The sequence below is a fragment of the Enterococcus spodopteracolus genome, from assembly GCF_030441955.1.
GTDB classification, from domain to species: Bacteria; Bacillota; Bacilli; order Lactobacillales; family Enterococcaceae; genus Enterococcus_B; species Enterococcus_B spodopteracolus.
The window spans coordinates 1-46223 of sequence record NZ_JARJHD010000014.1 but is presented as its reverse complement, the minus strand read 5'-3'; the positions used below and the strand labels follow the sequence as shown (position 1 = coordinate 46223).

The following is a 46223-nucleotide window of genomic DNA, read 5'->3' as shown; positions in this document are numbered from 1 at the left end:
CGCTTGCTGAATTGATCGAACATCCCGAAATCATCGAGCTTGGTGGTAACGAAACGAAAACAGTGACACTTGATCTGAAGATGCCAAAAGAAGCATTCGACGGCTTCTTAGCAGGTGGCTTACGGATTGAAGAAGTCAAAGAAGACACAACAGAAGAGACGAGTGACGAAGAAGGGGTCGCCATCCAAAATGAGTTTGCCTATATTATCGGTGTGGTCGTGAGTAACAATCAAGACGCCGTGCAACCTGATTTAGAGTTGTTGGATGTTTTTGCCGATCAACTCAACTACCGTAATGTGATCAGTGCGAATCTACAAAACTTTACGCCGACATTTGTTAATCGTTTGGCCGTCGAAGCTACGGTACAAAAAGTGGGCGAAGAAGAAATTTTATACCAAGCAAGTCAAGAACAAATGCAAATGGCGCCGAATTCGAATTTCAACTTTCCGATTTCCTTAGAAGGCGATCGCTTTCGTAATGGGGAGTATCTATTGAAAATGACGGCACGTTCTGGGGAAGAGGAATGGCAATGGGAACGGAAATTTACCATTGATGCGGATGAAGCGAGAGCATTGAATCAACAAGATGTCACGATTGATACAGGTATTAATTGGTGGATGATCGTCGCTATACTTTTATTGCTATTTTTAGTAAGCTATATTCTTTTTATTTTTTATAAAAAGAAAAAAATGAGAAAGAACAACCGAAATGAGAGGTGGCAAGACATTGAATAGAAAACTAAGTGACTTATTCAGTATCTTGGTAATTACCATGCTACTCTTACAAATAAGTTTTAATCAAGTAGGAATAGTTGATGCAGATACGCAATCTAGTAATGATGTAGAACCTGTTGAGACATTTAATGCAGAGCAAAATAGTTTATTAAATACAGTTAGCGCAAGAGCAAATTTAGAAAACAATGGAGAAGAGATTCAAGAATTTTCATTTGAGGTAAAATCATTCCGGACTGTAATTGGTCAACCCACTACTTTCAAATTTACTAGTAAATTGCCTTCGAATGAAGTATTGATCCGAATTCCTGAAAACGGAAAAATTATAGAAAATCAGTTTTCTAATGGAGAATCAATTCACCATTCTCATGGTGAATATTGGAGTCTATCTACTAACGATGAACAGAAATCTTTTGAAGTATCCGTTCTTTTTGAAATTCCTGGAAACTACTTTCTTACGCTTGATAACGATGCAGATCATGTCTATGTGGAAGTACAGGATTCTCCTTCAGTAATGAGAACGGAGAAACTCAACGAGTTAGAAGAAGCTGAAATAATTAATCAATCAGAAGAGATGACCGAACAAAATAATACAAAAGACAGTATTAATAATTCAACAACTATTCAACCGGTGATTGCTGTAGAAGAAAACTTATCTATACCAGAAGAATTGATTGTAATAGAAGAAGAACGTATTTTGGAAGAAACAAGAGATATTCAAAATCGATCTATTAGCAGTGTAAATAATTGGAGCCAATTTAGAAGCGCATGGAACTCTTCTACTGTCACGATAATAAGTCTTGGTAATATATCTTTTTCTAGTTCCATTTTAGGAGATTCTCTTAATACAAGATTATCATCCATAACACTTAGTGGAGGGTCTCTTAATTTTCAGAACTCCGGATATAGTTTAGTAATGAGTGGTGTAGCAGGTCTAACTATAACTTCTACAGAACTAACTGATTGGCCAGCTCAAATTGGAAGAGATTCTCGTACAGCTCCCCTCATTATTCATAATGGAAGTGGGCTAATAGAAATTAATCATGCATATATTACTATGTCAACTGGTACGGCAGGCTCTATAATATCTGGTCAGAATATAAATTTAAATGGAGCTATACAGATTAGAGCTGACACAGCTAGCGGAGCTAGTGCAACAGTGCGTGCGACAGGAATAGAGTTGGTTCGGAATGGTACTCTGAAAATCATACCTATTAGTAATCAACCTGGATGGATTCTATCATCCACTAATTCTGGTTTAAGACCGGTTCTTTCAACTGCTGGGAGTACAATAATTATTCAAGCAAATAGGTTCTCTATGGTAGAATCAAGGAATGGATCGTTTTTAGGTTTAAATTCTTGGAATAGTATAGATGTCATGCTTAGTGGATTAAATGGAGCGACTGTTGTGAATAGCAATAGTAATCCAAATGATTTTAATGAAAGGTATCTTACTACGTTTAATGACCCTCGATATACCGGTATGATCTTTAATACTAGTGGTGCTGGATGGGTCACACCTCCTGTTTCTTACAATCTCTCTTTACAAGCTAATCCCGATGTTGGAGGAAATCCGAGTGCAACAAACACAACACTAACGCAAGGAAGTACGACAACATTAAACGCAAATCCCAACAGTGGTTATCGCTTTGTACGCTGGGAAGTTGTATCAGGGACTGGGGCGAATATCGCAAACGCAACTTCAGCTACCACTACCTTCACGATGGGGAGCGCAAACACGACAGTACGTGCTGTATATGAAGAAATCACCTACAATTTGACCCTTGAAGCCAGTCCGAGTGATGGGGGAAATCCGAGTGCAGAGGCTAGTACTTTAGCTCAAGGACGCACAACAACACTAAACGCAAATCCCAACAGTGGTTATCGCTTTGTACGCTGGGAAGTTGTATCAGGGACTGGGGCAAATATCGCAAACACAACTTCAGCTACTACTACCTTCACGATGGGAAGTACAGATACGACGGTTCAAGCTATTTATGAAACAATCACACAAGTCTCACCAGTTGATCCTTTGGATCCAGAAGTTGAAGTGGATCCAGAAAATAAACCAGAACTGCCAGAAGATCAAGGACAAATAAGTATTGACTTCGTTTCGTCCTTCAACTTTGGGTCACAAGCTATTTCTGTTCGTGATCAAACGTATTATGCTCAACCACAACGATTGTTGGATAAAAATGGGGTAGTAAATGAAGAACGCCCTAACTATGTGCAGATTAGTGATCGACGTCCAGAATCTGAGCGCAATGGCTGGGAATTAGCAGTGACACAAAAAGAACAATTTAAAGGAAAAGAAAACCAAGTATTGAATGGCGCTAGTATAACTCTATCAAACCAACAAGTTGTTACTGCTCAAGGGAAAACTGCTCCAGAACTTCAATCTGTCCATTCCCTAATACCTGGAAATCGCCAAACATTGATCAAAGCTCAAGGTAGTGAAGGAATGGGAACTTGGATCTACCGGTTTGGTGATGCAGAGACGGCAAAAGAGAGTGTTGCACTCAATGTTCCAAAGGGGGCGAATCCAGAAGCAACTAGTTATTCGACAAAGTTGACGTGGGAATTAAGTGCAGTTCCTTACAATTAGAAAAGAATACCGTTTTTTCTCTAGTTTTATCTTTAGAATCTCTGATAAATCAAATTTTTATCCAGAATGATGATCTACAATACTGTATATAGATCAATAAAAAAGTAGAAAATTTTATCAAATCAATCAGAAATGAAGGAAAAGGGCAAGAGAAAGGAGCACACAACATGAACCCATCTCTAACTAAAGATGAATATATGCGTCAATTTCAAGAAAATATACCACAAGATAAAAGAAAATCAGAAGAACTGAATGTTTATCTGGCACAACAGTTCGAACAACTTGACCAATTGACAAGCACAATTTCACCAGAAAACTTTTGGGAAAATCTTCCTATAGTTCTAGGAATTGACGCAAAATTAAGTCTAATCACCGAGCTAATTCATTATGACTATAATAAATTACCAATAAATGAAATCTTACGAATTGTTGAGAAAGATTATCGCACGTACTTCAAGGAACTTTGTGGGAATAATTTAAGTACAAATAATTACTATTCGATGGTATACAATCTGAAATGAAAATAGGCTAAAAAATTGTCCAGAAAAAACTTTCTGGGCAATTTTTTTTTGTATACTTTAGAAAACTCATTTTCCATCATAAAATCCCTTAAATAATTTATGTTCAGTTAATCAATACATTCAAGAGATAATATGGGTCCAACAAGGTATGCCCTGTTGGACTTTCTATTTAGCTGTTGAACAATTAAATTAGAAAATGACATCGAAGTTGAGCAGAAAAAATAAAAGGTAAAGGTCAAAAATCTTTAAGTTTTTGATCCTTACCTTTTATTTTTCTTGTGCGTTAATTATTCTCTCCCATTCATCCTGATGAATTCGTGATCTTATTTCTTCTCCAGGATTTATTTTCTAAATATGCATAACAAGGTGAAAATTGTGATTTTTAATTTTGAATAAATTATTATAAGATAATGAATATAAAAAAGGATGAAGGATAAGCCTTTTTTGTTCGCTAAAAATTCTAAAAAACAATCGTTTTTTAGAATGACGAGTACTTATGTATGCTCAGTCATCGAAACGCCAATTTAACAACATTTCTTTAGACATCTGATAAGTCCGGATGTCTATTTTTGTTGCACACCCAAAAACGATCGTTTTTGAGATGGGTTTTAAAGGAGGAGGGAAGATGCGAAAAACTATTGCTCTTATGATTAGTCTAATGTCCCTAATAATAGCAATACAATTTCCACTGCAGGTGTATGGTACACAGGTCCAATCCGTCGAATCAGAAGGATCCATTGGATTTACAGGAACTTATGAACCAATCGGACCACCAGATCCACCTCCCAGCACCAGCCCACAAAAGCCAGGAGACACTTTGCCGAAAACCAATATGATTGGTAGCTCACTTGGACTATGGATCGGCAGTTTCTTAGTGGGTGGTATTTTATTAGTTTTGGGGTACAAAAGAAGAAAAGCAACACAAAAAACAATTACATGAAAGTAGGAATTTAAGCATGAAATTTATTCGTTTAGCAACTGTAGCCGCATTATCAACAACGATTTTCGCAGGAGGAGTACAAGTCTTTGCTGAAGATACAGGCCAAGAGTCAAAAGAAGTACGTAAAACAACAACGACCGGTCAGGTCACCTTCACTCCAAATATTGAAGACACAGTAGTAGAACCTGATCCTGAAGGTCCAGAGGTGACGATTCCACCAATTCCTGGTACAGGACCACTAACTATTGCAACAGTTCCAACAATGAACTTTGGGACGAAAGTGATCTCAACTGCGGATGAACATTACAATATGATTGCGGAAATGCAACAGAAAGCCGGAACAACAGGCGAAGAAAACATGATTCCTTATATTAGTATGGCACAAGTTCAAGACACCCGCGGAACGAATGAAGGATGGGAACTGAGCGTGAGTTTAAGTGAGTTTCAAGCAGAAACTGATACCCTAAATAGTGTGTTAAAAGGTGCCCAAATCACGTTACTTGATCCTTCTCTTCGTTACAGTGTGAATGATGCAGATCAGGCACCAACGATTCACGCAAGTGGTTTAGAGTTGATTCCAAATGAAGATGCCGTGCCGATCATGACGGCTGCTAACCAAAAGGGTGGCGGAACTTCTTCCGTTGTTTGGGGAGATCATGATGCGCTTGCAAAACAAGTGGAAGATGGGGTAGATGTCGTTGAAAATACGGCGATCCAACTGTTTGTTCCTGGCTCAACCGCCAAAGATGCGGTGACGTATAGTTCAACATTGACATGGGAATTAGAACTAACACCTGAAAATGAGGTTTAAGAAGTAACCATTCCTATTTCCATGTTCCATTAGTCACTGGCAGCGTTACAGATTTCTGTGACGCTGCTTTTTTAGAAAGGATTATGACAAATGATACACAAACAATCGATGCAAAAAGGACTATGGCTGCTTATAGCGCTTTTCTTTTTCTTGCCACATCCGACAGTCCAGGCCGAAGAAGCAGGTTTGAATACGTACGTTACCCCTCTTTTTCCAGAGAGTCAAGTGGATGAAAGTAAAGGATACTATGAATTGTTACTCTCTCCTGGGCAAAAAGAGACTTTACGACTAGAAGTAGGTAATTCCAGTTCAAAACCAATCAACGTGCAGGTGACACCACATACGGCTTATACGAATACTTTGGGGAATGTCGAGTATGGCAAAGATGCTAAAGATGCAGATCCGACCTTGGTTCATTCCTTGGATGAGTTGATGACTCCTTCGGAGGTCATTACATTAGCGGGAAATGAAACAAAGGTTATAGAAATTCCTCTTCAAATGCCTAAAGACGCCTTTGAAGGATATTTAGCCGGTGGTTTACGAATCACCGAAGTAAAAGAAGAGGAAGATAGTGATGTCCCAAAAGGAGAAGGCGTAGCTATCAAGAATGAATTTGCCCATGTGGTAGGTGTGGTTGTCAATAATAACAGAGACTCCGTGCAACCGGAGTTGGAACTATTAGATGTGTTTGCGGATCAATTGAACTATCGCAATGTGATCAGCGCCACGCTACAAAACTTTACGCCCACTTTTGTCAATCAATTGGCGGTGGAAGCTACCGTGAAACGAGTAGGGGAGAACGAGGTGCTCTATAAGGCGGAAAAAGAAATGATGCAGATGGCGCCCAATTCGAACTTTAATTTTCCGATTTCCTTAGAAGGAGATCGTTTTCGAAGTGGGAACTATGTTCTAGAATTGACAGCGACTTCTGGGGAAAATGAATGGTCGTGGATGCGTGAATTTACGATTGAAGTCGATGAAGCCCGCAAGTTAAATAGAGAAGACGTGATGATTGAATCAAGTATCAATTGGTGGCTGGTAGCCACACTTGTTTTGTTTGCGGTACTTTTACTTATTACTGGTTGGTGGTTAATAAAAAAAAGAAAAGAGAATAAGAGTGAGAGGGTGAAAGACAATGAAAAGGAAAAATAAATTCGTTTTATTTTGTGTCATTTTTCTTTGTTCTCAGCTAGTTACACTTCCACTGACAATTGGTTTATCTACCTCTGTTCAGGCAATCGAAAATACGACTACAATTGATTCTTCGACGACCTTTAATGAGCATGAACAGCTTAAAGATAAACCAATCTTCTCATTTCAAGAGGCTCAAGCAACCTGCTCTATTGGAGAAGTGTTTACTTTAGTAATATTTGCAAATCAAGAAGTTACTGAAGCAACAATAACTTTACCGGAAGAAACAACAATTCTAGATGACGAGCTGGCGCATGGGATCAACGTAAAACAAGGCTTAGAAAAAAATCAAATAGAAATAAAAATGGCTGTTCCACAAAAAGTATTTAGTCTTCCTTTGTTTTTTGAGGAAACAGGCGTGTATACAATTACTTTAGAAGAAGCAACGATGACGCTTGAGATAGTTGATGAAGAATCGTCTCAAGAACATAAAGGGAACGAAGTAACTGATTCCTCGAGTGAGTATAAGAAGGAGGATGAAACAATAGAGTTACCTTCTTCAGAAAAAGAATTGCCTCATGAAGAAGCAACCATTGAAATAGAACAAGCGCCAAATCAGGAAGAAAATGATGAAGAAGTGAATAGAGAAGATGTAAGTGACGTGGGTTCATGGATCGATTTTATCAAAGCCTTTTCAAATCCCTCTATTTCTACAATAGAGATCAATGATGATTTTGAAGTGCCAACAACACCACTAAGCAATTTATCAGGAATGATAACTGGTACTAATTCAAATGTTTCGGGGAATGCAACCTTTGTTTATTTGTCAAGTAGGAGTATCTCGAGGAAATTAGTGATTAATGGCAATGGACATCAAATCGATTTTGGGGCTGTTTCATTGGGCTTAAGGTCAGCAACACATAATGCCAATTCCCCATGGGATATTACATTTAATGATTTAGATATCTACTCAGGGAATTGGTGGGGGTTTTTTCAAACAGTAAACCTCACTTCAGCACAACATGCACTTTCTAATATCACTCTAAATAATATCAATGGGTATGGTAATGAATTAATTGCTCCTTATTATACGAATGTTAATATTTCTGGAACAGTTAACAATCATATTACTGCAACTTATAACTCTAAATTCCGTACGGATTGGAGAGTGAATACGGTAAATTCTGTAAACTTAGAAACTAGAAGTTTAACTATTAAGGAAGATGGAGAACTTAATTTGTCAACTGTCAATAGTGGGAATATCATTATAGGGTTAGGCGGATTAAATGCTAATTTGACATTAGAAAAAAATGCTACAATCAACATGGAATCTAATGGAACGGGGACTGGGGATAATGCGAATGGCAGAGGTTCTAGTATAGATATCGCCAACGGAGATCTGATCATGAAAGAAGGGTCAACTATTAACATTGACAATAAGAGAAGTTATTCAGCGATAACCTTGCGTAGCAGTAATTCTACGTTAAAATTGGAGGATAGTGCTAAAATAAATATTGAGTCAACAGGTCATACCAACAACTCAAATGCGATAGATAGAAATTTAGTTTACATGGCTGCTGGGAGTTCTTTACTAGTAGGCGAGAATGCGGAATTTAATATCAATGCCACAGGAAGAGGCAGTGCAACATCAAACATTGTCCATGTAGCTGGAAATGCAAACTTCCAAATTGCCAAGGATGGGGCTCTAGATATAAAAAGTGATAGCACGTCAATCAGTCAAAGTTTACTTAATTTTGCCTCAGCAGGTTCAACATTCGAATTTTCTGATGCCAAAAAAGTAAATTTAGAACGTACGACACCTATTTCTGGATCTACGTCTAATGGTCTAATTAGTATTAATGGAAGTACAGGGCAATTGGATATTGATGTTCAATCTGTTAAGCAATGGAATAGAGATAATTTTACAGAAGAACCCGATTATTTTTGGACCCCTATTTTTAATTTAATTCTTCGTTACAATACGATAAATCCAACAATCACGAATGTTTCTTCTATCTTTCAAGAGACGATGACTAGCTTCAATGAAGCTTTCACTACACGTAACGTTCAGAGAATACTCTTTGAAAAAATACCAGATGTGGAGATAACTATTGACCCTCTAACGGAAGACGCATTGGAAGTAAATTCTTATACTATTACCGGCAAGGCTTCTCCGCACAGTGTAATACGGTTCTCTGGTGATCCAGCAATACCAGATGGTGAAATTCCATCACCAAATTTTTCGGAAACCGATAAATATCATGTGACTGCTGATGAAAATGGAGACTATTTATATGAGTTACCTAAAGATTCACTATTCACTGAAGGAAACGAAGTGACGGCTTATGCCTACCTAAATGGAAAATCTGCTAATGCAAGTACGATTGTTGAAAAATCGAGAAGACCACCTAATCCTAAGGATCCGATGAATCCCGAAATTGAAGTCGATCCAGAAAATAAACCTGAGCTCGCAGAAGAACAAGGTTTATTAAGCATTGATTTTGCTTCTCAATTCACATTTGGCGAACAAGCGATCTCTACGAGAACGAAGCGGTATTATGCGCAACCGCAACGCTTGTTAAATCCTGATGGAACCGTTAATGAGGCTGAAGAGCGACCAAATTATATCCAGATCAGTGATCGACGGCCAGAAGAGGAACGTCACGGCTGGCAATTAGCAGTTACGCAAAATAGTCAATTTACGGATCTACAGGAAAATGAACTAAGAGGGGCACGTTTGTTTTTAACTAACCAACAATTGGAGTCTATTCACGGAAGTGATGAACCGATATTGTATAACCAAGACGGTGTTACCTTAATTCCAGGAGAAAAGACTGAACTTTTAACCGCGCTTGATGGTCAAGGGTCAGGTACCTGGATCTATCGGTTTGGTGACAGTAAAAGTGCAGGCGAGAGTGTGGCACTAGAAGTCCCACCAACCGCGAACCCAAGAGCAAGCACATACGAAACAACACTCACCTGGGAACTAAGTGTAGTTCCTGACAATTAGTCACAAGAAAGAGAAGGGCTGCGGCTCTTTTCTTTTTCTTCATAGAAAGGAGAGAAAAAATATGCACATTTTATTTGATCATTTAGTCATGGCGGATAAGACTAAACGCTGGTTGGTCTTATTGGCAACGTTAGAAGAAGAGGAACACGTTATCGCTCACACCTTAGTTGAGCAGACTGGATTTGGGCGACGGACGATTATTGAGGACATGAAGGCGATCAAGGACTACTTTGGTGAGAGAATCCATTTGATCGGTGATGATAAGGGCTATCACTTTTCCTTTCTTAACCCTAAAGGTTATTATGAGAAGAAACAAGCGTTACTAGATAAAGAGAAACTTTTTCTCTTGGTGGATCAGTTGGCTGCGGGAAAGTGTTTAGACAATCAACAGTGGGTGGTATATCTTGATGTTTCGAGTACAAGCTTTCAACGTATGAAACGACAGCTTCAAACGTTATTAACGAACTATTATGGGATAAAAATTGACTCTAAAACCAATCAACTGTGGGGTGAAGAAGCGGGGATTCGCCAATTTCTTTATGATTTTTATTTCACCTTACCATTGTATCCCAGGTTTCTTTCAGAACATATTCAGGACTTGCATCAGGAGAAAGTGGCGATTCAGGATGGCCCTTGGCACCTAGACCAAACTTTGTTTAATCAATGGCTGAGAATAACCAAGCAACGGGTCGACCAGGGACATTACTTACCGGACCAAGTGGCGTATCAACAAGTCCAAACAACTCTAATCCAGGCTTTGGATCAACAGGTGAGTGTGGCTCTTTCTGGACAAGAAAAAGCTGCATTGTTTCTCCTTTCATTAGATGAGAGTCAATTTTTGAACCCTTTGAAACAACAAGCCTTTATCCGCACCTTTTCACCTGCGAGTGAGTATGAGTTACCGGTGCGTGAGATCGAAGGTCTGACTTATGTTTTTTTTGAAACGCTCCTTTTTTTAATGGAGGCCTTTTTCCAGCTGCCTACACTAAAAGCACCAGCACAAATTCCGTATGTAAGCAGTGAGGAACCGTCTCCTTTAGACGTACTCATGAAACGTTTTTTAGCCGAGAAGAAAAAATATAGCCAGACGATTTATGTTTCCTATCAACTAGTAGGCCCACGTGCTTTGACACGATGGATCAAACAGGAAGTTGAAACGATGTTAAAAACATCTGGTCTACAGGTGGTTGAAGCTGCCCAAATGAATCCACTCGGACTAATACGCCATGTGAAAATCGTGAATCAACCACAAACTAGAAACGCTCGTGTAACCATTGAACTTCCCTACGTACCTAGCAAGGAGAAAATCGATGAAGTGCTCTCTGCATTTTCTGAGTCAAGATGAGTGAACGAGCATGAGAGGGAAATATTTGAAAAAGTGAGGGGAAAAAAATTGCGTGAGTTTCAGATGGCGTTTATTACAAGCGCAGAGGTCAAGCGATGGATGCAGGTGTTAAGTGTGATGGAACAAGAACGGCGTTTTACGATTGGAGAGCTGAGTGAACGACTGGCTATTTCACAACGTACCTTGATAAAAGATATTCAAGCATTCAAAAACCATTTTGGCACAAGCATCGAATTACGTTCGAATTATAGTGGGTATTATTTTGAAGAACGAAATCGTAGGGACTACCAAGAGAAAAAAGAACAACTGTTGGGAAACGAAGTGTTATTTGAAATCGTGGGAAATGTTTTTTGGGGAAAAGATTTTACAGTGGCTGACTTGGCTCACCAGCACAGTTATGCAGAGAGTACTTTGCGAAGGTTTTTAATAAGAATCCGACCGGTATTAGCTGAGTATGAGTTAACGTTGGCTTTGAACCCAGTCAATTTTTTAGGGGAAGAAGCCAATATCCGCAAGTTCTTTTTTGATTTTTATTATAGCAGTGAACAAACTCCGTATACAATCCGTCCGCCAGAAGACTTACATACGTTGGTCTTGAACGAACTGTCTGGCAAATTGGGAAAGTATGAATTGGGTACAGGAATCACGATTTCAGCCTTTTATTACCAGCTTTATATCGCAATGGTCCGAGTCCATCAGAACCATTTTGTGACCTTACCTGAATGGCTAAAAGCAAGCATTTATCAAGAAAAAGATTTTCATTTGCTTTATTCTTTACAAGAAAGGATCAAACAGGAATACGAGATCTATCTACCAAAAGAAGAATTCGCTTGGATTCATTTATCGATTATTTCCAAACGGACGATTCATCGTGTGGACCAAGAACAAACTTTTAACCAACGATTCAGCCACTGGAAGAATCTTCAGTTCATCGTGTCAGATTACCTTTCTGACCCTTTCTTTGAACAGTGGGATACGGATACTTTAGGACAGTTTATGACCTCTTTTTTCATTTCGCGTTTGATGAATGAAGCAGTGAGTCCAGTGTTGAACAAAGAACTAGAAGAAATCCATTGGATGGTGAAGAAAAACGATAAACAGATTTATGAAGCCCATAAACAATTTCTCTTAAAACACGCCCCAGTACTCAGTTTTTCTGACCAATATTTTGAAGATATCGTGGTGAGTTTCACGGCAAATATGACCTTATTATTCCACTATTACCAACCGGTCAAAAAAGTTTTATTTTTATTAGAAGGTGACTACTTAGTGGTCCAATCGATCCGAATGCAGGCACGTGTACTATTAGGGGAACATCATAAGCTGTTGTTTATACCGCTTCAAGAATTGACGCCGGAGCGGTTAAATAATGCGCACGTTGATTTAATTGTAACGAACTATCGACCGTACCTTTTAGATTTTGCTCTTGAAACGGAGTATGTTCTTATGGGCAGTATTCCTACGGCGCAAGATTGGGCAAGAGTCAAGCATCAGTTAAATCCACTGATTGATCAGGAAACATTTTAAAAGAAGGAAGGGAAAAAAATGACAACATTTTTTACAAAAGAAGCTTATCTGGCGGGCTTTCAAAACTCTTTTGAAGAGGCTAGAAAACGAGAAAGCGAAGACCTAAAAATCTATTTAAACACCCATATCCAACGATTGGAGACCTTAGTGAGTCAGATCTGTCAGGAGAATTTTTGGGAACTATTACCGGAGATCTTAGGAATTGATGCCAAGATAGGGTTAGTAGCAGATCTGATCGGCTTTGAACATTTTCTAGATGCGAAAGAAATACTTAGAATTGTTGAAAGTGACTATCTCACTTACTTCAAAGAACTATGTGGGTACGATCGCAGTAAGGAACCGAATCATTCCATGATTTTCAATGTGGTATGATGGATCGATGGTAATACCTTAAATGCGTAGGCTCTTACTTTATTAAGAGTTTTTTAATTGGTTAATGATTAGTTGTCTTTATATAGGTATTCTTATTATTGATTTCATGTTTAATTCTATACACTGTTTGTCTAGTAATATTGTAAGCTTTAGCAATTTTTGAAATAGCAACCCCCTGATTTAGATCCTCAACAATACTTTTATAAACAAGGCGACGTTGAGGATCTTTTGTGTCTGCGCTATATAGCTTAGGCCGTCCTTTATAGACGCCGTTTGCTTTAGCAATCTTAATTCCTTGTGCCTGGCGTCGTTTAGATTCAGTACGCTCTTGCTCGGCAATCATAGCCAAGATTTGAATGATTAAGTCTTTGATGAATTTATCCAGGAGAGGATTTCCAATTGCTTCAGCCATGATTGGTAAACTAGTGATGATTAGCTGCACATTTTTCTTTTTAAGGTAATTGACCGATTCAATGATCTCGTCATAATTTCTTCCAAGTCGGTCGATGGCTTCCACGATAAAAATATCTTGTTCTCGGACAAATTCTAAAGCTTCCTGGAAAATTGGTCGATGAGTAATCGTTGCTCCAGATTGTTTCTCAATAAAAATTTTTTCTGCGCCAAACTTTTTCATTTCTTCAATTTGCCGTTGTTCATTTTGATCAATCGATGAGACACGTATGTATGCAACTCTCAAAATTTTTACCTACTTTCTGCAACTATTTAAAATACACCCTAATCATACACTAGAAAACCAGATTTTTCAATGTCATGCCAGTGTCTATTTAGGGTACACCCAAATTTAACAAAGATAAACCCCTTGTTCGTATCGTTTTTATACCGCACTATTTCATACGAATGTTCCATGTACCCCAATTACAAATGGGATCAGAAAAAATTCTATATCATGTTAAATGTTAAATTTAATATGGTTTACTAATTGTTAATATAACTATGATAAAATTAGTAAACTTTAAAAAGGCGGTATTTATATGGATAAAAAGAAACTTATAATTTTGGTAGTATTTTTATGTATCATATTCTTTTCTATTGCTTTTTATTTTATTAGAAAGAAAGCATACGAAACAAAGTTAGAAGATGGAATGTTTTCTTATGCAATCCAACAAGGTATTCCGAAAGAGAAAATAAAAAAAACTAATATGAAATATTATCCAAAAGGTCAGCGTTACGAATATGAAATTTATATCAACAATCTTGATGACAATAAATATTTTATTTTTTCTTATGTTTTAAAAGAAAGTCCATTTAAAACATATTTATTTCAAGAAAAAATAGATACTGCTTCTATTGATTCTAGTGCATATATAGATGGTTCTGTCGTGGGACTAGAAGATAAAATGGCTAAACCTTTGCTTGATAAAATTCAATGATGATGACTAGATATAATTTAGGGCTATGTCGACTAGATGATTAAATAATATTTATAGGATGGTTATTATGAATGAAGAGGAAATGAAAGAGTATTACGAAAAAATAAAAAAAGAAGATGAAGTGGATCTAGATTGGTTAATTGCATTAAAAAGAATAAAATTAGATGATAAAAGAAATTTTTTAATTTAGTTCTTGTGATTTTTATTTCTGGATTTGTGTTAGTATTGCCTAACTTCCTTTTTGTAGATGTTCAATTCACTAGTATAATAGGCACAATTTACTATTTAGCTTGGTATATTTTTACAATATATTGTGCTGTTATTAGCTATCGTATATATAAAAAAATGTTGGTAAGGTTTTAGCAGAATTAGAGGTATTGGAGTATATTAAAAAACAACAGTTACCGAAGTGAATGTTATTCCTTAGTTAATAGAGAGGAATTTTAATAACGTTAAAAAAACGTGTTCATACGAGCATTCTAAGGTCAGGTTCACTCATTAAGATGTATCATTGGTCGAACGAAGCGTCATACCAGCTACGAATAGACATATTTTTAGGGAGGAACGAAGTAAATGAAAGAACAACAATTAGGCTATACTTTTTGGGGACGTCCATTATATGGATTAGAACGAAGAACGGCTGTATCGATTGACTGTGATTGTGGTGAATTGATTCAGCAAAATATTCAAACGAAACAATATCAATGTAAAAATTGTGGGAATTGTTACCAATTCATTGATCAAGACTTCCAATTGCTAAATGAAAAAAATAAGTAGGTTTATTATAGTCAGACAATTAGTCTGACTTTTTTGCTATTTTAGAATGTTCCCCTTTACAAAAGCGAACGTATGTTTGTATAATCGAATTGAAATGGGGGAGAAAAACATGCTTGATTACTCAAATGAGCCAGTCAATGATTACTTTTTGATCGATATAAAAAGTTTTTATGCGAGCGTTGAATGTGTCGAAAGAAATTTAGATCCATTAACAACGCCTTTAGTTGTGATGAGTCGAGCAGATAATACAGGGTCAGGGCTTACTTTAGCAGCGTCACCAACTGCCAAAAGTAAATATGGAATCACAAACGTTAGTAGACCTCGTGATCTACCTTATCCTTTACCTAAAGAATTACACATTGTACCACCAAGGATGAACTTATATATTAAAAAAAATATGGAAGTAAACAGTATTTTTCGGCAATACGTCGCAGATGAAGACTTATTGATTTATTCGATCGATGAGTCGATTCTAAAGGTAACAAAATCACTAAACTTATTTACGACACCTGATACAAGAAGTGAGAGACGAAAACAGCTCGCAAGAAAGATACAGCTACACGTTTACCGTCAAACTGGTTTAATTGCAACTGTCGGAATTGGTGATAATACACTTTTGGCTAAACTTGCCTTAGATAATGAAGCTAAGCATAATAAAGGATTTGTTGCGGAATGGACGTATCAAAATGTGCCAGAAAAAATTTGGACGATTAAAGAAATGACGGACTTTTGGGGTATCGGATCACGCATGAAAAAAAGATTGAACCATATGGGGATTCTGAGTATTAAAGATTTAGCCAATTGGGACCCATACGCGCTTAAGAGGCAACTAGGGGTTATTGGACTACAGCTCTATTTTCATGCGAATGGGATTGATCGGACAGATATCGCAGAACCGCCAGAACCAACCAAAGAGAAATCTTATGGGAATTCTCAGGTGCTACTGAAGGACTACACGAGGAAAGAAGAAGTTGAGATCGTGGTGAAGGAAATGGCAGAACAAGTGGTTACACGTATTCGGCAGCATAAGTGCAAGACTGGTTGTGTTCGCTTGTATATAGGTACGTCGATTCTGGAATCAAAGTCAGGGTTTTCGCACCAAATGAAAATCCCACTCACTGATAATACGAAAGAGCTTCAGTACTACTGCCTGTATCTATTCAACAAATATTATGAAGGACAAGAAGTAAGGCACGTTGGAATTACGTATAGTAAGCTCGTTTATACCGATTCGCTTCAGCTTGATTTGTTTAGTGATCCACAACAACAGATTAATGAAGAAAAACTAGATAAGATTATCGACAAGATCCGACAGAAATATGGATTTACGTCGATTGTACACGCTTCTTCTAAGTTAGAAGGCGCACGTAGTATTACTAGAAGTACATTGGTTGGTGGACATGCTGGCGGCAATGGAGGGCTTAATAATGATTGAATATAACGATCGAGGACGTTTGAAATGGGCAGGATTTTATCTTTCAGATCACACAGAAAAGATCGATGCCGACGTCGAGCAGCGTGTAAATCAAAACTTGGCCAAAGAACAAATGACGACTGAAGAGATTACGGAAGTGTTAAACGCTGCTGTCCTGAAAAGAAAAACTGTTTGTATCCAAAAGGAAGAACGAGACTCTGAAGGCTACTATCCGGATGATATTATTGGTGAAATCAGAGGACATGATGAATTAGGAATCTTTGTTGAAGAGCATAAAGTCCATTACGATGAAATTCGCCACATTGGAATTCAGAAGTTAGATAAATGGAGTCAGCTATAAATATCATTCAGCAGTACGAATGGTGCTATATTTGCTATGAAGAATTAATAGATGAAATCTGGGGATACGGGCAACAACTGATTAATGATGTTGGCGTTGATTGCTTCAGTTTCTATGTTGGTGCTAGTTCTGGTTATCATAGTTATCAGTATTATATATATCCTTATAAATTGCTGTTCCAATAGTCTTCTATATCTGATAGTAATATAATATTTAAAAAACACATGTTGAGCCGTTTTAGTAGGTTTAGCATGTGTTTTTTAAATATTTAAAGCTTCCAGATAATTTATTATCAATTTTCCACTAATTATTTGAAAATAGTGTCATAATCTAGCCTAGGGCTATTGCTATATCAACTTCATCAAATAACGTCCGCTTCTTTGTAATTGTAACTTTTAGTTTTTTTCATCTAAGAAATTGTGTCTTTAGGATCCAATTTATTTATAATACTACTTTTTCTTGGAATATCATTTTCAATCAGAATATCTATAGCTTGATAAATTGTGGAAGAGCTATAACTTTTTCCAACATAAAGATTAGTAGAAGAAGATATTGTATCTTCAAAATTTTCCTCAATTTTATCAATCTGACCAGATTCTTTTAATAGCTGGAAATATTCGTATAAGTCTTTTGAAGTACTAAAAAGGCATTCAATAAACCCATCAAATATTATTAAGCCATAAGGAAATAGATAATAATATATAGCGTTCTCAATCATTTTATCAAGAAAAGGATCTATTTTTTTTATTTCTATTTCTTGGATATATTCAGAATAGGCTTTGGTTATAGTTAATTTTTCGTCAATATCTTCAAAAGATATTTGCTCCCATTTGGGAATTTTGGTATCAAACCAATTATGTGTCTTAGCAATTTTTGAAAAAAATAATTTTGTTTGAATATCAATCTCAAAATGATCTGGATAATTATAATGTTGAATAGGCCATCCTTCAGTTTCATATTTTAGTATCATTTGATCTGCCAACTTTATGACAAATGATATTTCGTTAAAGCAATAATTACCCATATTTCCAGCAGTTCTAATGTCATTTGCTTTACGAACAGATACATACAAAATATGATAAATTTGTGATGGTGTATATGTTTCTGTCCACCGACCAATAGCATCGAGAAATTTTTCTATCTTCTTATCATCAGCTAATTCTTTATCAAAGTTAAGTCTTTTCATTTGGAAAACAAACAGTTTTAATAATTCTTCGGAGATACATTTTTTCCAAAGATTGATGTACTCTTTAATTGAGATATCGGTAAAAGTTTTCGGATATTTTAATTCTTCAAACAAACTATTTTCATTTTCAGATTTTTCATCTTCAACATTAATAGATAACCAGGTTTCTTGGAGTGAATAATCAAAACCATTATCAGATATGTTTGAAAAAATCTTCATCGGATTTTGGGTAGAAATCTTAAGTATTTTTTTTTCGCATAGATCTCTTACCATGGCTAACTTCACGCTAGTTTTTGAAGTAGCGTATTGATTAAATGGAGGTATCAGATATCCGAGTTCTGTTCCGGAAGCTTGAAGAATAGCTGCTAAATTAATTCGATCTAAGATGCTGATCTCTAGCAGATCAACCACAGTACCTTCATAAATACTAGATATCAGTTTTTTGAGCTTAGTATGTTCTTCTTTTTTCTTATTATTACAATTGTCACAATTGCACTTGCGATACTTTTTTAAAACAGAATATTCTATATGATTACACTTTTCACAAATAAAATCAGGTTTTGAAGACTTTAATGAAGACTTACTTGGAAGTTGAGTAACCATTTTACAATTATCATATGGACATTTTTCACTTACATAATAAGATGGAAGATAAGAAGCAAATCTAGATATGTTTTTTATTGATAGATTATATTTTTTGATCACTTGTTTTACGGACAATTCATCTGTGTAATAGGCATATAAAAGATCTTTCATATTTTCATCCGAAATGCCATAAAATGGATTTTGTTTGTCTTTAATTGAAACTAGAGTATAGTCTTTTATTTTTTCAATTAGCATGGAATAAGCCTCCTCAGAAAGAAAAAATTTTATAGTCTCCTAATACTGATACGACAGCTTTGAAATTCACTTAAAACATAATGTTAATTATATAATGTGATAATGTGGAATTAATAGGAAGTTTTAAAAGTATATCACGTATAATATTTTCAATTTAACTTCCGATTTTAGTATATATTTTGTTAATTTCTAAATCAATGTTTTGTAAAGAAGCAAGCATATAATCATTACCCCACTACATCACTGTAAGCTTTTTAAAGTAATATATTATATTACTATCAAATAAAGTACTGTTTTCTTTAAGAAATACGAACGTATATAAATTTGATAGATTCTCTTAAGTAAAAGATTTTACCAGGCAAAAAAATATTTATTTAGAAAAAAATTTATAACTTACTACCTTAATTTAAAAAGGGGAATATTTTTTTGAAACGTGTAAAAAAAGAGGTATAATGGACATTTAAAAATGTATTATATACTACTATTATTTCATGTATAAAAGGTACTACCATAACTATGAATTATGGTAGTACCTAATTAGTGTTTATAGTTCATACCCCAATTGTTACGTATAATCGTATTAGTTTCTGCCTCGATTTCATCAACTGTTCTAATTATAGTACCATCTATATCAGTTTCAGGAATAGTAGGCTTTTTCTTCCTAAACATTTCTACTTCTCGCATAACATTATTAAAAAGATCCTGTTTATCTTCTTGAGTTAAATGTTGTTTAATGTATTCATCAAGAGCTTTTCTCAGTAACTCGTCTCTAGTTAAATTAGTTTCATATTTTTCAACCATTACTCTGGAGGTTGCATTTAATATGGGAGACAGCTTCAGAGGCATTTGTGCAGAGAAAGAACGATCGAACTTTCTTATTGGAGCCCCTACCCCTTTTACTTTCTTTGGTGTGTCGGATGTTATTTTTGATTGAATAGATTTCTTTTCCGTACTTTTAGAAGTATTTACCTGAGCTTTTTTAATAGATTCCGTAGAGTTAATGTTCTCCTCTACTTCTGCATTTTTATCTATGTTTTTAGATTGAGCGTTAGTTGGTGTTTTTTTGGTGTTTTTTCTAGTCGTGGCCCCTGCTCTGATTTTATCCAAGCCTTTATTATTTTTAAAAATACCTAGATCTTTTATATCAGCCATTTATGTGACCTCCTACTCATACCAAGCTTCATGTTCAAGTAATTCATCATAAATATTGATAAACAAATGATGACAACGTCTATCCCACTGCTTTAACTTACCAGCTTTAGTTAGTTCCATCGTAATTCCAGATCCGTCATATCGCTTTAATCGTGCATTTTTTAGTACAACATTCTTCAACAAATGATCACCATAAATTTGTTGTGCTTGTGCGTACATTTCTTGGTCGACTGCGTCCCCACTCTCTAACATGAAAGGAATCACACCTGCAACTTTTAGAGAAGTATCAAATCCGTCAACAAAGAAATCCATATATTCTAAATACTGCATGGCATTTCTCATAGATTTAACCTGAGTCTGAAGAACAACAATCGCAAAATCGGCTATATACATCGCAGATTTACTATAAATAGAAATTGATGGTGGTACGTCCAAGTATACAACATCAAATTCATCAAGTAACGGTCCTAATCTTTTTTGCATATAAACAAGCTTATCAGCAGAATCCGAGAATTGATCTTTGATCCAATCGTCGTAAAGTTCAAAACTCATATCTGCGGGTAAGATATATAAATTATCTACTACCTTATATACAGCATCTTTAGGGTCAATTCTAGTGTCATTATCTACTACCTTATTCCAGTCAACTTCCCCATCCGACTCAAGATTTAAATCAATAGGTTCTTTTCCAATTAGTACATCGGTTATTGTATTTTCATAATCAAGAGGTTCTCCGTCTCCCCCACCCTCTTCCGCAGAAAAGTTCATATGGGTTAAACTCATTACATCAGAAGTATTTCCTTGCATATCTAGATCAACGATAAGAGTTCTTTGTTTTTTTGCTACAGCTGCTTCGAATCCTAACATTTGTGCACATGTACTCTTCCCTACGCCACCTTTGAAATTGCCTATAACGAATTTCTTTGACAAGTTAAGTCACTCCTTACATTATCTACTACCTTTTTAATAATATTAACATACTACCTTAAGCAAAGCTATAAAAAATAGATTATTTACTACCCTTAAAAAACTATTATGTATAGTTTTTTAAATTTTCAAATTATCTACTACTTTAATTTCTATATTTAAGTACTACTATATTTCGATGGAAATGAGTACACATAAATGATTGAAACCAATTAGTAGGAAACATTTAAAATGGCAGTGGATGTTTTTATGACCTTTAGGCTAAAGTATAGTCATATTAAAATAAGAAAGATATCTTTATCAAGATAATCTTGGGTAGTAATTAAAAGAGATAAAAAGTTTAATATGGTAGTAAATAATCAATGATTAAGGTAGTAGTTAATATAAAAAAACAACTAATAATGGTAGTAGGTAATAATTATCTTAGGTAGTACATATATTGAATTAGAGTAGTGAATAATAGATGATAATGGTAGTAGTTAATAGAATTATGGTTTAAGTAATTAATATCATTACTTAAATATTTAAAGTAGTAGGTAATTTAAAAATTCTAAAATTGTAATTAGTTAAGGATTCGAAAAAATAAAATATCTACTACTATTATTATTCAATTAACTACTACCTCAATTAATAAAAATTAATGGTAGTATAAAATTACTTATAAAAGTAGTAGATAATATAATATAAATATGGATAAGGTAGTACTTAATATAAAATTAAAGTAGTAGATAATTGAAAGAGAATAAAATTGATGTAGTATATTATTTTTAATAAGGGTAGTAAATAATGATGTTTAAAATATATTTAAGGTAGTATATAATATATTTTAGGAGATTTAGTACTTGAACTAAAAGTGGTTATCAGATATTCTTACTTATGAAACCTAAAGCAGAAAAAAGGGACCGAAAAATAAGTGAGTTGGACCTCATCTATTCTTCTGAATCACATACAGCAACTATGTGTTCACGCTTGTCTGATGATTTTCTAAGTCACTGAGGGAACACAAAAAAAGATTTTTATATAAGAAGAATAATGAGTTTAAGTAGGTATATATTTAGTGTTCTAGAAAGATTCCTTTTTTTAAATTAAAATATGCTCCAATAGTTATGTTCTATTAACGGAAAATCATATTCCTTATTTAGAACCCACTTGTTAAGGTTACGAAAAGGTTGATATGTAGGCATTCTTTCTTATAGCAGATGTTTTTCTATTAAACTTGTTATTTACAGATTTAAGATTTATGAGGTAAGATATATTAGAAAATTACATAAAAAAAGAGACGGAAATAAAAGATTCTACCAAAATCTATTATTTCTGAATCACATGAAAGGCCCATGTGTTCACGCTCGTCTCAAGAATATGTAAGTAGCTACCAACTACTTATATTTAAAAGGATTCGGAAATCAATTCCGATTGCCTTTATTCTAACAAAAAAAGGCGAGCAACTCAACATAAAAACGTTTATTTGATGTGCTTTTTAAGAGTATATTAATCAACATTGATGAGAGAACACATAGTATAGCTGTTTCGGCAGTTATTGGATGTGTTCTCTTTTAATTTGTGGGAAGGATGTAAAGTTGATGTTGATTAATCTATATACAACGCTTTTGAAAAGCGGTATTCGAACATATAAATATCGAAACAGCACCATTAAGCCTATTCAGTATGAAGATATCAGTAGGAATGGTGCTATCTTTGCGTACCGTACGAAACAATTAATGAACGCTGGACGTGGAATGGTGATCACATCTGAAGAAGCGATTCTTGAAAATGAAAATAAGCTTACACATTGGACGCCGAATGTGTATCGATATGGAACGTATGCTGACGAAAATCGCTCAGTAGTTAAGGGACATTCTGAAAATAATTTAAGCCAAATCAATACTTTTGTTGTTGATATCGATACGAAAGATAATCACGAAGGTGAGATCGTTCTTGCTTGTTTAGATCAGATTGGTTATATGCCAACAATGATTTTAGAGTCTGATCATGGCTATCAAGTGTATTTCGCATTAAGTAGCCCAGCTTACGTAACGAAAAAGAGCAACTTCAAAGTAGTCGAAGTAGCAAAACGTATTTCTGCAACGATTCGTAAGCAATTAGCAAAGCAATTACCTGGAATCGATGTGGGCTGTAATCACTTTGGAATTGCACGTTTTCCAAACAAAAAAAATATAGTTTTTTACGAGAAAGCTTATCAATACGCATTTTCAGAATGGTTGAATTGGTCAATGAAAACAGCTTCTAGTCAAAAAACTGAAGCGGAACGAAAAGCTAAAATTGTTGTTTTCCCTGAGAAAAAAGAGTATCGACAAGTGGATGAACCCTGGTTCGATCTATTATTACGTAAAGCAGATATTATCGGTGGAGAGGGCCGTTTAGGTCGAAATAATGTGATTTTCACATTGGCTCTTGCTTATTTCTCTTCAGGATATGCGCTGGAAACATGTGAATACAACATGTTCGAGTTTAATGAGCGACTAAATGAACCTTTGACTGAAGCGGAAGTAAGAAAAATCGTTATGAGCGCTTATTCTGGAATGTACCAGGCAGCACAACGTGATTTTGTTTTAGAGCTGTGCCAGCAATGGATTTCTGCAGGACTGCAAGAGAAAGATTTGTTTATTCAACGTCGTGGTTGGTGGAAATTTAAAAAGCCAAGAGAACAAAGAAAATATAGTCATAAAAAAGAATGGAAAGAAGATCTATTGGCTTATCTAAGCGAAAAAAGTCATGCTAGTGAGCCTTATTTGAATATGTCAAAAAAAGAGTTGGCTTCAGAACTCACGATGCCCAAGCGAACACTTGATAAGATCTTAACCGAGTTAAGGGAGGAGAATAAGGTTTTCTACAAGGTAACACGAGGAAGAAATGGTGGAATGATCATTGCTTCAGTCAAAATGTTGTTCATGAGGATCCTCCAATTAAGAAAAGAAAACAGATTAGCTTATTCAACAAGGATCACAGAGGTATTTGAATTAAACGGGAGCTTGGTAGAAGAGACATTTAAACAATTATCAGCTACCTTGCCCCTCCTTAAAGAAGTGAATCTTTTTGAATTAGATACAGGGTAAAAATAAAAGGTGCAAATTGCCTTTTACAATATATCTTTGATACTGTTCCTTTTCTTCTTGGAGTTTTTTAGTTGTCCGCTGCTTGCTTTGTTTTACGAAGAGGGGTAATATTATCGCATATGCAATAATATGTCTTGAAGGAGGACTTACTGACCATGAGTGTCAATGCTTATGTTTATCCTTATCCTATCAATGTTTTTATTATCGGTGTCTTAGGGATGACTGTAGAACAATTTTGTGAGATTCATGATTATAGACAGTCTACTGTGGCAAGTTGGGTGACCCGAAATCGTTCTGTAGCAACGTTACCTTGCGATTTTTTGTACTGTTTAAGTTTATCATCGGGGCAGTCTATGGGGAGTGTTTATGATGAATTATTAGCCTTGGAGGATAAGTTTTTAAAAGGATTAAATCCAAAAAAGAAAAAGGAAAATATCGATTAATTTTTGTTTGATTTTGAAGAAAAAGGAGGAAACTCTCTTTTTTCTTTTCTTGCTATGTATTATTTATAAATTAGGTGAATAACTTGGATCACTTTTGTATTTTTAAGAAATACAAAAGTGATCCAAGTATGTTGAGGTATCAAATGTCAGAGTTTATTATAAGCTAAAAGAAATATATAGGGAAAAATACTTTCAAAAGCCAAAGCAGAAAAGGAAACTAGTACGGTAGTTATTTTTGAAGATATAGGGAATTACGGAATCGACGCAGCTAATGAATTATATAAAACAATCCTAAAAGCATACCAAAAGCAAAAACAGAAAAAGTTGATAATATTCACAACCTTATTTTTGTCTATGTTAAGAACTGGTTTATTGAATATCCTATCGCAGTTAAGAAATTTGTAGAATCAACTGAAGGATTACCAGAAGTACCAATGCATAATTGGGTTGAAGGAATTGACTAGATAAATTTGTATGTTTTAGATCTAGGAATGTCTCCGCGAAGCTGTAGTTTCTGTTTTGACTGATGATCAATTAAGAACCTATTTGTCTAATCTATAAAATAGGCTACTTCACCAGGTGTTCCAGAAGTGATTAAATTATTCAGACTGTACAAAGTAATATCCGCAGTAGTTTTAATTTTATTCCCATGATAGTCTGTCATGTTAACAATAAATTCTACTTCTTTTTTGTAATTTTTGGCTTTTTGTAGGGCTACTTCCTTGTCCGCTGGAGTTAATGATTTGTAATATTCAATTCTAATTCTGAACAAGGTGAATAATAAGTTGAAATTAAATATTGGCCGAGAGTCTAATATTTCACCAAGCTTGTTGCAGGACTCTTCTGCTTTAGCTAATAGATCAAAATCAATATTATTTGGATCTAAAACTGCATGATCGATAAATGAATCGGTTATGTTAGAGAGTGCCGCAGGAAGTACGTGTAAATATTGACAATCAATTGAGCTGATATTAGCTAATTTAGAAAGTCAGTTGATCAATCAAAAGCAGCAACAAGTACAAGAAGAAAAATTGCGACACCAGCAAGCGTTACAGAATATAGAAAAGTCCTTTACCACACAGCTTGAAGGAGAAACTGAAGCAATTCAAAATAGCTATAAAGAAACGGTTGATCAGACAATCAAAAAAGAGTATGAACAACAAACGGAGCAACTGTCTCGTGTATTACAAGGGAAAATGGATGAACTAAAACTTCGGCAACATACGGTAAATACAGGTTTAGAAGCGAACTTTAAGGAGATTTTGGAAACATTTAACCGTGAGCATACACAAGTGATTCATGAGGTGGAGCAAAAAAAGCAACAGTCTCCAATCAGTTTAGAAGAAAGGCGATTGAGATTACAGGCTTAAACGGATAAAGAAAAGAAATTTCACCTTAAATTTTTGACGAAAAACGAAGAAAATCGTTGGAGAAACACTATCTGGAACAAACGTTTATTTATAGAGGTGAGGTAGTGTCCATATAGTTTTTTTTTTGATATCGTGTTATAATGCAAATGAAAAGAGGAGTTGCGCAAACAACTCCCCTTAGGATAGCACCGTTTAAGTCGGTGGCATAGTTGAATCAGTTACAAAGAATAACCGTTAAACTGGCCAAAGTTTATGATACGGTTATTTTTTGTCGTTTTTGTTGTTGCTGATTGTAAGGACCAATGTTGCGAAAGCTAACGCAAACATTAGTGCTTCATAAACAGACACGCTTATTCCTTTCTAGGGATAAAGCCGAAAAACAACATAGGCGTCACCCCATTTCTGTTGGGATTAGCCACCGCATAAACTTTACTATCTAATTCGCATTATATCATAAGCACCAGTCTCAAATCCTTGTTTTTAGGTATTTGGGCTGGCTTTTTTATTTATCTTGTTTAAGCATGGAACATTTTGAAAAAGTAAAATAGATTCAACTAGAGAAGCAAGAGTAGTGTTTGCTTCTCTTATAGGAGGGAAATGGAAGCGTGTGCCGTTAAAAGAGAAAGAATCTAGTATCGATTAATATGAGTAATTTATTGTTCAAGAAGTCAGATCCAATCCTTAATTTTTCAAGGAATGAATCTGACTTCTTTTTGTTTGGATCTAATATTACCTCAGAAAAAAAATTATTTTCATTATGGAAGGAGCATATTTATGGCTAACTACAATCCAAATCGATTGATGGAGATGGCCAAACAAAAGAATATTTTGGATGTGGCTAGTTCTTTAGGACTAGAGTTAAAACGTGCAGGGTATCTAGTCGGAAACGGGGTAGAACAACCCAATAGTGTATTTGTGTCATTGTTTCAATATGCAGCATAGGCGTTAGGTGTGCCATATGAAATAATCGATGAGGCGTTTTTTACACAAACGCCTCTTTCAGAAGAGGAGTTATTTGATGTTTCTTATTTATTTAACCCCAATGCACAAATTATTACCAAACAAGATTTACCAATTGTTCCAATAACTATCGATTTTTATTCGATGTGCCTTGCCCTGTTTGAAGAACTTCCCGCTTCATTTTGGAAGGAATACGTAAAGGCAGAGGCAATACTGCCTGAAACAAAATTGGATGCTTATGATCTTGAAAAGCTCTTGCAAGCGTTTGTCCAACAAGTATGGTTGAAGACAAAAGAAAGCATAGGAAAACCTGAAGGGAATGAAATTGAAAAAGCACGTCAAATGTTTTTGGCATATTTTTATCGAAATGATCAAAAGTTTTATCGAAAAGAAACGCAGGATATGTTGCTTGGTTTGTTAGAAAATAAAATAGCGGAACAAGTAGAAGAAGCTTTTGTTATTGATGATCACTTTCAAAAATTGTTAGATGAAGGAGATTCAAATAGTATCAGTTCCTATGTTACGGATCACTTAACTGACTGGACAGATGAAAAAAATTATCTACGCTTTTTAAGAAGTATACCTAAGACAAAAAATTTATCGTTAGTGAATCAGTTGTTGCTTCTTTATCAACGTGCAGAAGCAGTTGAATCCAAAGAAGTTCATGATTGGATTCGAGAAAATAGGACGTTGAAGAATAATGCGGAGCCTGTCTTTCTATTTGGAGGAAACCAACAAAAAGTGAATAGTGAAACTGGGGAGATCCTAAAAGAAAAACAAACGCAGCTTACACCAATCACTCATGCCCCAATCGTTCCATATTTTGAAAAAACGGAAACGCAAGGAAAAGAAGAAACTAAAAAAATAGAAACGAGTCCGAAAGAAGTTTTCGCTATCTTAGAAAAGATTGCGAATCGTACAATTATTTTTGAAGAAAGAGAAGAATCAGTCCTTGAAGATCATACGATTCGAATAAAAGCGAATCAGGGAGAAGAACAAACACTTGGTGATTTGATTGTTTGCCTTTTAGAAAAAGAGAAACAATCGTCAGAAGAGATTATTCGATTTGAAAATGAAAGTATCGCTTCTATTGTGATGACTGTTTTTTCTTTTAATCCTTTGCCGCTTAATTTGAGTTTGTTAAGTCAGTTACGATCAATGAATAACGGAAAAGTGAAATTACAACAATTGTTTACTGACTTGATTGTTCGAAGCGATACCTTTTTACAAAAGATTGCTGCGCATATGTATGAAAAGGAAACAGAATCGGTTCGACCAACATTAGAAGAAGAAATTAGACGTGCGCGAGAACTTCAAAGTCGAGCAATGGACAATGTCGCAACAGACAAGGCGAATAAAAAAGAAGAACGATCTGAGGAAGATTATAGTTTAGCGGATACTTTAGAAAAATTAAAAGGTAATTCAGAAAGTAGCGAAGATGATAAAACTGATTAAAAAGCGACCTTTGTGTCTGTATTATCTTTGGAAAGTTTGTCAGCGATTTGAACGAGACGAATCTCAAGAACTTATTCTTCCACCATTAAAAGCAGTGATTGGTCAGTTGCAATCAGAAAGACGAAACTTAGAAAAAGTTGAGAAAGAATCAATCGCTATTCACATTTCTAGTCTTGCTTTGTTAGAGGAAATACTAAAAAATGAATCTGAACAATCATTTAGAAAGTTCATTTCGGATCTCGAAGAATTCGGAAAAGGTCAATGATGTAATGAAAGAAAATGGGGTTTGGGGCATGCCCCAAGTTTAAAACCAAAAAAGAGGAAACTCGTAAATCGTAGATTTTCGGGATTCCCTTCTTTTTTGGTTTTTCGTGAGGTGGTACCACCTCGCTATGCTTGCCACTGTCGAAACTCCGCCCCTCCTGGGCGGAAGATTTTGGTTCGGGAGTGGGCAAGGCATAGCCTTGCGAAGCATTAAGTGATTATCGTAGGAGAGATTCAAATGGATAAAAAAAACTTGTTCCGTAATGAAATAATAAAAGTATATGTTACTGAAGAAGAAAAGCAACGAATTAAGAAAAATATGAACTTAGCGAGAATAGGAACAATGACTAATTATATTCGTCTAATGGCCCTTAACGGATGGGTAATCAATATAGATTTTACAGATTTGAAGGAAGCTTTAGGTGAAACGGGGCAATATGTTTCTGAGTTGAATATGATCGGCAATAATATCAACCAGATTGCCCATAAATTAAATCAGACAGATCTTGTAGAAAAAGAAGATATCCAATATCTCGTTTCAGAGTTCGCGAAAATGCAAAACAACTATGTACGTTCACAAGACATTTTGCTACAAGAAATTCAGAAGCTAACGAGGAGGGAGTGAAGTGCCAACGACTAAAACGCTCACGATTAAGCAAGAAAGATATCTAAAAGAGGCGATAAGATACATTCTAGATCCAGAAAAAACAAAAAATCAAACTTTAACGAGTGGTCATAAAGTTAACGCCGTGAACAATGCTTTTTTTGAAATGAACTTAACAAGAACATTGGCTCAAAGAGTCCGTGGAAAAATGAATAAAAAAAAGACTGAGGAAGTAATTGCAAGACATATTGTTCAATCGTTCGATCCTGAAGACAATCTCACACCTGAAGAAGTTCATGAAATTGGAAGACAGACAGCGCTCGACTTTTTAGGTGAAGACTATGAATTTATCATTGCGACCCATGTAGATAAAGAACACTTGCATAACCATATTATTTTTAATACAACCTCAAGTGTCGATTTAACGAAGTTTCGCTGGCAACGAGGAACAGCGGCTCATTTAAGAAATTACTCCGATAAGGTAGCGGACTATCACGGCGCAATGATCCTCGATACGCCTAAAAGAAACTCACATAAAAAGTATCAAGAATATCGAAGAAAGAATGCGTATCGAGTTGAATTAAAAGAACGGTTAAATTTTTTGCTTACCCATAGTACAAGCTGGGATGATTTTTTAGTGAAGGCAAGGCTTCTAAATATTGATGTTGACCCTAATCATAATTCAGAAGAATATGGGAAAGTGATCAACTACAAATTATTGGATCTACCACAAAAACGTCCAGCTCGTGATTATACGATAAATAAAAAACAACGAATCTACAATGAAGAAAATATTATCGAGCGGGTAAGTAAAAATAAACCGGAAGCGGTTTTCAATGCAATGGATATTGCAAAAAAATATGTCGAACAAAAAGCAGAAAAAGAATCTTTACCCGATCTAACCTTTGTCATTGAACCCTGGCAAATACAAAGAGACACCATGACAGGGATTTATGTTGAGATTGCCTATGGTCGGTATGAAACAGGTGTGGTCAAAGTTCCTGATTACATGTTAGAGAAATTGGAAGACGGACGCTACGAGGCGCATTTTAATTACAAAGATATTTTTTATTTTTGGAGTGATGAAAAAGGACAAAAAAATAAATTTGTTAAGGGAGCGTCTTTAGCAAATTATCTTTCTGGAGAAAGCGGACTGTTTCCAAAACGAAAAAATTCTGCTATTCAAAACGTCCGAGAAATGGTTACAGCTTTAAATATTTTGTCAACCCGTCAAGTAAGCAGCGATCAACTACCACATGTTTTAGGGAAAGACTTTTATGATAATTATGAAATTGTGCAAGAGGCAAGAGAAACTTTGGACGACAAGTTATTTCGAGCGAACGAAAAACTAAAGTATGATCCGTCCAATCTTGAACAAATAGAAAAAGTAAAATCCTTACATGGTGAGAAAAAAGAACTTGAAAAACAAGTAAAGTTGCTTGAGAAACAATTAAAAACTTACGATGCAGCATTGAGTATTTTGACAGAAAAGGCAGTATCCGATTCGGTTGATCTTGATAAATAGACACGAAAAAACTTTACAGTACGCCCTGTACGTGCTATAATATTATTGTCAGGAGGTAGCTTGAAATGCCCATGACAATTAGAGAAGCAGAGAAATTACTCAAAGATGCTGGCTTTGTTGAAGTGAAGGGTGGAAAGGGGTCACACAGGAAATTTATAAAGAAAAATTTTCCTAGACCAGTTATTCTTACCAGTCATTCAAAAGAGTTATCTAGAAGAGTAGAGGATTCTGTTCGAAAAGCAGTGGGCAAATAAGCCCACTGTGTCTATAAGAAAGAGAGGGATAGAAATGAAAAAAGTTTATCCAGCTATATTTGAAAAAGATCCTGTTGGATACGGAATTTATTTTCCTGATGTTGAAGGAGCGGTCACGCAATCGGAAGATATCGCCCAAGGATTAGAACTTGCGGCAGATGCGTTAGGTATTATGCTTGGAGACCTAGTCGAAAAAAATATGCCTTTGCCAACACCTACGGCTATCAATGCCCTTTCTGTAAACCCTGAAACAGAATTTGCGACATTGATTTCTGTCGACTTAAATGATTATTTAAAAGATGTCCAACTTGATAAAAAAACAATCAAAATTCCACATTGGTTGAACGTGCGTGCAACGAATGAAGGAATTAATTTTTCTAAAACGATGACTGAAGCATTAGCTCAAAAATTAAATGTCTGATAATGGAGGTGGGCAACTTATGGATACGACGGCACTCGCAAAATTCATTCAATCGTTGGGTAGTTTGAATAATTACGGCAGCTCTGTTTATCAAACGAAAAAAGCGTTAGATTTAAAATCTACGAAACCACTCCGTCAAAATAGAGATGATATAGCTATTTTTGTGGATAGTTTAAAAGGGATCAATGCGATAAAAGAAAAAGGTTTTTCTGTAGATGGTATTATCGAAGTGAACAAGCAATTTGATTCACCGTCTGAAGAACAGCCCAAATTACCTGGTCATTTGCGAAATTCATATTACAATGAAGATGATCGGATAGCTATTGTTCTTGATCAAGCTAGTCAAGAACACTATTTCCCTAAAGAGATTATTTCTAGGAACGATTTACAAGAAATCGTGGATCAGTTTGAACAATCTGAACGAACAGAAAAAGATGCCTGGTGGGTTTTCGCTAGACTGGCTAAATTACAGGCTTTTCAAGATGGCAACAAGCGTACAGCGTTAATTTCAGCCAATGCTGCATACGGCACATTGGACAGCGAAAACTATTTGATGGTTCCTTTTCATGATATAAAACGTTTAGAGTTTACTTTTAATCTGATGTCATTCTATCGAGCAAAGGATCATTTAGAAGAAGAACAAGCATTTGAGGGATTGTATCGTACATTACCTTCGAAAAAAGAACGTGAGTTGTATTTGCGTCAACCGATTGAAGAGCGCAATGTGGCCCAAGATCTTTCTACTTTTCGAGTAAAATCTGAACTTCGATCAACGGAAAAAGACAATGAGCCAGAGCTGTGAAGGAAAAATCATGGTACAACTTATAATAAAAATAATGATGACATAAAAGCATTTCCTACTCATTTTTGAGAGGTAATGCTTTTTTGTATTATGGAGGGACGAATGGAACTTTTTGATGTGGCCAAATATCAATTGCCCAAGGATGTGGATATAGAATGGGAAACCACCAAAGAAAAATTCAGTATATTTCTATCAGAGTATAAAAATTTACGAGAAAAAGTTGGGATTCCAGCTACTCCGAGGATTCAAGAAACATATTCGATGATACACAGAGAAAATGTTTCACCAGAAGTAATTAATGATCCATTGTATAAAGAGTTTGAGTATTTGCACAGACTATTTATAAAAGGGTATCTCTCAATCAATCACCCTTATAAGCCTGAAATTACTGATCGAAGAAGGAAAATATTTTTACTTAGATATTTTTATGGCTTGTCAATATCATTAGTCAGCGAGCGAGTTCATTATCAGAAGAATATTATTTTGATTGACTCAAAAAAATCGCTCATTCAGTTTACGTCTGCAATCCAATTACTGGATCAAAAAAAGAGTAGTCTTAAAGCAGAAACCAAAATCTAACCATTTCTGAGACTTTTGAATGCCCTTCTTTCACCCGCACTTTTATTATTCTTATCTTACAAGCTTGAATAAAGAACACAGCTGTGGGAAAGAATATTGAATGAAACAATCGAAACAACTAACTTTTATTGATTTATTTGCGGGTGTAGGCGGTTTTCGGATGGGAATGGAAAAAGCGGGACATAGATGTGTCGGCTTTTGTGAAATTGATAAATATGCTAGACAGAGTTACAAAGCAATCTTTAATACTGAAAATGAGGTGGAAATGCATGATATTACAAGGATCTCAGACGACACTATTCGAGAATTCGGACGTGTGGACATTATCACAGGAGGATTTCCTTGCCAAGCTTTCAGTTCTGCAGGAAAAAGACGAGGTTTCGCAGATACTAGAGGAACTCTCTTTTTTGAGATTGCACGCTTCGCACATATTTTGCGACCTAGCATTTTATTCCTTGAAAACGTCAAAGGATTGCTCAACCACAATGGCGGAGCTACGTTTGAAACAATCCTCAGAACACTGGATGAGCTGGGGTATGACGTGGCATGGCAAGTGCTTAACAGCAAGGATTTTGTCCCGCAAAACCGAGAACGTGTCTTTATTGTCGGACATTTTAGAGAGTCAGGTGCCAGAAAGTTTTTACCTCTCACAGGAGAAGAAAAATCAGTTGATCAAGAATCAGCAAAAATCAATATAGCTGGGACGACAAATAAACGAAATAACTTAAATACAAATTTGCGAGAACGAACCTATTATACTAACGGATTAATGGGAACTTTAACGGCTACTGATTATAAAATGCCAAAACAAATTGTAGTCGGAAATGTAAATCCTTGTGAGTATGGTATGAATGGTCAGGTTAGTAGTACAGAAGGAATCGCTCCAACTCTTACGACAAACAAAGGAGAAGGAAATAAGGTAGCGATTCCTATAATATCGCCAGATAAAGATGAAGTTAGACAAAATGGACGAAGAATAAAAAATAATGGAGAAGAAATGTTCACACTTACCGCACAAGATCGCCACGGAATCATAGTAGAAGGAAAGATTGATGGACGTTATCGATCAGCGGTCAGTGTCTATTCTCCTGAAGGGATTTGTCCAACGTTAAATACCATGCAAGGAGGTGGTCAGCAGCCGAAAATTGTTGTGAATGAAATACGAAAAAATTTGGATGAGGAGCAAAATAATTTAGCACAGAGAGATTTTCAGGTTCGTAAATTAACACCTTTAGAGTGCTGGAGGCTTCAATCGTTTCCAGATTGGGCATTTCTAGCAGCCAAATTCGGCAGCAAACAAGTTGCACAAAGAATTTTGGTTGAACGTATGGATCATTATTATAACTCTCCCTTTGAGCAGAAGGTTTCTGACAGCCAACTATATAAACAAGCAGGAAATAGTGTGACAATAGATGTAATCTACTTTATTGCGAAGCATTTCCATCTTTCATAGGCGTTTAAGCAGACTCAACAGGGAATAGCTACCTTGTATAGTAAATGTATCAAGACTTGACTAAACCATTGGATTCAGGCCTGAATCATAGAGGAGAAACCTATGATTCAAAAAGATACGATTTACTTTGAAGATTGCTTAGAAGGAATGAAAAAAATTCCGGATGGATCGATCGATACGATCATTTGCGACTTGCCATATGGAACTACTGCTTGTTCCTGGGATACTATTTTGCCCTGGGAAGAATTGTGGTCACAATACTTGCGTGTAGTCAAAGAGAATAGTGCGATCGTTTTGTTTGGAGCGGAACCATTTTCTACACAGTTACGTATGAGTAACTTTAAACAATATAAATATGATTGGTACTGGGTTAAAAATACCGTAACTGGCTTTGCCTTTGCCAAAAAACAGCCAATGCGTTCAATTGAGACGATCTCTGTTTTTTCAAAAGGGTCACCTATTTATTATCCTCAAGGGTTGGAGAGGATGAAACAACCACTTATAAAGAAGAAAAATGAGACTGAAGGGAATTATAATACGAGTTCTCTTTCAGGCAAAGAATATTACCAAGAGTATACAGGATATCCGAATAATATTTTGAGATTTGACAAAGAGTCAATGAACACGTTCCACCCTACGCAAAAACCGGTACGTTTACTTGAATATCTGATACAAACTTACACACAAAAAGGAGATCTTGTATTAGATAATTGTATGGGGAGTGGGACAACTGCGATTGCTTGTATCAATACTGAGCGACACTATATTGGTTTTGAAACTAACTTGGATTACTATACTAAGTCTATAGAAAGAATTCAGAATAATGTCACGCAGATGGATCTTTTCAACTACTGATACCTCCTGAAAAAGAGAATAAACCAATTGATAATGACGGTTTACCGTGCTATAATATTTATAGACGGTAAACCGTCTATAAATTGTTTTGGGAGGTTACGTTAATTGTTAGAGGAAGCAAAAAGTAGACTAGTAGAAGAAGCAAAGAAACGTTTGGATATATTATCGATCGAGGACTATGTTAGAGCAGGATTCGGGAAAGGAGAGATCTATTGTTCTAAGAGAACTGCAATAATGGTTAATGGTAAGAAGTTTGTACTACCAGTTATCTATAGCGTGACAGATCAACAAAAGAAAATAATTGATAAATACGAGAAAAAATATGGGTTTGTTGTGTTTCATATAATAGAAACAAGTACTAAGCATGGATTGCTATTGACTTTACTTCAGGTCAGTCCACATGAGTTTGAGTGGGAAAATGATAGAGAAGAATTACAGGAACAAAAAATAATGCTGTGTTTCACTGTAAACGTCGATTATGAGGAATATTCTGAGTTTAGCTGGTGTTGCTTCAACGAGGTAGGAGGTGGCTTATTATTACAAGGATAACTATAGCAGTAAAAAAATGCTTACCCTGCGGACACAGAATAAGCACAAAGTAACAAAACCATAGACCGGATTTGCTACTACTCAAAATATATCATAAAAGTGAGTAGTAGCAAATAATAATAGCTACACTCCAACTCTGGAGGAATAACTATGTATGCGAACAAAGAAAAAATTCAATGGTTACTGACGAAAAGTGGGAAATCAATAGCTGAATTAAGTAAAAGATCCGGTGTTGCAAAGATGACAATCTCGGATCTTAAACATGGAAAGTCGTCGATTGATAGAATGCGCTTTGATAATGCTTATTTGCTTACTAAACTAGCAGAGAAGCTGATGGCTGAAGAGAGTGACGAAAAGAGTTAGAGTCCTGTCACTATTGACCTATAGAAGAAAAAGGATCGACCGGCTACTAAAAGAGCATGGAAATATTTATTTTAAGGACAATCGAGAAATCCGTAATTATATGAAATAAAAGGAGATTGATATGAAACCTAAGTCAAAATTCATACTCGCAGCATTGTTCAGTTTGTTTGGGGTTACTGCTTCTTTGATGGACTTATCTGAACTCGATGTTCAGTTGCCTAGCTTTTTCGGTGATTGGGCCTATCAGGAAGAAATCTCAGCTGAAGAGGTTGAAAATCTACCTGATTTTGATGGTCAGAATGTTGTCATTCAAGTAAACGGAAATTATCCGAGTTTTACAGCTGAAGAGATGTCGATGGATGCTGGGACCTGGCAAACATTTTCGGATCTCGATTCACTAAATCGTGTCGGTGTTGCAGATGCACTGTTACATCGATCGATGATGCCGACAGAAGAACGAGGGGATATCTCAAACGTATACCCTACTGGTTGGAATCAAAAAAAGCTTGAAAATAATGTTTGGCTCTATAATAGAAGCCATTTAATTGGATTTCAGATGACCGGTGAGAATGATAACTGGAAAAACTTGTTTACCGGCACACAACAACTGAACCAGATCCACATGGTTCAATTTGAAAATGAAGTGGCCAACTATTTAAGAAAAACCAATAACCACGTCCGTTATCGAGTCACTCCGATATTCAGAGAGCGAGAATTATTGCCCAGGGCGATTCAAATGGAAGCACGCAGCGTTGAAACCAATGATATTCAATTCAATGTGTTAATCCACAACGTGCAAGATGGGTTATCTATTGATTACAGTACAGGCAAAGCGAGTATAAATTTAAGTTGAGAAGGTATTTAATATTTCTGTTTTCGCGATATTAAACTAGAAAATATATAAAAGGTGAAATTATATGGATGAAAAAGCAAAACAAAAAATTGTTAAGTTACTTGCTTTAGCAAATGATGCAAACGATGAGGAATCAATGTCAGCACTAGCAAAAGCGCAAGAGTTGATGTTCCAGCACAATATAGATGAAGAAGATGTCTTTAGTTATAAGCAGGAACAAAAAACGGAGACAGTGATTAATACGATCATATACGAGGGACGTCCTCAAAAATGGCTCTATCGACTTGCTTTGATCATTGCTAAGAACTTTCGAGTTCGTTATTACTATGTATCGGGTCCTCCAATTGAACTCCATTTCGTTGGAATCGAATCAGATGTTCAAATCGCTCAGATTACATTTGAATATGCTCGTGGAAGTGCCAGCTATTGTGCTAGGCAATTTTTACAATTACCGGAGATACGTCGGAAATACAAGTGGAAATGGCAGCTGAAGCAAGATTATCTTGAAGGCTATTTACGTGGGTTGACTGAAACTTTCAAGAAGCAGGTGCTAACAAACGGCTATGAACTTGCCTTACAAGTACCGGAAGTTGTAGAAATTGCAGTTGAAAAGATTGGGCTTGTTCCTGGAAAAGACACGTCCCATGACGTAAAAGATAGAGAAGCATTTTACTCCGGATATGCAGATGGGGTCCGCTTTATTGACAAAGATAGACTAACTGTTTGAAGATATTCAAATAAAGTATCAAAGTATATGCCATGGGAAATATTATTGAGAGGAATAATAATGGAATGTATGAGGTCAGAAACTTAAAAGTTTTTGGCGTATTTTTAAATGCTCATTGCTTAACACTTTCAGTAGTTCAATCAATAGAATTCAATAAGATAGAAAAGATGTCCAACAGAGTATAGTCTATTGAACTCCTGATAATCATCCGATAAGTCTACTTGAACATATTTTTGAACGAAACACGCCTTTATAAAAAAATATTCTCTCAGGTTTTAAACAAGACGTGAAAAAGAAAAAACAAATTTTTCGCTACCCTATGAAAAAATTGTTTTTTTATAAATATATAATCTGTTATTATTACTGAAACAATAGATTTATAAAAACTATAATCATTGCGAATTAATTCTCAAAAATCTTCGTTTTTGATAATGATAATATGTTATTTATCTTCTTTAATTGGAAACCTAATTTAATCACTTTTTCAAGACATCTGATGCGAGCGGATGTCTTTTTTTTTCGTCTCCTTAAAAACGAAGATTTTTGAGACAAACCAAGGAGGAGGGAAATGAAAAGGAAAAACACTCGTTGGCTTTTGATCGCTTTATTGATCCTTTCATTCTTAACCAAACCAACACATGCACAAGAAATCCAACAAGTGGAAACAAATGGATCCATCGGCTTTACCGGTGTCTATGAACCGATCGGTTCACCTGATCCGCTACCGCCTGAAACGATTGTCAAACCACCCCTATCCGAAGTGGCGAAACCAGGCGGATTGTTGCCACAAACCAATGAGGCAAGTTCTTTTTGGCCAGTATGGTTAGGAATGCTTCTTCTCAGTTTCGTGTTCCTTTTATGGAAACGAAAAAACAAACAGACACAAAAATAAACCAATAAGAAAGTAGGAATTATCACATGAAATTAGTACGATTAGCGACCATTGCCGCATTGTCCACAACGATTTTAGCAGGAGGGGCTACAGCGGCCTTTGCCGAAGAAGCAAGAGAAGTCAAGACCGACGGTCAAATCCAATTCACCCCAGCAACAGAGGAAGACGGCGAGTTAGAGGTAATTCCTCCGGAAAGACCTGACAATGGTGGACCAGATGTAGAGATCAATCCAGAAGTGCCTGGAACAACAGGTCCCTTATCCATCGTGAAAGCTGCAACGATGAATTTCGGCTCACAAGTGATCTCAAACCAAGACCAAACGTACAATATGGTGGCAGAAATGCAACAATTACGTGGAACAGAAGGAGACGAAAACAAAGTACCTTACGTTTCATTTGCTCAAGTACAAGATTTACGGGGAACCAATGCTGGTTGGGATCTACAAGTAAGCCTAAGTGATTTCACCTCAAACACACAAAACAATGTGTTAACAGGTGCCCAAATTGCTTTGATGGATCCAACGATTCAGTATGAAGGAAATAATCAAGCCAATGCACCTGAAGCACACGCAACTGGTTTGACCTTGATGCCAAATGGAGCAGCACGCTCAGTTATGACTGCAGCACAAAGCAAAGGTGCCGGTGCTTCTTCTGTTGTCTGGGGCGATCAAGCAGACCTAGATGCACAATTTGCGGATGAGAATCAAAAGATTGTCGAAAACAAAGCGATCAAACTATCGATTCCAGGTGCGACTGCAAAAGACGCAACAACCTATACTTCTACTTTAACTTGGGAATTGACGACGACTCCGGGTGAGGATGCAGGAGAAGACGCGTAAGTTACTAAACGAAACTTGATGAGAAACTCTTGGCAGCGTCGCAATTCTTTTTGTGACGCTGTTTTTTTAAGAAAGGAGACTTTATGTTGACCCAGTACCCTCTAAATCGTCAAAAAGCCACTTCGTGGCTCTATCCAGTAATTGCCTTGTTCTTGTTCTTTTTTCCAATCATAGGAAAAGCTGATGAAGGAACGTTAAACTTCCATGTCACGCCTGAATTCCCACAAAGTCAGATCGAAGGATCGGATCGCTACTTTGATTTGAATTTGAACCCTGGTCAAACAGAGTCACTCACCTTGACCTTACAAAATGCGAGTAATGAACCGATTCGTATACAAGTCACTCCACATACCGCCTACACCAACGTTCATGGAGTTGTCGAGTATGGCAAAGATGCGACAGAGCCAGATAATACATTGTCTCACACATTGGATGCATTGATCGAACCCACCGACATCATAGAACTTGCGGGAAATGAAACAAAGACTGTGACTGTTCCCATACATATGCCCACAGAATCCTTTGAAGGATTTCTTGCAGGTGGTTTGCGTGTTCAAGAAGTCAAAGAAGAACAAGAAGAAGCCGCAAGTACAGAAGAGGGTGTAGCGATCAAGAATGAATTTGCTTATGTGATCGGTGTCGTGATCAGTAATACGCGTGATTCGGTCCAGCCGGACCTAAACTTAGTAGATGTTTTTGCGGATCAGTTGAACTATCGCAATGTGATCAGTGCGAACTTACAAAACACCACATCAACATTCATCAATCGTTTGGCTGTGGAAGCGAAGATCCAACGAGAAGGAGAAGAAGAAGTTCTTTATCAAGCCAACGAAGAGCAGATGCAGATGGCGCCAAATTCCAACTTCAATTTTCCGATTTCACTAGAAGGGGATCGTTTCCAAGCAGGGAACTATGTTCTGACGTTAAAAGCTGTGTCTGGTGAAGAAGAATGGGAGTGGACACGTCCGTTTACGATCGATGGTGATCAAGCACGCGCGTTGAATCAACAAGATGTCACGATCGATACCAGTATCAACTGGTGGTTTATCGGAGCGAGCCTTTTGATCCTTGTTTTGTTTGCGATCATCATCTATTTGATTGTTCAAAAGAAACGAAGCACTGAGAAAGAACAACCAAACTAGGAGGAAAGAAGCCAAATGAAGAGTAAGAAAATCAAAGGGATGCTTGTATTGGGCGTGACTGTTTTAGCCCTGCAGGCAGTCTGCATGCCAGTAGGCATGGTTTATGCAGAAACGACAGCTAGTGAAGAAGAAGCACCAAAACAAGCAGCGCTTCCAACTGCGCCCAATCTTTTAGAAGCAAGTGAAGAAAAAGATCCTCGCTTTTTCTTTCAACGATCCCAGATGACAGGCACGGTCAATGAGCCAATCAACGTAACGATTTCTTCTGATCAGGAAGTGTCTGAAGTACGGGTGAAATTACCAGAAGCCGCACAAGTACTCAACGAACAACTGCCAATCGGTGTTTCAATGGAACAAGATCAACACACTAAAGAGTGGTTGATCCAAGCGCAACGTGCTCAAAATACGTTTGTTCTTCCTTTATTATTTGAATCCGAAGGAAACTACGAATTGTCTGTGGAAGATGTAAAGGCAACTGTAGAGATCCAAGAACAGACAATCAATGATAACGTAAACCCACTCCAAGATTTGGAACAGTCTGAGGCTTCTTTAGAAAATAATGAATCAATTGAAGAAGATCATGTGAAAGATGATTCTTTGGAAGAGGCGAATACAAGTGAAGAAATTCCCAGTACAAAATCAAGCGTAAATGTTTCTACGTGGGCACAATATGCGGCGGCAATCAACAATCGAAGTGTGACAGTAATTAATGTGACAGCTAACATCTCTGGAAATACTACCTTGAATAATATCACTCGAAATCTGACTATCAATGGGAATGGTTTTACGATCAATTCTCAGAACCAATCCTATACTCTAGCTGCTGCAAATCTTGAATTAGCGGTTAGAAATGCAACGATTGTTTCTACTAGACGTTTGGACTCCGCAGTTTTTACTACAAATTCGAGTGCTGCTCTTGCTACTTTTCGATTTTCCGATTTGACGTTCAATAGTCTCAATAGATTTGTAGGAACGAGTAATGGTTCACATGGCAGTGTCATAACAACAATCTTAGATGGAGGGAATTTTGACTTTTCAATTCCTAATACAAGTGAAAATTTCAATGCTGTTCTGGGGGGGGTACGAAGAATTATAATTACAAATGACGCCAAAGTAATCTCACGTGGCCGACGCCTATCAACTGCCCTATCAGCTCAAACAGATGCTCAAGCACAAGATATGACTTTTCAAATTGAAGAAGGATCTTCTCTTATTACCGATGCTTCGTTGGATGCAACAACATATAATATTTTGGGAACTATAGAGGGAGCTAGACTACAGGGACATAGAAATGCAATTCCAATAATTATTAACTTGAGGGAAACTGGTTCCCTATATTTAAGCAATTCCAACAATAACTTTGATTTATTTGCAGGAAGTAGCAATGTTACTTTGAATATTTCGAAATATTCAACCTTTGATTTTTCTCAATTAAGTGGAAGGCGGTTAATTGAAAATAGAAACATCAATGTATATTTCGATTCAGAAAGTTTAGCGCTTTGGGATCTAGGACTACAAGAAGAAGAAAAAGCGTCAATGGTATTTTCTGATATTGAAGCAACTCTATCTGGTGTTAATGCGTCGATTATTGGTACCACAACGAATGACCGATTTCAAACACTTTACGACTCTTCTGGATTAGCTGCCTACTCCCGAATGAGCAATCGCCCGGTTGAAGAAATGACACGCTCCGTTATCGCAAAGTATTTGGATACCAATGGGAGTGAGATTGCAGATACTGAAGTGATCACGGGACTGCTCGGTGAGAATTATCTGACAAAAAGTAAACAGATTTCTGGTTATCAGCTGATCGAGAGACCTTCCAATGAATCAGGTCAATTTTCCCGAGAGATGATTGAGGTTTCTTATATCTATGAGGAGGCACATGTTGCGCCAGTAGATCCTTTAGATCCAGAAGTCGAGGTCGATCCAGAAAACAAACCCGAACTTCCTGAAGAGCAGGGACGCTTGAGTATCGACTTTGTTTCACAATTCAACTTTGGGACACAATCGATCTCGGCGACGGATCAAACGTATTTTGCCCAACCGCAACGGCTACTGAATCAAGATGGGACGGTCAATGAGACCGAAGAACGCCCCAACTATATCCAAGTCAGTGACCGTCGATCAGACACCGAACGCCATGGCTGGCAATTAGCCGTGACACAAAATACACAATTTGAAAATGAAGCGAACCATCAGTTGACGGGTGCCCAATTGCGCTTGACGAACCAACAGCTAGCGACCGCACAAGACGGCAGTGCACCTGAACTCCAACAGACGAATCCATTGGCATTGATTCCCGGTGTGAAACGGGTCTTATTGATGGCTCAAGGGGAGGAAGGACAAGGCACTTGGATCTATCGTTTCGGGGATCTTGATACGGCATCGGAAAGTGTGGCACTTACCGTACCCAAAGGAGCGACGCCCGAAGCAACAGCCTATAAAGCAACATTGACATGGGAATTAAGTGCCGTTCCTGGCAATTAACAAAAAGGAGAAAGAGAGAGTTCTCTTTCTCCTTTTTCCTTTTTAAAGAATGACTGAACTGGAGGTGACACCTATGCATACGCTCTTTTATCAACTGATCCAGAAAGCCGAAACTAAACGATGGTTTCTCCTTTTAGAACAATTTGAAGAACGACAGACTGTGACCGCCAAAGAATTAGCCCGTCGGGCTGATTGCACATACCGGACGATCCAAAAGGATATTAAGCAGTTGAAACAGTATTTCGAGAAAACGATCCGTCTGCTAGGCAACGAGGATGGGTTTCATTTTTCTTTTCAAGAACCAACCATCTACCGGCAGAAAAAACAAGCACTGCTAAAAACCGAACCATTGTTTTTCTTTGTGGATCAGTTAGTTCAAGGAAATAGCCAAACCAATCAAGAGTGGGAAGAATGGTTATCGCTCTCCCCGGCTCGCTTTGGGCGGATCAAACGAAGACTGATTCACACGCTAGAAACGCAGTATCACGTGACCCTTTCGGGCAGAGACAATCAATTCCAAGGGACCGAGCCAGCCATTCGGCAATTGATGTATGATTTTTATTTCGGACTGCCGCTGTTGCCAAAAGGCATCAGAAGAAATTGCGCTTCTGACTCACTAAAAAGCGTACTCGTTCGGTCTACTGAATGGTTACTGGATCCATTACGATTGAAGCAGTGGCACCAAATTGCTTGTTGGCGAATGGTTCAAGGCAAACCATTGCCGCCCCAAAAGGGGCGCATACCAGTTGCTTTAGCGACAGCCTTTGATGCGCAAATCACGAGTTCGTTGCCGGTACAGGAAAAAGCAGCCTTATTTTTACTAAGCTTAAAGGGAGAACAATTCTTATCCCCTTTTTGGCAAAAGACTTTTATTCGTCAGTTTTCTTCGACGAGTGAGAAACATAAGCCAATAAAGGATGTCGATGATCTAACAGTCTCTTTCTTAGAAACGATCGTTTCTTTACACTGTTTGTTCTTTCCCTTACCATACCCAGAAACAAAAGAAGGCGACTCGACAGAAGCGCTTGATCAGACAGCGCTCTTTGAGCAGACGAAACACAACTACTTCGCACAGAAAAAGTAATTGGCCCATTCAATACAATTGACTTTTCAGTTAACAGGAAGCAGTGCGTTACAAGAGTGGATCAAAAGGACGATTCGAAAGCAATTAGAAGAAATCGGCTACTGCCTTTTAGAAAATCGTTCGCTTACTCCTTATATTCGTCAGGCGATCGAACGAATCAGGTAGCGAATTTTTGACTGATTCACTACCCAAGCAATAAAGAAAAGGGGAAAGCTAATGACAAAATTTGCGACAACTGAAGAATACATGAGGTATTTTCAAATATTACTTGAGCAAGTAAAACCAGATAGAAATGAATTGCGCGATTACTTAACAGTGCAGTACGAAGAGTTAAAGCAATTGATTGCAGGTCTATCAGAAGAAACATTTTGGCAAGTAAATCCTAAGATTCTAGGGATCGATGCTAAACTTGCGTTACTTAGTGAGTTGCTTCCATTTGAGGATTTTTCCAATGAAGAACTTATTCGATTCGTTGAGCAGGACTATCAATCGTACTACAAGGAATTGTGTGGGGATGACCTGAAAACGAAGACCCGACCTTCGATGTTTTTTACGATTCTTTAAAATGAAATTTAATATGATATTTTAAGTTGTAAGGTCCAACACATTTTTGAAAATTTTCTTTTCCATCCAGAAAAAGAAAAATACAAATTATCTTTAGGGTCAAAAACTTTTGAGTTTTTGATCCTTTTTAAATTGCTTTTTTTATAGCTCCTTCAGCAGCTCAGTTAATTAGGTTCAGCTAAGTACTCAAGTTGTGGATTTTAAGCCAATTGTTAAAAGATATAGAGAAAACCTTTCACTTAACGGCAAAGGCAGCTACGTAGCCGAAAAGGCAGGATATTACACGGCTCCTACAGAAGTATTCGCCAGAGCCTTTGAGTTATATGTGAACGAAGCTGGATTGAATAGTATTTTTCTTAAATCAAAAGAGACTTATGCAACAAAAATTGAATATGCTTTATATGATCAGAATATGCGTGATAAGCTCACAACTTTTTTTGACCGTGCCTTTCCGAATTTGAAAACGGCAGTCTTAAATAGACACGATTGTTAGAATCTTTAATTACAAATTTAACGAGCATGTATTAAATTGTGGTAGATTATTATTTTTCAAAAAAATAAACTAGAACAAAAGTACAAGAAAGAAGGACGATAATTTTAATTTACTAAAAATAATTTACTGGATTCAGATAATCTACTTCCTGATTTAGCAAAAGAAAGGATAAAAGCTACAAATAATAAATTTGATTTTTAAACAAAACGAACTAATTGCATACATATGACGCCTTATGTATACAATTAGTTCGTTTTGTGTTATAATAATCCTATAGAAGGAGGGGATATTATGGCAACTATCAGAATTGATGATGACTTAAAACAAGATGCAGATAAAATGTTTGATGAAGTTGGAATGAATACATCCGTCGCAGTTAAAATATTTTTAACTAAATTTGTAAAAACTGGTAAATTCCCGTTTGATATTGAGACACTGTCTTACCAACCAACAAATGAAACTTTACAAGCTTTTAAAGAAACTGAAACCTTAATAGCACATAATGATCTAGTCAATAAGGAAGATTTAAACAGCTATTTTAGTAGAATGAAAAAAGAAGCCGTTGAGGAAGAGCATGCTGAATTATAAAACGACAACACGATTTGATAAAGATGTGAAAAAGTTGATTAAGCAAGGAAAGCCTATAAAAAAGTTACAACGTGCTATGGAACTACTTATTAATGAAGAAGAATTAGGAACTGAATATAAGCTTCACCCATTGGAACCTAAAAATCAAATTCCCAAACGTTGGGACATACACATAGGTGGCAGAAATAGTGATTGGGTTGTAGTTTTTTACTATTACGATAAAACAATTATTTTTGAAAGAACGGGTAGTCATTCTGATATATTTAGATAGTTTAAAAAATAGATGGGTCAGAAACTTTTTTAGTTTTTGATCCTTTTTCTGATTCTCACACTTTAGAACTTTTATCAGCTTACTTAATAAAACTTAGTTATATTTATATTAATTATTTCTTTATGATATTTAGATAGGTCTAACAGAGTATAGTCTAATGAACTCCTGATAATCATCCGATAAGTCTACTTGAACTTGTTTTTAAACGAAACACGCCTTTATAAAAAAATATTCTCTCAGGTTTTAAACAAGACGTTAAAAAGAAAAA

Annotated in this window: 47 protein-coding genes; 43 read left to right on the top strand and 4 right to left on the bottom strand. The window is 36.4% G+C overall.

The genetic code is table 11. The annotated features are described in order from the left end of the window. The 10 genes from P3R27_RS12270 to P3R27_RS12225 form a co-directional block, all read left to right on the top strand. A partial coding sequence (locus P3R27_RS12270) for a DUF3324 domain-containing protein (RefSeq protein ID WP_301357491.1) occupies positions 1-734 on the top strand: 734 nt, incomplete at its 5' end. Further along, positions 727-3336, top strand: coding sequence for a WxL domain-containing protein (locus tag P3R27_RS12265; protein WP_301357490.1), 2610 nt, complete (start codon positions 727-729; stop codon positions 3334-3336). The genes P3R27_RS12270 and P3R27_RS12265, both read left to right, overlap by 8 nt. 167 nt (positions 3337-3503) lie before the next feature. Next, complete coding sequence (locus P3R27_RS12260; protein WP_023523770.1) at positions 3504-3857, top strand: DUF7006 family protein; 354 nt, start codon at positions 3504-3506, stop codon at positions 3855-3857. Between the two features lie 601 nt (positions 3858-4458). Beyond that, positions 4459-4797 (top strand): EF2685/EF0750 family sortase-dependent surface protein, encoded by a 339-nt coding sequence (locus P3R27_RS12255; RefSeq protein WP_080693190.1) that lies wholly within the window; start codon positions 4459-4461, stop codon positions 4795-4797. A gap of 16 nt (positions 4798-4813) precedes the next feature. After that, the gene (locus P3R27_RS12250; RefSeq protein ID WP_034690465.1) at positions 4814-5608 is read left to right on the top strand and encodes a WxL domain-containing protein; all 795 of its coding nucleotides are present in this window, start codon (positions 4814-4816) and stop codon (positions 5606-5608) included. A gap of 90 nt (positions 5609-5698) precedes the next feature. Then, positions 5699-6760: a WxLIP family cell surface protein gene (locus P3R27_RS12245; protein WP_034690462.1), complete on the top strand. Its 1062-nt coding sequence runs from the start codon at positions 5699-5701 to the stop codon at positions 6758-6760. Then, on the top strand, positions 6744-9749 hold the full coding sequence (locus P3R27_RS12240; RefSeq protein WP_034690460.1) for a WxL domain-containing protein: 3006 nt from the start codon (positions 6744-6746) through the stop codon (positions 9747-9749). The genes P3R27_RS12245 and P3R27_RS12240 overlap by 17 nt, the downstream gene beginning before the upstream one ends. Before the next feature lie 61 nt (positions 9750-9810). Further along, a complete protein-coding gene (locus tag P3R27_RS12235) occupies positions 9811-11094 on the top strand; it encodes a helix-turn-helix domain-containing protein (RefSeq protein ID WP_034690457.1) in 1284 nt (427 codons plus the stop codon). 48 nt (positions 11095-11142) lie between these two features. Continuing rightward, positions 11143-12621, top strand: a complete 1479-nt coding sequence (locus P3R27_RS12230) for an AcpB/EbpR/MafR family transcriptional regulator (protein WP_301357343.1) — start codon at positions 11143-11145, stop codon at positions 12619-12621. An 18-nt stretch (positions 12622-12639) separates the two neighbouring features. Then, positions 12640-12993, top strand: a complete 354-nt coding sequence (locus P3R27_RS12225; protein WP_034690452.1) for a DUF7006 family protein — start codon at positions 12640-12642, stop codon at positions 12991-12993. Between the two features lie 61 nt (positions 12994-13054). On the opposite strand, the gene P3R27_RS12220 is transcribed toward P3R27_RS12225, so the two are convergent. Continuing rightward, entirely contained in the window at positions 13055-13690 is a 636-nt protein-coding gene (locus P3R27_RS12220; RefSeq protein WP_034690450.1) for a recombinase family protein, read from the bottom strand. Positions 13691-13985: 295 nt separating this feature from the next. Here P3R27_RS12220 and P3R27_RS12215 point away from each other — a divergent pair, with 295 nt between their 5' ends. The 5 genes from P3R27_RS12215 to P3R27_RS12195 all read left to right on the top strand — a co-directional run bounded on the left by P3R27_RS12215 (position 13986) and on the right by P3R27_RS12195 (position 16936). Continuing rightward, the gene (locus tag P3R27_RS12215) at positions 13986-14384 is read left to right on the top strand and encodes a hypothetical protein (protein ID WP_034690447.1); all 399 of its coding nucleotides are present in this window, start codon (positions 13986-13988) and stop codon (positions 14382-14384) included. A gap of 67 nt (positions 14385-14451) precedes the next feature. After that, positions 14452-14574 carry a hypothetical protein gene (locus tag P3R27_RS12210; RefSeq protein ID WP_268745034.1) on the top strand — a complete coding sequence of 41 codons (123 nt, stop codon included), beginning with the start codon at positions 14452-14454 and terminating at the stop codon, positions 14572-14574. Positions 14575-14957: 383 nt separating this feature from the next. After that, positions 14958-15161, top strand: a complete 204-nt coding sequence (locus P3R27_RS12205; RefSeq protein ID WP_034690445.1) for a hypothetical protein — start codon at positions 14958-14960, stop codon at positions 15159-15161. A 109-nt stretch (positions 15162-15270) separates the two neighbouring features. After that, entirely contained in the window at positions 15271-16596 is a 1326-nt protein-coding gene (locus tag P3R27_RS12200) for a Y-family DNA polymerase (RefSeq protein WP_301390155.1), read from the top strand. Beyond that, complete coding sequence (locus P3R27_RS12195; RefSeq protein WP_301390156.1) at positions 16589-16936, top strand: hypothetical protein; 348 nt, start codon at positions 16589-16591, stop codon at positions 16934-16936. The genes P3R27_RS12200 and P3R27_RS12195 overlap by 8 nt, the downstream gene beginning before the upstream one ends. A 409-nt stretch (positions 16937-17345) precedes the next feature. Here P3R27_RS12195 and P3R27_RS12185 read toward each other — a convergent pair whose 3' ends face one another. The 3 genes from P3R27_RS12185 to P3R27_RS12175 form a co-directional block, all read right to left on the bottom strand. Beyond that, complete coding sequence (locus tag P3R27_RS12185) at positions 17346-18962, bottom strand: hypothetical protein (RefSeq protein ID WP_034690437.1); 1617 nt, start codon at positions 18960-18962, stop codon at positions 17346-17348. 537 nt (positions 18963-19499) lie between these two features. After that, positions 19500-20114, bottom strand: a complete 615-nt coding sequence (locus tag P3R27_RS12180; RefSeq protein ID WP_301399082.1) for a hypothetical protein — start codon at positions 20112-20114, stop codon at positions 19500-19502. A gap of 12 nt (positions 20115-20126) precedes the next feature. Continuing rightward, positions 20127-21044, bottom strand: a complete 918-nt coding sequence (locus tag P3R27_RS12175) for a ParA family protein (protein ID WP_034690432.1) — start codon at positions 21042-21044, stop codon at positions 20127-20129. A 1577-nt stretch (positions 21045-22621) separates the two neighbouring features. Here P3R27_RS12175 and P3R27_RS12170 point away from each other — a divergent pair. From P3R27_RS12170 to P3R27_RS12030, 28 genes are all read left to right on the top strand, one after another. Continuing rightward, positions 22622-24115: a primase C-terminal domain-containing protein gene (locus P3R27_RS12170; protein ID WP_301390148.1), complete on the top strand. Its 1494-nt coding sequence runs from the start codon at positions 22622-22624 to the stop codon at positions 24113-24115. A gap of 155 nt (positions 24116-24270) precedes the next feature. Then, positions 24271-24558, top strand: a complete 288-nt coding sequence (locus tag P3R27_RS12165) for a hypothetical protein (protein ID WP_034690430.1) — start codon at positions 24271-24273, stop codon at positions 24556-24558. Positions 24559-25550: 992 nt separating this feature from the next. Continuing rightward, on the top strand, positions 25551-25928 hold the full coding sequence (locus tag P3R27_RS12155) for a hypothetical protein (protein ID WP_034690429.1): 378 nt from the start codon (positions 25551-25553) through the stop codon (positions 25926-25928). A 774-nt stretch (positions 25929-26702) separates the two neighbouring features. Next, entirely contained in the window at positions 26703-26870 is a 168-nt protein-coding gene (locus tag P3R27_RS12150; protein WP_200868982.1) for a hypothetical protein, read from the top strand. 9 nt (positions 26871-26879) lie between these two features. Next, positions 26880-28343 (top strand): hypothetical protein, encoded by a 1464-nt coding sequence (locus tag P3R27_RS12145; RefSeq protein ID WP_301357008.1) that lies wholly within the window; start codon positions 26880-26882, stop codon positions 28341-28343. Next, positions 28327-28608, top strand: a complete 282-nt coding sequence (locus P3R27_RS12140) for a hypothetical protein (protein WP_301357010.1) — start codon at positions 28327-28329, stop codon at positions 28606-28608. Before P3R27_RS12145 ends, P3R27_RS12140 begins: the two co-directional genes overlap by 17 nt. A gap of 237 nt (positions 28609-28845) precedes the next feature. Further along, positions 28846-29232 carry a plasmid mobilization protein gene (locus P3R27_RS12135; protein WP_077152001.1) on the top strand — a complete coding sequence of 129 codons (387 nt, stop codon included), beginning with the start codon at positions 28846-28848 and terminating at the stop codon, positions 29230-29232. 1 nt (position 29233) lies between these two features. Then, a complete protein-coding gene (locus P3R27_RS12130) occupies positions 29234-30736 on the top strand; it encodes a relaxase/mobilization nuclease domain-containing protein (protein WP_301357013.1) in 1503 nt (500 codons plus the stop codon). 65 nt (positions 30737-30801) lie between these two features. Then, positions 30802-30990: a type II toxin-antitoxin system HicA family toxin gene (locus P3R27_RS12125; protein WP_023520664.1), complete on the top strand. Its 189-nt coding sequence runs from the start codon at positions 30802-30804 to the stop codon at positions 30988-30990. A gap of 34 nt (positions 30991-31024) precedes the next feature. After that, positions 31025-31411, top strand: coding sequence for a type II toxin-antitoxin system HicB family antitoxin (locus P3R27_RS12120; protein ID WP_034690421.1), 387 nt, complete (start codon positions 31025-31027; stop codon positions 31409-31411). Between the two features lie 19 nt (positions 31412-31430). Beyond that, a complete protein-coding gene (locus tag P3R27_RS12115) occupies positions 31431-32213 on the top strand; it encodes a Fic family protein (RefSeq protein WP_301357017.1) in 783 nt (260 codons plus the stop codon). Positions 32214-32315: 102 nt separating this feature from the next. Continuing rightward, positions 32316-32792 carry a hypothetical protein gene (locus P3R27_RS12110; protein ID WP_077151998.1) on the top strand — a complete coding sequence of 159 codons (477 nt, stop codon included), beginning with the start codon at positions 32316-32318 and terminating at the stop codon, positions 32790-32792. A 100-nt stretch (positions 32793-32892) separates the two neighbouring features. Continuing rightward, positions 32893-34245, top strand: coding sequence for a DNA cytosine methyltransferase (locus tag P3R27_RS12105; protein ID WP_301357018.1), 1353 nt, complete (start codon positions 32893-32895; stop codon positions 34243-34245). 102 nt (positions 34246-34347) lie between these two features. Then, positions 34348-35100, top strand: a complete 753-nt coding sequence (locus P3R27_RS12100; protein ID WP_301357019.1) for a DNA-methyltransferase — start codon at positions 34348-34350, stop codon at positions 35098-35100. A 105-nt stretch (positions 35101-35205) separates the two neighbouring features. Then, positions 35206-35649 (top strand): hypothetical protein, encoded by a 444-nt coding sequence (locus P3R27_RS12095; protein ID WP_301357020.1) that lies wholly within the window; start codon positions 35206-35208, stop codon positions 35647-35649. Positions 35650-35799: 150 nt separating this feature from the next. After that, entirely contained in the window at positions 35800-36012 is a 213-nt protein-coding gene (locus P3R27_RS12090) for a helix-turn-helix domain-containing protein (RefSeq protein WP_301357021.1), read from the top strand. A 121-nt stretch (positions 36013-36133) separates the two neighbouring features. Continuing rightward, positions 36134-36865, top strand: a complete 732-nt coding sequence (locus P3R27_RS12085) for a DNA/RNA non-specific endonuclease (RefSeq protein WP_301357022.1) — start codon at positions 36134-36136, stop codon at positions 36863-36865. Positions 36866-36929: 64 nt separating this feature from the next. Then, the gene (locus P3R27_RS12080; protein ID WP_301357023.1) at positions 36930-37592 is read left to right on the top strand and encodes a DUF2786 domain-containing protein; all 663 of its coding nucleotides are present in this window, start codon (positions 36930-36932) and stop codon (positions 37590-37592) included. 568 nt (positions 37593-38160) lie between these two features. Next, entirely contained in the window at positions 38161-38484 is a 324-nt protein-coding gene (locus P3R27_RS12075; RefSeq protein WP_034690777.1) for an LPXTG cell wall anchor domain-containing protein, read from the top strand. A 26-nt stretch (positions 38485-38510) separates the two neighbouring features. After that, entirely contained in the window at positions 38511-39323 is an 813-nt protein-coding gene (locus tag P3R27_RS12070; RefSeq protein WP_301357024.1) for a WxL domain-containing protein, read from the top strand. An 86-nt stretch (positions 39324-39409) separates the two neighbouring features. Then, entirely contained in the window at positions 39410-40465 is a 1056-nt protein-coding gene (locus tag P3R27_RS12065) for a WxLIP family cell surface protein (protein ID WP_404830959.1), read from the top strand. A gap of 15 nt (positions 40466-40480) precedes the next feature. Next, positions 40481-42955 carry a WxL domain-containing protein gene (locus P3R27_RS12060; RefSeq protein WP_301357026.1) on the top strand — a complete coding sequence of 825 codons (2475 nt, stop codon included), beginning with the start codon at positions 40481-40483 and terminating at the stop codon, positions 42953-42955. A 73-nt stretch (positions 42956-43028) separates the two neighbouring features. Further along, the gene (locus P3R27_RS12055) at positions 43029-44039 is read left to right on the top strand and encodes a helix-turn-helix domain-containing protein (protein WP_301357027.1); all 1011 of its coding nucleotides are present in this window, start codon (positions 43029-43031) and stop codon (positions 44037-44039) included. Beyond that, positions 44040-44204, top strand: a complete 165-nt coding sequence (locus tag P3R27_RS12050; protein ID WP_161633748.1) for a hypothetical protein — start codon at positions 44040-44042, stop codon at positions 44202-44204. 51 nt (positions 44205-44255) lie between these two features. After that, positions 44256-44603 (top strand): DUF7006 family protein, encoded by a 348-nt coding sequence (locus P3R27_RS12045; RefSeq protein ID WP_301357029.1) that lies wholly within the window; start codon positions 44256-44258, stop codon positions 44601-44603. 193 nt (positions 44604-44796) lie between these two features. Continuing rightward, positions 44797-45096 (top strand): LPD1 domain-containing protein, encoded by a 300-nt coding sequence (locus P3R27_RS12040; protein WP_301357031.1) that lies wholly within the window; start codon positions 44797-44799, stop codon positions 45094-45096. A 291-nt stretch (positions 45097-45387) separates the two neighbouring features. Then, positions 45388-45684 (top strand): type II toxin-antitoxin system RelB/DinJ family antitoxin, encoded by a 297-nt coding sequence (locus P3R27_RS12035; RefSeq protein ID WP_034690769.1) that lies wholly within the window; start codon positions 45388-45390, stop codon positions 45682-45684. Next, positions 45671-45955, top strand: coding sequence for a type II toxin-antitoxin system RelE/ParE family toxin (locus tag P3R27_RS12030; RefSeq protein ID WP_126133857.1), 285 nt, complete (start codon positions 45671-45673; stop codon positions 45953-45955). The genes P3R27_RS12035 and P3R27_RS12030 overlap by 14 nt, the downstream gene beginning before the upstream one ends. Positions 45956-46223 lie beyond the last annotated feature (268 nt).

Coding starts and splice junctions, on each gene's coding strand:
- P3R27_RS12260 (WP_023523770.1), top strand. CDS start 3,504: ATGAACCCATCTCTAACTAAAGATGAATATATGCGTCAATTTCAAGAA.
- P3R27_RS12255 (WP_080693190.1), top strand. CDS start 4,459: ATGGGTTTTAAAGGAGGAGGGAAGATGCGAAAAACTATTGCTCTTATG.
- P3R27_RS12250 (WP_034690465.1), top strand. CDS start 4,814: ATGAAATTTATTCGTTTAGCAACTGTAGCCGCATTATCAACAACGATT.
- P3R27_RS12245 (WP_034690462.1), top strand. CDS start 5,699: ATGATACACAAACAATCGATGCAAAAAGGACTATGGCTGCTTATAGCG.
- P3R27_RS12240 (WP_034690460.1), top strand. CDS start 6,744: ATGAAAAGGAAAAATAAATTCGTTTTATTTTGTGTCATTTTTCTTTGT.
- P3R27_RS12235 (WP_034690457.1), top strand. CDS start 9,811: ATGCACATTTTATTTGATCATTTAGTCATGGCGGATAAGACTAAACGC.
- P3R27_RS12225 (WP_034690452.1), top strand. CDS start 12,640: ATGACAACATTTTTTACAAAAGAAGCTTATCTGGCGGGCTTTCAAAAC.
- P3R27_RS12215 (WP_034690447.1), top strand. CDS start 13,986: ATGGATAAAAAGAAACTTATAATTTTGGTAGTATTTTTATGTATCATA.
- P3R27_RS12210 (WP_268745034.1), top strand. CDS start 14,452: ATGAATGAAGAGGAAATGAAAGAGTATTACGAAAAAATAAAAAAAGAA.
- P3R27_RS12205 (WP_034690445.1), top strand. CDS start 14,958: ATGAAAGAACAACAATTAGGCTATACTTTTTGGGGACGTCCATTATAT.
- P3R27_RS12200 (WP_301390155.1), top strand. CDS start 15,271: ATGCTTGATTACTCAAATGAGCCAGTCAATGATTACTTTTTGATCGAT.
- P3R27_RS12195 (WP_301390156.1), top strand. CDS start 16,589: ATGATTGAATATAACGATCGAGGACGTTTGAAATGGGCAGGATTTTAT.
- P3R27_RS12185 (WP_034690437.1), bottom strand. CDS start 18,962: ATGCTAATTGAAAAAATAAAAGACTATACTCTAGTTTCAATTAAAGAC.
- P3R27_RS12180 (WP_301399082.1), bottom strand. CDS start 20,114: ATGGCTGATATAAAAGATCTAGGTATTTTTAAAAATAATAAAGGCTTG.
- P3R27_RS12170 (WP_301390148.1), top strand. CDS start 22,622: ATGTTGATTAATCTATATACAACGCTTTTGAAAAGCGGTATTCGAACA.
- P3R27_RS12165 (WP_034690430.1), top strand. CDS start 24,271: ATGAGTGTCAATGCTTATGTTTATCCTTATCCTATCAATGTTTTTATT.
- P3R27_RS12150 (WP_200868982.1), top strand. CDS start 26,703: ATGGCTAACTACAATCCAAATCGATTGATGGAGATGGCCAAACAAAAG.
- P3R27_RS12140 (WP_301357010.1), top strand. CDS start 28,327: ATGATAAAACTGATTAAAAAGCGACCTTTGTGTCTGTATTATCTTTGG.
- P3R27_RS12135 (WP_077152001.1), top strand. CDS start 28,846: ATGGATAAAAAAAACTTGTTCCGTAATGAAATAATAAAAGTATATGTT.
- P3R27_RS12125 (WP_023520664.1), top strand. CDS start 30,802: ATGCCCATGACAATTAGAGAAGCAGAGAAATTACTCAAAGATGCTGGC.
- P3R27_RS12120 (WP_034690421.1), top strand. CDS start 31,025: ATGAAAAAAGTTTATCCAGCTATATTTGAAAAAGATCCTGTTGGATAC.
- P3R27_RS12115 (WP_301357017.1), top strand. CDS start 31,431: ATGGATACGACGGCACTCGCAAAATTCATTCAATCGTTGGGTAGTTTG.
- P3R27_RS12110 (WP_077151998.1), top strand. CDS start 32,316: ATGGAACTTTTTGATGTGGCCAAATATCAATTGCCCAAGGATGTGGAT.
- P3R27_RS12105 (WP_301357018.1), top strand. CDS start 32,893: ATGAAACAATCGAAACAACTAACTTTTATTGATTTATTTGCGGGTGTA.
- P3R27_RS12100 (WP_301357019.1), top strand. CDS start 34,348: ATGATTCAAAAAGATACGATTTACTTTGAAGATTGCTTAGAAGGAATG.
- P3R27_RS12090 (WP_301357021.1), top strand. CDS start 35,800: ATGTATGCGAACAAAGAAAAAATTCAATGGTTACTGACGAAAAGTGGG.
- P3R27_RS12085 (WP_301357022.1), top strand. CDS start 36,134: ATGAAACCTAAGTCAAAATTCATACTCGCAGCATTGTTCAGTTTGTTT.
- P3R27_RS12080 (WP_301357023.1), top strand. CDS start 36,930: ATGGATGAAAAAGCAAAACAAAAAATTGTTAAGTTACTTGCTTTAGCA.
- P3R27_RS12075 (WP_034690777.1), top strand. CDS start 38,161: ATGAAAAGGAAAAACACTCGTTGGCTTTTGATCGCTTTATTGATCCTT.
- P3R27_RS12070 (WP_301357024.1), top strand. CDS start 38,511: ATGAAATTAGTACGATTAGCGACCATTGCCGCATTGTCCACAACGATT.
- P3R27_RS12060 (WP_301357026.1), top strand. CDS start 40,481: ATGAAGAGTAAGAAAATCAAAGGGATGCTTGTATTGGGCGTGACTGTT.
- P3R27_RS12055 (WP_301357027.1), top strand. CDS start 43,029: ATGCATACGCTCTTTTATCAACTGATCCAGAAAGCCGAAACTAAACGA.
- P3R27_RS12045 (WP_301357029.1), top strand. CDS start 44,256: ATGACAAAATTTGCGACAACTGAAGAATACATGAGGTATTTTCAAATA.
- P3R27_RS12035 (WP_034690769.1), top strand. CDS start 45,388: ATGGCAACTATCAGAATTGATGATGACTTAAAACAAGATGCAGATAAA.
- P3R27_RS12030 (WP_126133857.1), top strand. CDS start 45,671: ATGCTGAATTATAAAACGACAACACGATTTGATAAAGATGTGAAAAAG.